This is a genomic window from Rhizobium sp. No.120, assembly GCF_054558365.1.
Genome location: NZ_BAAJNQ010000014.1, coordinates 1 through 56,867, shown reverse-complemented (window position 1 = coordinate 56,867; position 56,867 = coordinate 1). Strand labels below are relative to the sequence as shown.

Annotated in this window: 53 protein-coding genes and 1 pseudogene (1 of these 54 running past the window's edge); 22 read left to right on the top strand and 32 right to left on the bottom strand. The window is 58.9% G+C overall.

Translation table 11 applies throughout. The features are described 5' to 3' along the window. Positions 1 to 518 carry the 5' end (the start) of an ABC transporter ATP-binding protein gene (locus tag ACYJRZ_RS26990; RefSeq protein WP_459463839.1) on the bottom strand. 1,315 nt of this gene lie to the left of the window's left edge, so the window shows 518 of its 1,833 coding nt (coding positions 1-518); the start codon lies at positions 516 to 518; the stop codon falls past the left edge of the window. Positions 519 to 550: 32 nt separating this feature from the next. Then, entirely contained in the window at positions 551 to 1,747 is a 1,197-nt protein-coding gene (locus ACYJRZ_RS26985; RefSeq protein WP_459463837.1) for an aminotransferase class V-fold PLP-dependent enzyme, read from the bottom strand. A gap of 92 nt (positions 1,748 to 1,839) precedes the next feature. Here ACYJRZ_RS26985 and ACYJRZ_RS26980 point away from each other — a divergent pair, with 92 nt between their 5' ends. Further along, complete coding sequence (locus tag ACYJRZ_RS26980; RefSeq protein ID WP_459463835.1) at positions 1,840 to 2,673, top strand: IclR family transcriptional regulator; 834 nt, start codon at positions 1,840 to 1,842, stop codon at positions 2,671 to 2,673. Positions 2,674 to 2,740: 67 nt separating this feature from the next. Here ACYJRZ_RS26980 and ACYJRZ_RS26975 read toward each other — a convergent pair whose 3' ends face one another. From ACYJRZ_RS26975 to ACYJRZ_RS26945, 7 genes are all read right to left on the bottom strand, one after another. Further along, positions 2,741 to 3,253 (bottom strand): RidA family protein, encoded by a 513-nt coding sequence (locus ACYJRZ_RS26975; RefSeq protein WP_459463955.1) that lies wholly within the window; start codon positions 3,251 to 3,253, stop codon positions 2,741 to 2,743. 17 nt (positions 3,254 to 3,270) lie between these two features. Then, positions 3,271 to 4,479 (bottom strand): amidohydrolase/deacetylase family metallohydrolase, encoded by a 1,209-nt coding sequence (locus tag ACYJRZ_RS26970; protein ID WP_459463833.1) that lies wholly within the window; start codon positions 4,477 to 4,479, stop codon positions 3,271 to 3,273. After that, on the bottom strand, positions 4,480 to 5,358 hold the full coding sequence (locus tag ACYJRZ_RS26965; RefSeq protein ID WP_459463832.1) for an ABC transporter permease: 879 nt from the start codon (positions 5,356 to 5,358) through the stop codon (positions 4,480 to 4,482). Further along, positions 5,358 to 6,299 (bottom strand): ABC transporter permease, encoded by a 942-nt coding sequence (locus tag ACYJRZ_RS26960; protein ID WP_459463830.1) that lies wholly within the window; start codon positions 6,297 to 6,299, stop codon positions 5,358 to 5,360. The genes ACYJRZ_RS26965 and ACYJRZ_RS26960 overlap by 1 nt, the downstream gene beginning before the upstream one ends. A 177-nt stretch (positions 6,300 to 6,476) precedes the next feature. Continuing rightward, entirely contained in the window at positions 6,477 to 8,003 is a 1,527-nt protein-coding gene (locus ACYJRZ_RS26955; protein WP_459463828.1) for an ABC transporter substrate-binding protein, read from the bottom strand. 201 nt (positions 8,004 to 8,204) lie between these two features. Beyond that, positions 8,205 to 8,972, bottom strand: a complete 768-nt coding sequence (locus ACYJRZ_RS26950; RefSeq protein ID WP_459463826.1) for an IS6 family transposase — start codon at positions 8,970 to 8,972, stop codon at positions 8,205 to 8,207. Between the two features lie 151 nt (positions 8,973 to 9,123). After that, positions 9,124 to 10,239: an NAD(P)/FAD-dependent oxidoreductase gene (locus ACYJRZ_RS26945; RefSeq protein WP_459463824.1), complete on the bottom strand. Its 1,116-nt coding sequence runs from the start codon at positions 10,237 to 10,239 to the stop codon at positions 9,124 to 9,126. 212 nt (positions 10,240 to 10,451) lie between these two features. Here ACYJRZ_RS26945 and ACYJRZ_RS26940 point away from each other — a divergent pair, with 212 nt between their 5' ends. The 4 genes from ACYJRZ_RS26940 to ACYJRZ_RS26925 are packed head-to-tail and all read left to right on the top strand — an operon-like array spanning position 10,452 to position 16,212. Beyond that, entirely contained in the window at positions 10,452 to 12,533 is a 2,082-nt protein-coding gene (locus ACYJRZ_RS26940; RefSeq protein WP_459463822.1) for a hydantoinase/oxoprolinase family protein, read from the top strand. Positions 12,534 to 12,539: 6 nt separating this feature from the next. After that, entirely contained in the window at positions 12,540 to 14,528 is a 1,989-nt protein-coding gene (locus ACYJRZ_RS26935) for a hydantoinase B/oxoprolinase family protein (protein WP_459463821.1), read from the top strand. Next, positions 14,525 to 14,848, top strand: coding sequence for a (2Fe-2S)-binding protein (locus tag ACYJRZ_RS26930; RefSeq protein WP_459463820.1), 324 nt, complete (start codon positions 14,525 to 14,527; stop codon positions 14,846 to 14,848). Before ACYJRZ_RS26935 ends, ACYJRZ_RS26930 begins: the two co-directional genes overlap by 4 nt. Beyond that, a complete protein-coding gene (locus ACYJRZ_RS26925) occupies positions 14,845 to 16,212 on the top strand; it encodes an FAD/NAD(P)-dependent oxidoreductase (RefSeq protein ID WP_459463819.1) in 1,368 nt (455 codons plus the stop codon). Before ACYJRZ_RS26930 ends, ACYJRZ_RS26925 begins: the two co-directional genes overlap by 4 nt. A 31-nt stretch (positions 16,213 to 16,243) precedes the next feature. On the opposite strand, the gene ACYJRZ_RS26920 is transcribed toward ACYJRZ_RS26925, so the two are convergent. Further along, a complete protein-coding gene (locus tag ACYJRZ_RS26920) occupies positions 16,244 to 17,152 on the bottom strand; it encodes a LysR family transcriptional regulator (RefSeq protein WP_459463818.1) in 909 nt (302 codons plus the stop codon). A 59-nt stretch (positions 17,153 to 17,211) separates the two neighbouring features. Further along, the gene (locus tag ACYJRZ_RS26915; RefSeq protein WP_459463817.1) at positions 17,212 to 18,537 is read right to left on the bottom strand and encodes an NAD(P)/FAD-dependent oxidoreductase; all 1,326 of its coding nucleotides are present in this window, start codon (positions 18,535 to 18,537) and stop codon (positions 17,212 to 17,214) included. A gap of 225 nt (positions 18,538 to 18,762) precedes the next feature. Here ACYJRZ_RS26915 and ACYJRZ_RS26910 point away from each other — a divergent pair, with 225 nt between their 5' ends. Next, entirely contained in the window at positions 18,763 to 19,239 is a 477-nt protein-coding gene (locus tag ACYJRZ_RS26910; RefSeq protein ID WP_112398821.1) for an Lrp/AsnC family transcriptional regulator, read from the top strand. Positions 19,240 to 19,269: 30 nt separating this feature from the next. Here ACYJRZ_RS26910 and ACYJRZ_RS26905 read toward each other — a convergent pair whose 3' ends face one another. From ACYJRZ_RS26905 to ACYJRZ_RS26875, 7 genes are all read right to left on the bottom strand, one after another. Further along, positions 19,270 to 20,925 carry an ABC transporter ATP-binding protein gene (locus ACYJRZ_RS26905; RefSeq protein ID WP_459463816.1) on the bottom strand — a complete coding sequence of 552 codons (1,656 nt, stop codon included), beginning with the start codon at positions 20,923 to 20,925 and terminating at the stop codon, positions 19,270 to 19,272. Positions 20,926 to 20,927: 2 nt separating this feature from the next. Then, entirely contained in the window at positions 20,928 to 21,779 is an 852-nt protein-coding gene (locus ACYJRZ_RS26900) for an ABC transporter permease (protein ID WP_459463815.1), read from the bottom strand. After that, the gene (locus tag ACYJRZ_RS26895) at positions 21,776 to 22,726 is read right to left on the bottom strand and encodes an ABC transporter permease (protein WP_459463814.1); all 951 of its coding nucleotides are present in this window, start codon (positions 22,724 to 22,726) and stop codon (positions 21,776 to 21,778) included. Before ACYJRZ_RS26895 ends, ACYJRZ_RS26900 begins: the two co-directional genes overlap by 4 nt. Before the next feature lie 95 nt (positions 22,727 to 22,821). Further along, the gene (locus ACYJRZ_RS26890) at positions 22,822 to 24,432 is read right to left on the bottom strand and encodes an ABC transporter substrate-binding protein (protein WP_459463813.1); all 1,611 of its coding nucleotides are present in this window, start codon (positions 24,430 to 24,432) and stop codon (positions 22,822 to 22,824) included. Positions 24,433 to 24,495: 63 nt separating this feature from the next. Continuing rightward, the gene (locus tag ACYJRZ_RS26885; RefSeq protein ID WP_459463812.1) at positions 24,496 to 25,212 is read right to left on the bottom strand and encodes an HAD-IA family hydrolase; all 717 of its coding nucleotides are present in this window, start codon (positions 25,210 to 25,212) and stop codon (positions 24,496 to 24,498) included. Between the two features lie 229 nt (positions 25,213 to 25,441). Beyond that, positions 25,442 to 26,818 (bottom strand): aminotransferase class III-fold pyridoxal phosphate-dependent enzyme, encoded by a 1,377-nt coding sequence (locus ACYJRZ_RS26880; RefSeq protein ID WP_459463811.1) that lies wholly within the window; start codon positions 26,816 to 26,818, stop codon positions 25,442 to 25,444. Between the two features lie 13 nt (positions 26,819 to 26,831). Continuing rightward, positions 26,832 to 27,671 carry a GNAT family N-acetyltransferase gene (locus ACYJRZ_RS26875; RefSeq protein WP_459463810.1) on the bottom strand — a complete coding sequence of 280 codons (840 nt, stop codon included), beginning with the start codon at positions 27,669 to 27,671 and terminating at the stop codon, positions 26,832 to 26,834. Positions 27,672 to 27,994: 323 nt separating this feature from the next. On the opposite strand from ACYJRZ_RS26875, the gene ACYJRZ_RS26870 reads away from it, so the two are divergent. Together ACYJRZ_RS26870 and ACYJRZ_RS26865 are read left to right on the top strand one after the other, a co-directional pair. After that, positions 27,995 to 28,663, top strand: a complete 669-nt coding sequence (locus tag ACYJRZ_RS26870) for a haloacid dehalogenase type II (protein WP_459463809.1) — start codon at positions 27,995 to 27,997, stop codon at positions 28,661 to 28,663. Positions 28,664 to 28,677: 14 nt separating this feature from the next. Beyond that, complete coding sequence (locus tag ACYJRZ_RS26865) at positions 28,678 to 29,952, top strand: NAD(P)/FAD-dependent oxidoreductase (RefSeq protein WP_459463808.1); 1,275 nt, start codon at positions 28,678 to 28,680, stop codon at positions 29,950 to 29,952. Between the two features lie 89 nt (positions 29,953 to 30,041). On the opposite strand, the gene ACYJRZ_RS26860 is transcribed toward ACYJRZ_RS26865, so the two are convergent. The 6 genes from ACYJRZ_RS26860 to argE form a co-directional block, all read right to left on the bottom strand. Beyond that, positions 30,042 to 31,499, bottom strand: a complete 1,458-nt coding sequence (locus ACYJRZ_RS26860; protein WP_459463807.1) for an NAD-dependent succinate-semialdehyde dehydrogenase — start codon at positions 31,497 to 31,499, stop codon at positions 30,042 to 30,044. A gap of 21 nt (positions 31,500 to 31,520) precedes the next feature. Then, positions 31,521 to 32,561, bottom strand: coding sequence for a tartrate dehydrogenase (locus tag ACYJRZ_RS26855; RefSeq protein ID WP_459463806.1), 1,041 nt, complete (start codon positions 32,559 to 32,561; stop codon positions 31,521 to 31,523). A gap of 11 nt (positions 32,562 to 32,572) precedes the next feature. Continuing rightward, the gene (locus tag ACYJRZ_RS26850) at positions 32,573 to 34,036 is read right to left on the bottom strand and encodes an aldehyde dehydrogenase family protein (RefSeq protein ID WP_459463805.1); all 1,464 of its coding nucleotides are present in this window, start codon (positions 34,034 to 34,036) and stop codon (positions 32,573 to 32,575) included. A 168-nt stretch (positions 34,037 to 34,204) separates the two neighbouring features. Next, positions 34,205 to 34,561 carry a cupin domain-containing protein gene (locus ACYJRZ_RS26845; protein WP_459463804.1) on the bottom strand — a complete coding sequence of 119 codons (357 nt, stop codon included), beginning with the start codon at positions 34,559 to 34,561 and terminating at the stop codon, positions 34,205 to 34,207. A 22-nt stretch (positions 34,562 to 34,583) separates the two neighbouring features. After that, positions 34,584 to 35,507, bottom strand: coding sequence for a 2-hydroxyacid dehydrogenase (locus tag ACYJRZ_RS26840; RefSeq protein ID WP_459463803.1), 924 nt, complete (start codon positions 35,505 to 35,507; stop codon positions 34,584 to 34,586). A 27-nt stretch (positions 35,508 to 35,534) separates the two neighbouring features. Further along, complete coding sequence (gene argE, locus ACYJRZ_RS26835) at positions 35,535 to 36,659, bottom strand: acetylornithine deacetylase (RefSeq protein WP_459463802.1); 1,125 nt, start codon at positions 36,657 to 36,659, stop codon at positions 35,535 to 35,537. Positions 36,660 to 36,897: 238 nt separating this feature from the next. Here argE and ACYJRZ_RS26830 point away from each other — a divergent pair, with 238 nt between their 5' ends. From ACYJRZ_RS26830 to ACYJRZ_RS26815, 4 genes are all read left to right on the top strand, one after another. After that, complete coding sequence (locus ACYJRZ_RS26830) at positions 36,898 to 37,797, top strand: GNAT family N-acetyltransferase (protein ID WP_459463801.1); 900 nt, start codon at positions 36,898 to 36,900, stop codon at positions 37,795 to 37,797. Between the two features lie 511 nt (positions 37,798 to 38,308). Beyond that, positions 38,309 to 39,532: an ATP-binding protein gene (locus ACYJRZ_RS26825; RefSeq protein WP_459463800.1), complete on the top strand. Its 1,224-nt coding sequence runs from the start codon at positions 38,309 to 38,311 to the stop codon at positions 39,530 to 39,532. Positions 39,533 to 40,246: 714 nt separating this feature from the next. Next, entirely contained in the window at positions 40,247 to 41,083 is an 837-nt protein-coding gene (locus tag ACYJRZ_RS26820; RefSeq protein WP_459463799.1) for an alpha/beta fold hydrolase, read from the top strand. Between the two features lie 76 nt (positions 41,084 to 41,159). Beyond that, positions 41,160 to 41,870, top strand: a complete 711-nt coding sequence (locus ACYJRZ_RS26815; RefSeq protein WP_459463953.1) for a gamma-glutamylcyclotransferase — start codon at positions 41,160 to 41,162, stop codon at positions 41,868 to 41,870. An 8-nt stretch (positions 41,871 to 41,878) separates the two neighbouring features. Here the strand turns inward: ACYJRZ_RS26815 and ACYJRZ_RS26810 are convergent, their stop codons facing one another. From ACYJRZ_RS26810 to ACYJRZ_RS26790, 5 genes are all read right to left on the bottom strand, one after another. Then, positions 41,879 to 42,778 (bottom strand): LysR family transcriptional regulator, encoded by a 900-nt coding sequence (locus tag ACYJRZ_RS26810; RefSeq protein WP_459463798.1) that lies wholly within the window; start codon positions 42,776 to 42,778, stop codon positions 41,879 to 41,881. A 299-nt stretch (positions 42,779 to 43,077) separates the two neighbouring features. Then, positions 43,078 to 43,986: a glyoxalase gene (locus tag ACYJRZ_RS26805; RefSeq protein ID WP_459463797.1), complete on the bottom strand. Its 909-nt coding sequence runs from the start codon at positions 43,984 to 43,986 to the stop codon at positions 43,078 to 43,080. Between the two features lie 520 nt (positions 43,987 to 44,506). Further along, entirely contained in the window at positions 44,507 to 45,016 is a 510-nt protein-coding gene (locus ACYJRZ_RS26800; protein WP_459463796.1) for a hypothetical protein, read from the bottom strand. Continuing rightward, positions 45,013 to 46,041, bottom strand: coding sequence for an SAM-dependent methyltransferase (locus ACYJRZ_RS26795; protein WP_459463795.1), 1,029 nt, complete (start codon positions 46,039 to 46,041; stop codon positions 45,013 to 45,015). The genes ACYJRZ_RS26800 and ACYJRZ_RS26795 overlap by 4 nt, the downstream gene beginning before the upstream one ends. 3 nt (positions 46,042 to 46,044) lie before the next feature. Continuing rightward, a complete protein-coding gene (locus ACYJRZ_RS26790) occupies positions 46,045 to 46,827 on the bottom strand; it encodes a DUF1295 domain-containing protein (RefSeq protein WP_459463794.1) in 783 nt (260 codons plus the stop codon). 187 nt (positions 46,828 to 47,014) lie between these two features. On the opposite strand from ACYJRZ_RS26790, the gene ACYJRZ_RS26785 reads away from it, so the two are divergent. From ACYJRZ_RS26785 to ACYJRZ_RS26765, 5 genes are read left to right on the top strand one after another with little or no spacing between them, the layout of a single operon-like run. Beyond that, complete coding sequence (locus ACYJRZ_RS26785) at positions 47,015 to 48,385, top strand: NAD(P)/FAD-dependent oxidoreductase (RefSeq protein WP_459463793.1); 1,371 nt, start codon at positions 47,015 to 47,017, stop codon at positions 48,383 to 48,385. Continuing rightward, on the top strand, positions 48,382 to 49,215 hold the full coding sequence (locus tag ACYJRZ_RS26780; protein WP_459463792.1) for a DUF1365 domain-containing protein: 834 nt from the start codon (positions 48,382 to 48,384) through the stop codon (positions 49,213 to 49,215). Before ACYJRZ_RS26785 ends, ACYJRZ_RS26780 begins: the two co-directional genes overlap by 4 nt. Next, positions 49,202 to 50,434, top strand: coding sequence for a class I SAM-dependent methyltransferase (locus ACYJRZ_RS26775; protein WP_459463791.1), 1,233 nt, complete (start codon positions 49,202 to 49,204; stop codon positions 50,432 to 50,434). Before ACYJRZ_RS26780 ends, ACYJRZ_RS26775 begins: the two co-directional genes overlap by 14 nt. Positions 50,435 to 50,466: 32 nt before the next feature. Continuing rightward, on the top strand, positions 50,467 to 50,838 hold the full coding sequence (locus ACYJRZ_RS26770; RefSeq protein ID WP_459463790.1) for a DUF2147 domain-containing protein: 372 nt from the start codon (positions 50,467 to 50,469) through the stop codon (positions 50,836 to 50,838). 32 nt (positions 50,839 to 50,870) lie between these two features. Then, a complete protein-coding gene (locus ACYJRZ_RS26765) occupies positions 50,871 to 51,290 on the top strand; it encodes a DUF2177 family protein (RefSeq protein ID WP_162751473.1) in 420 nt (139 codons plus the stop codon). 40 nt (positions 51,291 to 51,330) lie between these two features. On the opposite strand, the gene ACYJRZ_RS26760 is transcribed toward ACYJRZ_RS26765, so the two are convergent. Continuing rightward, positions 51,331 to 51,831, bottom strand: coding sequence for a TspO/MBR family protein (locus ACYJRZ_RS26760; RefSeq protein ID WP_411907014.1), 501 nt, complete (start codon positions 51,829 to 51,831; stop codon positions 51,331 to 51,333). Positions 51,832 to 51,966: 135 nt separating this feature from the next. On the opposite strand from ACYJRZ_RS26760, the gene ACYJRZ_RS26755 reads away from it, so the two are divergent. From ACYJRZ_RS26755 to ACYJRZ_RS26735, 5 genes are all read left to right on the top strand, one after another. Beyond that, positions 51,967 to 52,620: a sigma-70 family RNA polymerase sigma factor gene (locus ACYJRZ_RS26755; RefSeq protein ID WP_459463789.1), complete on the top strand. Its 654-nt coding sequence runs from the start codon at positions 51,967 to 51,969 to the stop codon at positions 52,618 to 52,620. Further along, a complete protein-coding gene (locus ACYJRZ_RS26750; RefSeq protein ID WP_459463788.1) occupies positions 52,617 to 53,267 on the top strand; it encodes a ChrR family anti-sigma-E factor in 651 nt (216 codons plus the stop codon). Before ACYJRZ_RS26755 ends, ACYJRZ_RS26750 begins: the two co-directional genes overlap by 4 nt. Before the next feature lie 333 nt (positions 53,268 to 53,600). Continuing rightward, complete coding sequence (locus tag ACYJRZ_RS26745) at positions 53,601 to 54,710, top strand: PAS domain-containing protein (RefSeq protein WP_459463951.1); 1,110 nt, start codon at positions 53,601 to 53,603, stop codon at positions 54,708 to 54,710. Between the two features lie 14 nt (positions 54,711 to 54,724). Beyond that, the gene (locus tag ACYJRZ_RS26740) at positions 54,725 to 55,159 is read left to right on the top strand and encodes a response regulator (RefSeq protein WP_113408877.1); all 435 of its coding nucleotides are present in this window, start codon (positions 54,725 to 54,727) and stop codon (positions 55,157 to 55,159) included. Positions 55,160 to 55,381: 222 nt separating this feature from the next. Next, positions 55,382 to 56,145 (top strand): IS5 family transposase gene (locus ACYJRZ_RS26735; RefSeq protein WP_459463787.1). Its coding sequence is split into 2 segments (ribosomal slippage): positions 55,382 to 55,709 and positions 55,709 to 56,145, totalling 765 coding nucleotides; the frame shifts between segments, so codons are not numbered across the junction. On the opposite strand, the pseudogene ACYJRZ_RS26730 reads toward ACYJRZ_RS26735, so the two are convergent. Next, positions 56,140 to 56,577: pseudogene (locus tag ACYJRZ_RS26730) on the bottom strand (efflux RND transporter permease subunit); the annotation flags it as partial. The gene ACYJRZ_RS26735 and the pseudogene ACYJRZ_RS26730 overlap by 6 nt on opposite strands. Positions 56,578 to 56,650: 73 nt before the next feature. After that, a partial coding sequence (locus ACYJRZ_RS26725) for a transposase (RefSeq protein WP_459463786.1) occupies positions 56,651 to 56,867 on the bottom strand: 217 nt, incomplete at its 5' end.

Sequence of the window (56,867 nt, the reverse complement as noted above, 5' to 3'; positions counted from 1 at the left end):
CGCTGGCGCATGCCGCCGGAAAAGCGGTGCGGATATTCATCGAAGCGCGAGGCGGCCGAGGGAATGCGGACCTTTTCGAGCAGCCGGATCGTCTCGGCCTTGGCGTCGACCGCCGAAATGTCCCTGTGGCAGAGCAAGGCCTCTGAAATCTGGTCGCCGATGGTGAAGAGCGGATTGAGTGACGTCATCGGCTCCTGGAAGATCATCGACACGTCGTTGCCGCGCACCTTCCGCATCTCATGCTCGGGAAGAGAAAGCAGGTTGCGGCCGCCGAGCATGATCTTGCCCTCGACGCGGCTCGAATCGCTCTGTAGCAACCGCATGATCGAGAGCGAGGTGACGCTCTTGCCAGAGCCGCTCTCCCCGACGATCGCCACCGTCTCGCCCGGCGCGACCGAGAAGGAAACATTGCGCACGACGGGTCTCCATGCGCCGTCCACCAGGAATGAAGTGGTGAGGTTCTCGACCGAGAGGATGGGTTCGGCGGCCTCTGCGGCCTTTGCCTGCGACGTGCTCATGGATGCTCCCTTCTTGCGATCCCTGTCACAGCTCAGTCCGGCCAGTTCAGCACGCCGTCGAAGCGATGCCGGCTGCGGTTCTCGATCGGTGTCGCGATGATCTCGTTGGAGGCGCGCGCCTTGTCGAGTTCCTCGGCAAGCCGGGTCGCGACAATGGTCTCCTGGCCAGGATGTAGGTTGCATGGATCGAGATAGAAATAGTGATGCTCCACCTCATGGTCGCGGACGATTACCGGCGGGTTGCCGCGGGCAAGCGCTGCCGCAAGATCCCAGGCGCTGATATGCGCCTCCGGCGCAGAGATGATGACCCGCATGCGGTCGAGCGGGTTGTCGGTGGGATCGGGCTCTATCAGGGCAGTGACGCCGGGGCGGCCGTCGAGAGTCCGCTTCCACAGGTTCAGATAGCTGGTCTCGCGTTCGCGGATGCCGGCATGGTCGCGCTTTTCCCAGGCTTCCAGTGCCGCCATCACGCCATAGATGCTTTCCTTGCCGACCTTCATGCCGCGGCCGATGCCCATGTTCTGCAGGAAGGCGTTGCGCACCAGCTCCTTCTTGCCGGCGACGATGCCGGAGGTGGGGCCACCGAGGAACTTATGGCCGGAATAGAGCACGATGTCGGCGCCCCGCGCCAGGAAGAGCTTGAGGTCGTACTCCGACGCCGCATCGACGATGACGGGCACGCCCTTGGCATGTGCGATCTCGACGAATTCGGAAAGATGCAGCAGGCCGTAATCGACCACATGATGGGATACGACATAGACAGCTGCCGCCGTCTTCTCGCTTATGGCGTTTTCCATGTGGAAGCGGTGTGTCGATGTTGCCTGACCGATCAGCACGACCTTGCCGCCTGCAAGGCGGATCGCCTGATCCACGGGGGCGCCATAGCTCACCACATGGCCCATCTGCACGATGACTTCGTTCTTGTCCGGTGCGGAATCGGGCAGCTTCTCTATGGCGAGCAGGTTGTTGCCGGTGATGGCGCCGGCGACGGCGAGGCTGATGCCGGAGGAGCAGGATGCCGTCACGAAGCCCGCCTCGCCACCCGTCAGCCGGGCGATGACGGCGCTGGCCTTGCGCTGAAGGTCGTTGATCTCGACGAATTGCGGCAGGATCGCCGCCATCGCCGCGATGGCTTCGGGCACGACGATCGACGCGCCGAGGCTCGTCATGGTGCCTGATACGTTGATGAGGGGCCTCAGGCCGATCTTGCTACGGATATCATCGGACATTCTATCTCTCCAAAGTGACGACTGCCGATTGCCATCGACAGTTATGCCATAGTAATGTAATAGCTTCTCGAAATCTCACGAGGAGCGTTGATTTGGACGCCAAGACCCTACCCGCCGCACGCCCTGAAGACGCCCATTCCATCAGAGAAGGGGAAACCAAAGGCGCGCGCCGTTCGCGCGTCAGCGGCATCGACCGCGCGCTGCAGGTCATTGATTATCTCTATGAAACCGGCGCGCCGGCTGGCGCCTACGCGATTGCCAAGGCGATTAAGGCACCGCTTTCGACCGTCTATGTGATCATCGACGACCTGGTCGAAAAGAACATGCTTGGCCGCAATGCCGACGGCTCCGTCTGGCTGGGGGCGCGCCTTTACCACTACGGCCTCGCCTATGCCCGGTCGCTGGATTTCATGAGTGTCGCCACCCGCGAAATGCACGATCTTTGCCGACAGGCGAGCGAGACGGTGCAAGTCTGCGGCCGCGACGGCGACAGCATGCTGGTGCTCGCGATGGCGGACGGACCGAGCCATTTTCAGGTTGCTTCTCGCGTCGGAACGCGCGTGCCGCTCAACTGGACTGCCTCGGGTCGGCTGCTGGTCGGGCATTTGCCCGAAGAGGAAAGGATCGAGCTTTTCAAGCGCTGTGCCCGCACCTCGCCGACCGGTCGGGCCGAGGTCGATGCAGGCGTGCTTTCCGACGCCGCGGGCAAAGCCTTTGACGAGCGCTTGTCCATCCAGGTGGCGGAGTCCGATTATGCGGTTGCCTGTATCGCCTCGCCGGTCGTTGACCGGGATGGTCAATGTGTCGCGACTATTTCGATCGTGCTTCCCGAACAGAAAGCCGTTTCCGACGGCCACCACTATGGCGAACAGGTGCGCGCGGCTGCCGAGCGGATCGAAAAGCTGATGGGCTGGCGCAACCACTGAATTCGTCCTCCTTCGAGCAATTCCGGCGAAAGCGCGACGCGGTTTTGCGTCCGGAATTGCGCAAAAACTAGTCGTTGAGCGATACGATCGCTTCGATTTCGACGGTGATATTGCCAGGAAGCGAGCCGAAGCCGACGGCCGAGCGGGCATGCTGACCCGCTTCGCCGAAGACTTCGACGAAGAGATCCGAGCAGCCGTTGATGACGCTTGGATGATCCTCGAAATCCGGCACGGCATTGACCATGCCGAGCAGCTTGACCACTCGCTTCACCCGGGAGAGATCGCCTAGCGCGTCATGCATCACGGCAAGAAGATTGATGCCCGTCAGCCGCGCATGCTGATAAGCCCGGTCGACGCCGACATCACCGCCGACTTTGCCGGAATGGAGATGGCCGTCTGCTTCTCGCGGCCCTTGACCCGATAGATAGAGCACGTTGCCTTCGCGGACATGGGTCACGAAATTGGCGATCGGCGATGGCGGCGGCGGCAGCTCGATGCCAAGCGCAGCCAGTCGCTGGTAAGGTGTTTGCGCTGCTGAAGCGGCCTGTGTTGGGGAGGTGTTCACGTATGCTCCTGCTATGCGAGCCTGGTGTTTGATTAGCGCCACGAATAGCCGTGGCTGTGACGGACGAGCTTGCGGGCGCGGGGCACGTAGCGGCTGGCGGCGATCGCCTCCGCGCCTATGATTGCGTAACGCGGCTCAAACAGCTTCTGCAGGCGCGAGACGTCGCCGTTAGAATCGGTCGTCTCGAGGTCCGCATCCACGAGATCGAAGATGGTGAAATCGGCTCGTTCGCCGACGGACAGCCGTTTTTCCATCGAAAGCTTGATGACAGAGGCCGGCGCATGGGTGACGGCGTCCACCACCTTGTCGAACGGCATGCCGACCGAGAGCAGCTTGGACATGGTGGTCGCCAAATCCCAGACGGGGAAATTCATGGAATGGCCGTGCAGGTCGGTCGAGATCGAATAGGGCAGCAAGCCGCGCTTGATCGCTGCTTCCGCGACCTTGAACGAGAAGGAGGCGCCTCCATGGCCGATATCGAGCCGGACGCCTTCGCCGGCGCAGCGCTCGGCGAGATTGTAGAGGTCCTCGTCCTCCATGATGCTCGACCCGGCTTTGCCGTTGAAGCAATGGGTGACGACATCGCCCGGTCCGAGAATTTCGAGCACTTCGTCGTAGAGCGCAGGCGGCTCGCCGACATGCACCATCATCGGCACCTTCAGGATCTTGGCGATCTTCTTGCCGAGCTTGACGGGTGTGACCCCCCAGGAGCCGGTGATCACATGGCTGGCCCGCACTTTGATGCCGACGATATGCTCGCTGTTCTTGGCATAGCATTCCAGGATGCGGTCGAGATCGATATCCTTGATATCACGCAGTTCGGGGACGCGATTGCATGCGACAAGGCCGATCGAGCCAAGATTGAGGAAGGCCTTAATGCGCTCCCTGGACGGTTCGATGATATATTCGCGGAAGCCATGAAAATTGGCTTCGCCGGCCGAACCCGCATCGACCAGCGTCGTGACGCCGCGCTCGGCGCCGCACTCGGACGGGCGGATCGAGATATCAGTGCCGCCATGCCAGATATGAACATGCAGGTCGATCCAGCCGGGCGAGATCCAGGCATCCTTGCCGTCGACGCGCTCGACATCGCTGGGAGCCGCAAGCTGCGGGCCGAAAGCGGTGATCTTGCCTTCGGCGCCGATAAGGATGTCGATGACGCCAGCGGTGGCATCGCCACCGAAAGCCATGGGCTTCACATTGGTGAGGAGGAGCGGCTTGGCCGCTTTTTCACCGGTCATTTACAGGTCCTTTCGAAGTCTTGGATCGAGCATGTCCCGCAGGCCGTCGCCGACCATTTGCAGCGAGAGCACGGAGAGAATGATGGCAAAGCCTGGGAAATAGGTCATCCAGTCGGCCTGGCCGATATATTGGCGGCCGGCGGCGATCATGGTTCCCCAGGTCGGGATTTCGGGGCTTACGCCGAGGCCGAGAAACGAGAGCCCGGCTTCGGCGAGCATGGCGCTGGCGAAGAGAAACGAACCCTGCACCAGGATCGGCGACAGAAGGTTTCTGAGCACATGCCGCGTCATGATGTGGAATGTCGAGATGCCGAGAGCCTTGGCGGCCTCCACGTAAGGCAGTTCGCGGATGACAAGCGTCGAGGCGCGGACGATGCGGGCGAGCCGCGGTGCGTACACGATCGACAGCGCGACGATGACCGTCGTCAGCGATGGGCCGAGGGCTGCGACGAGCGCGATGGCAAGCAGGATATCGGGAAATGCCATCATCGCATCGATCAGGCGGGCGATCGGCGTGTCGAGCTTCTGGAAGAAACCGGCAAGAAGACCCAGCGTGACACCGATCCCCGCCGATAATGCGACGACGGCAGCTCCGACGAGCAGCGACAATCGTCCTGCGTAGATGGTGCGGGAGAAGATATCGCGGCCGAATTCATCGGTACCGAACCAGTAAACGCCGCTTGGGGGCTTCAGTCGATTGACGATCGAGAGTTTCGAGGGCGAATAGGGTGCGATCCATGGGGCAAGGATGGCAAGCAGCACGAAGATCGTCAGCACAATGAGGCCGGCAGCGACAGTCTTGCGCTTCAGAAGCCGGCGAAGGAACTTGCTTCGCTCGCTCTGTGCCTGTTTTGGTGTATTGGTTGCGATATCGGCCATCAGTAGCGTACCCTCGGATCAACCAGCAGATAGAGCATGTCGATCGCAAAATTGATCAGGACGTAGAGGCCGGCGATGACCAGCAGAGCCCCCTGGATGACCGGATAATCGCGGCGCAGCACCGCCGAGACGACGAGGCTTCCGATACCCGGCAGCCCAAAGACGGTCTCGGTGACGACAGCGCCGGAAATCAGCACGGCGGCTGTCAGTCCGAGAACGGTCAGGATTGGTATGAGCGCGTTCTTCAGCGCGTGTTTCAGGACGACGCGGCGTTCGATCAGCCCTTTGGCTCGGGCGGTGCGGATATAGTCGTCCCCGAGCACGTCGAGCATCGATGCGCGGGTGAAGCGCAGGATCAGCGCCGAGGAGACGAGACCGAGTGCGACGGCCGGCAGCGTCAGATGATACATGCGATCAAGGAAGCTTGTGCCCGGTCCGCCATAGCCGGAAACCGGAAACAACCCCAGGCGAACCGCGAAGATTTGCATCAGGATAAGGCCAAGCCAGAAGCTCGGTATGCTCGCCGCCACCATGCCGATCGCCATCGAAGCCTGATCGACGAACGACCCGCGCCGATAGGCAGCATAGATGCCGATCGGCAGCGCGATGACGCCTGCGATGAGCAGCGAGAACAACGTCAGGAAAAAGGTCGGCTCGGCACGTCCGAGAAGTGCGGAGGAAACCGGGATGTTCAGGAAGATCGATTGGCCAAGATCGCCCTTCAGCAATTGCCCGACATAGAACAGGTATTGGACGAAGATGGACTGGTCGAGGCCAAGCCGGGTGCGCAGTTCGGCAATATCCTGCCCGGTTGCATCCGGGCCGAGCATGACGGCCGCCGGATCGCCGGGGGTCACGCGCACGATCACGAAGACGATCGTGACGACGAGAAACATCACGACGATCATGCCAGCAAGGCGTTGAAGGATGTAGCGTATCATTGCGTCGGTTCCCAGAGTGGTTTCGCCTTTCTTCGACCGGCGGAGCCACTCTATTTCTTTGCTCTCTCGCAATTCCGGACGGAAAACTGCTGCGCATCTTTTCTGGAATTGCTCTAGGTCTGCAGACGGACGGGAACGGGCGCCGGCCACAACCGGCGCCCGAGCGCCTTGGGAGGCTTATTTCTTGATCGACGCGTTCCAGAAGTAGGGCCATGGCGCGGGGTTGACGCCCTGAAGCTTGGTGGAGATCGCCGCAACCGCGTTGAAATCGCCGATCTTCATCATGGGAGCTTCGTCATAGATGGTCTTTTGAACGTTCGCCCAAAGCGCGATGCGCTTCTTGGGATCGACCTCCGTGTTGAATGCGTCGATCGCGGCCTTGCTTGTTGGGCTGGTCCACCAGCCGGGCGAGCTTGGCGACAGCGTGCCGATCAGCGCCGGTTCCGGCAGGAAGGGGCTGTGGCTGATGTAGATGTCCCACAGCGCCTTGTCGGCACGGCGTTGCGTGAGCGTCGCCCAGTCCACGACTTGAAGGTCTACCGCGAAGCCCGCCTGTTTCAGATATTCGGCTGCAACCTGCGCCATCTTGTAATGGAACTCGTACTGGCGGCTGGTCAGGATACGGATTGGTTCGCCCTTGTAGCCTGCCGCCTTGGCGGCAGTTGCAGCACCTTCCGGATCGGCGACATTGTAATTCCCTTTGACGCCGGCATCCGTGCTCCAGGTAAAGGAAGCAGGGTAGATGTTGCCGTCGACCGTGTAGAAATTCGTGCTGCCGAAGGCTGCCGCCAGCATGTCTTCCATGCTGAGTGCCTGACGGATCGCCTTGCGGATCGCGACATTCTTCGTGATGCCGTCGGCGGTATTGAAGACGAAGACCGGATAGCCGAACGGCTTCAGGAGCAGCGGCTGGGTCGCCGAAGCCGACTTCAGCTTGTCGAAGGACTCGACCGGAAGACTGTCGATATAATCATACTGGCCGGAAATGGCCGCCTCGACGCGGGTATTGGCATCGGGCACCGGGACGAAACGGATTTCGGCGAGATATTGATGCCGGGCGCCGCCGTAACCGTTGCTCTCGCCATCGCGCGGCTTGTAGCCGTCGAAACGCACCAGCTGGATATATTGGTCGGGCTTGCGCTCCTTCAGCATATAGGGACCGGTGCCGATGAAGTCGGTCATCGTATCCGCCTGCTTGCTGGCTGGAATGATGATGGCGGCGGAGTTGTTGAAAGCAAGCAGCGAGGTGAGGGGGGCATAGGGCTGCTTCAGCTTGATGACGACGGTCGCCGGATCCTGGGCGGCAATCGATTCGATGAAGCCGCCCGCCTGCTTGCCGCGCGATGCCAGCTTGATCCAGCGGTTAAGCGAGGCGACCACATCGTTGGAGGTCATGACGCTGCCGTCATGGAACTTGATGCCGGTCCTGAGCTTGATCGTGTAGGTTTTGCCGTCGGCGCTGATCTCGGGCAGGCTCTCGGCAAGAAGCGGCGTGACGTTCCAGCCTTTGTCGAAGGTATAGAGTGTTTCGAAGATATGTTGGGTGACGATACCGACGAGATCGGCGGTGGAGGTCATGGGATCGAGCGTTGGTGGCTCGCCGATGGTCGCGACATTGATGACGCCACCTTTTTCCTGGGCCATCAGCAGCGAGGGCGCCGCAACCAAAGCAGCCGCAACTAGGAATCCGAGTCCTAACTTCATCGATACACTCCCAATTATGTTCCACAATTGTGTTATATAGAATTTTATAACAGAATACAGGACGCGCAGGGACTGTCAATGTTGGTGAAAACAAGCGCACATCGGCTTGAATGCACAGAGGTTCGGTTTGCCGAAACACTTTGGTTAGGGCTCTGTTGCAAGAATCCTGATTGGTCCCAGAGAGGGCTTTCTGCGCCTCGGTCACGCGGCTTTTGCGTCGAGGTTCTGGGTTAGGATTGCCATAACTTCGTTGAGCGCGCTCGGTCCAATACCGAATGCGCGTTCAACGATGCGAGCTTCGCCACGGACGTCGCCGGTCAAGTTGAGGATCGCGGCGTGGCCCTTGCGTAGAGCCCGCATCACCTCGAAACCCTTGATCGTCGCGTAGGCGGTTTTCAACGTTTTGAAACATCTCACGGGCCTGATCAGCTGTTTCAGCTTGCCGTGATCTGCCTCAACGACATTGTTCAGGTATTTGACCTGCCGGTGCGTCGGTTCCGTTGGGCATTTGCCATCGGCCTTCAGTTCCGAAATCGCGATGCCGTAAGTCGCCGCCTTATCGGTATTGATGACCGTCGGCTTTTCCCAATCCTTCAGGCCGTTCAAGGCCTTGCCAAGAAAGCGTTTGGCGGCCTTGGCATTCCGGGTGGGCAAGAGATAGAAGTCAATCGTGTTGCCGAACTTGTCGACGGCCCGGTACAGGTTAGTCCACTTGCCACGAACTTTCACATAGGTCTCATCGACCCGCCAGCTTGTTGATTGCGGGCGCCGCCAATGCCAGCGTAGTCGTTTTTCGATCTCCGGCCCAAATTTCTGGACCCAGCGATAGCTCGTGGAATGATCAACAGCGGCGCCCCGCTCGCCCATCATCTGTTCAAGATCGCGGTAACTCACCCCATAGCGGCAATACCAACGAACCGCCCACAAGATCACGTCGCCCTGGAAATGCCGCCACTTGAAATCGCTCATCAAAAGTCTCGCTGAAAATCACCGCCGCTCTTTCCCGCATGAACGGATTCTTTGCAACAGAGCCGTATTTCACAAATGCTTATGCGGCTGCGCCACTGACTATCGACGAGACCGAAGTGGCGGATGCCATCGAGGCATAACGGCTTGAAAGTCAATTCCGCTTTGCGAAGCGTTGGATGCGAAAGTCCTGCAGGGGAATGTCCGTTTTCCCTGTCGCCATGATTTCCGCCATGACGTCGCCAACACCGGGTCCGAGTTGGAAGCCGTGGCCGGAAAAGCCGAACGCGTGGAAGAGTCCAGCCGTCGTCGACGACGGCCCCATCACCGGAAGGCCGTCTTCGACATAACCCTCGCAACCCGACCAGGTGCGTATCACGGCGACCTCTTTCAGCGCCGGCAAGATCGGCAGCAGCGACCGGAGCTGGCCCGGCAAGCGCGCCGGATCCGCCTTGGCGTATCCAGTATCGAGTGAAACGTCGGTGCGTTCGGCGCCGCCACCGAAGACGATGTTGCCCCGCTCCACCTGCCGCAGGTAGCCGCCGCCGTGATCATGCGCCCAGACGCCGACGACCGGGAGAATTCGATAGGGGAGAGGTTCGGTCACGCCCATTTGCGGGCCTCTGGCAGTAATCGGGACTGTCTCTCCAAACAGGCCCGCGACGCGCGCACCCCAGGCACCTGTCGTGTTCAGCAACATCGAGGCTTCATGCGAGCCCTTCGACGTTTCCACCTGAAATCCATAGTCACGTTTTCTGATGGCCCCGATGCCGACATTTTCGACGATGTCGGCGCCTAGTTTTCGGGCGGCACTCGCAAAGGCCGGTGCGATAAGGCGCGGGTTGCCGCTTCCATCGTTCGGGGAAAAGGATGCCGCGATTGCCTCTGGACCAAGGCCAGGAAAGCGCGACCTTACGTCCTTCGCGGTCAGTTCCTCCAGTTCCAGTCCCCATGGGCGGGCCTCTTTGATGAAGGATCGCATAGCTGTAAGTCCTTCCTGGCCGAACACCAGCCTTAGGTGGCCAGTTGCGCGGAATTCCACGTCGCGCCCAAGCATGATCTCGGCCTGTCGCCACAGAGCGAGGGAGCGGTGAGCAAGCGGCAATTGCGGAACATATCGGCCGCTTCGCCTGATATTGCCGAATGACGCGACCGTCGCGCCGCTTCCGATCCGGTTGCGTTCGATGAGCGTCACGCGGACTCCACGCCGGGCGAGAAAAAAGGCAGAGGCAGCTCCCATGAGGCCGCCGCCCAGCACGATAGCGTCCATCGAGGATCTCCAGAGGCTGAAAACAGTCCCCATCCTGTCCGACCCCGCTCGGCGCTGTCAAAGTCGGGATTATGCGATGCCCATAAGTCCGGCCTATGGGTTTTGCCGGTCGTCAGAGCATAAGTCCGGCTTATGACATTTGGCGTTTTCGCTCTTGGACCTTTCCGATCCGTCCATGCCAGTTTCGTGAAAGGCAATGGAAAGGAACGGACATGGCGGATGCGGCAAGGCAGGTAGTAGAGGCTTCGCAGCAGGACTGGAAGATCGGCGTCGATATCGGCGGCACCTTCATCGATTTCTGCGCACTGGAAAGCCGCTCCGGTCGCGTTGCTTCGTTGAAGGTGCTGACGACGCCCGATGATCCGGGAGCGGAATTGATGACCGGGCTTTCGTTGCTTGCCGAGCGCGAGGGATTGGAGCCGGAGGCAATCAGCCGTTTTGTTCATGGTACCACGGTCGGTATCAACACCGTCATCCAAAGACGTGGCGTATCGCTTGCTCTCCTGACGAATGCCGGTTTTGAAGATGTCATCGAGCTCGCTCGGCTGAGAATGCCTGACGTCTATTCTCTCTTCTGCTCGCGGCCGGAACAGTTGATCGCACGGGACATGATCTTCGGCATCCCCGCTCGCTTGCGGGCCGATGGCAGCGAAACGCAGGCGCCTGATATGAAAGTGGTTGCCACGGCGGTCGCAGCGGCAAAGGCCAAGGGTGCAGCGGGCATCATCATATCCTTTCTGCATGCCTGGCGCGACGATGCCCAGGAAACTGCGGTCAAGAACGAAGTCGAAAAGCTCGCCCCCGATCTCTTCGTTTTCACGTCCTCGGAAGTTTGGCCGGTCATCCGCGAATATGAGAGGACGACGACCGCGATCCTCAACGGCTACGTCCATCCGCGGGTTTCGGGTTATCTGACGGCTCTCGAAGACAAGCTCGCATCGCGCGGGGTGAAGGCGCCGGCCCTGCTGACGAAATCGAACGGCGGCGTGATGAACGCGGCGGAAGGAAAGCGTTCCTGCGTCCAGATGCTGCTTTCCGGCACGGCCTCGGGCGTGATCGGCGCCGCCTGGCTGGCGCGCCTGGCCGGTGAGAAGCATGTCCTCACCCTCGACATCGGCGGCACCTCCGCAGACTTCGCCTTGATCATCGACGGCGAGCCGCAATTCGGGACGGGCGAGCTGATTGGCGAGTTCCCGCTTCATATTCCCTCGGTCTCCGTCAGTTCCATCGGTATCGGCGGAGGCTCGATAGCCAGCGTCGATGCCCATGGCATCTTGCGGGTCGGGCCGGAATCGGCCGGCTCGATGCCCGGTCCCGCCTGTTATGGCCGGGGCGGCACGCAAGCGACCGTGACCGATGCCATGGCGGTCTGCGGCTGGCTGGGGCACAGCGAGATGGCCTATGGCCAGTTGCAGATCGATGTCGGGCGGGCACGTGCGGCCGTCGCAACGCTTGCCGAGCGTATCGGGCGCTCGGTTGAAGAGGTGTCCCAGGCCATTCTCGACATCGCGATCTCGGAGATGTTCGTCGAGGTGGAAAAGCTAGCGTCGCGTGCAGGGGTCGACTTGCGGGAGTTTACCCTTATGCCGTTCGGCGGCGGCGGCCCCATGCTGGGCGCGTTCCTGGCTCGCGAATTCCGCATGGCAAAAGTCATCGGGCCGCCGCGTCCGGGCGTTGTATCGGCTCTCGGCGGTCTGGTCGCGAATCTGCGCGGTGACTTCATCAAGACGGTCTTCACGCATCTGTCGCCAGAAGCCGCGCCGTTGCTGCGCGGTTCTTCGGAGGCGCTGTCGGACGAAGGGCGAAGCTGGCTCGTCAATCAGGGGCACGAAGGGCCTGCCGAACTGCGGATTTCCGCCGATATGCGCTATGTCGGCCAAAGCTTTGAAATCGAAGTGCCGCTGCAGCCGGCCTGGGTGGAGGACGGCGATCTCGCCGCAATGGAAGAGGCGTTCCATGCCATGCACGCCCGTCTCTATGATTTTGCCGATCCGGACGGCAGGATCGAGATCGTCAATCTCCGTCTGTCCGCCATCGGCGCCGGACCGGCGCTGCAGACGACCGTCGACCTCGAAGAGATTGCCGGCATGGCCGAACCGGAACGCGAAATACCGGTCTATACCGGCAAGGCGTTCGAATGGATCGCACTATACCGGCGGGACCAGCTGCATTCCGGCGGGCGCTTCAGCGGCCCTGCCGTCGTGGCCCAGGACGATACGACCTTCGCCATTCCCGCCGGCACGCAGGTGACGATCGATCGCCACCAGAACCTTCATCTCACCTTTCCGGAGTAACGGCCCATGTTCGACCGTTCGAACCTTCAAGTGTTTGCCAACCATACCAGGGCTGCCGCCGAAAACATGGCCTATACGCTGCAGCGGACGGCCCATTCGGCCTTCGTCAAGGAGACGGAGGATTTCACCGTCATGCTGATCAATCGCAAGGGCGAAACCTTCGGCGTGCCGATGGGCCTCGGCGCGACATGGTATCCGGGACTTACCTATACCCGGGCCATCGAAATGATCGGGGACTACAAGCCGGGCGACGTTGCTTTTACCAATGATCCCTACTCCTGCTTCGTGGCCACGCACGCGCCCGATACGCACCTCTGGAAGCCGGTTTTTTACGAGGGCGAGATCATCGCCTGGACCGGCGGGCATATCCACAATACCGACATGGGCGGCGCCGTGCCGGCCTCCCTGTCGCGCGCGTTGACGGAGATCCATCAGGAAGGCATTCGCTTCCCGCCGATGAAGCTGGTCAATGAAGGTATCTTCGACGAAGACATCCTGAAAATCATGACCACGAATGTGCGTAAACCAGACCTCAACATCGGCGACATCAAGGCGCTCGTCGGGGCGCTGAACACCGGTGAGCGCAAGATACTTGCCATGGTCGAGAAATTCGGCAAGCAGGCATTTCTGGAAGGCGCAGACGCGCTTCTCGATCACGCCGAAGCGCAGGCGCGTGATCTCCTGCGGACAATGCCGGATGGCACTTGGGAATTCGTCGACTATGCCGACGAGGATTCCGTCGAGGCCAATCCATGCCGCCTGAAGCTGACGCTGACGATCAGGGGTGATGAGGCGATCCTCGATTTTACCGGCTCCGATCCGCAGCTCGGCTCGTCGCTCAACGTTCCCTCGGGCGGCGATCCGCGCCACACCATGCTGCTGGTCGGCGTCTATTACATTCTCTACACCCTGAACCCCAAGATCCTGCTCAACACCGGCCTGACGCGCCCCTTTACCTGCATTGCGCCGCAGGGGAGCGTTCTCAATCCGGTACCGCCGGCGGCAGTCGGCATGCGTTCGCTCACCTGCGCGCGCTTGCGGTCGGTGATCTTCGGCGCCTTCTGCCAGGCGGTTCCCGAATTGCTGCCCGCCGCGCCGGCCGGCAACAATTGCATCGTCAACGTCATGACCACGGACGAACGGACGGGCCGCAGCGTGATCGCCGCCGTCAATCCGGTGGTCGGCGGCGGCGGCGGGATGCCGCATCGTGACGGGACCAACGGTTCGGGCGCCGATGCTGCCTATCTGAAGAATACGCCCATCGAAATCACGGAAACGGAAGTGCCGATCGAGTTCGTCAAATACGGGCTTGCCAGAGACAGCGGCGGTGCCGGCCGCTGGCGTGGAGGCCTTGCGACCGAAATGGCGTTCCGCGTGTTCGCGCCCGGAAGCCGGATCACGGCTCGCAACCGCGACCGCAGCTTCTTCCGCCCCTGGGGGCTGCTCGGCGGCAAGGCGGCAGGGCTCTCCGATATGGTATTGAACCCCGGGCGCGAGGACTTTCGTCGCCTCGGCAACATCGATACTGCCGTCCTCCAGCCGGGAGACGTACTCGAGATCCGTTCGGCCGGAGGCGGCGGCCGCGGAAATCCACTCGAGCGCGAGGACTGGCGCGTGCTGCAGGATGTGGAGCGCGGCTATGTTTCCGTTGAAGTGGCCGAGCGCGATTATGGCGTGGTCATTCGCGACGGCAAGGTCGACGAAGCCGAAACGTCCCGGCTCAGGGCATCGCGCACGAGTCCAACGGCCCACTTTCACTACGGTGATGAGCGTGAAGGCTACGAGGCGCAGTGGACATCAGCTGCTTACGACCTGCTCACGGCTATTCTCGCCTGTCTTCCGATCCATTGGCGGTTCTTCACCAAGACGGAGATTTTCCGCCGAATGAAGGGGCGTGCCGGATATGAGGGCGTCGCCGCTGCTTTTGCCGATGTTCGCGCCCGGTTCCCGGAAATGCCGGAGGTTCGTCTTGAAAACAGAGAGGCGGCCGAATGAGCAGAAGTGTGCGTCCGGCTGGAGACGCGGGGCGCATCGTCCGCCTCGCCGAGCAGGGCCGCCAACCCGTCCACTTCCTGCTTGACGGGATCGAACGGGAAGCCCTGGCCGGCGACACGGTGCTGACGGCCATGCTGACATTCTCACCGGTTCTTCGGCAATCCGAATTCGGGCCGGAGGGGCGAGCAGGCTTCTGTCTGATGGGCGCCTGTCAGGACTGCTGGGTCTGGCAACAGGATGGAACCCGCCTGCGCGCCTGTTCGACCCTCGTCGCGAGCGGCATGTCCCTGCTGACTCAGGCACCGGGAGATTGGCCATGACGACGAATGACCGGAAGGCAACCGTGATTATCGGGGCTGGTCCGGCGGGCATACGGGCAGCCGCGCTTCTGGTGGCCGCCGGTATCCGGCCCGTCGTCATCGATGAGGGGATGAGGGCCGGCGGCCAGATATATCGCCGTCCCCAGGAGGGCTTTACGCGGTCAGCCCAGCAGCTCTATGGATCGGAAGCCGGCAAAGCCCTTGCCCTTCATTCCCTCTTCGATCGTATGGTCGCTCGCGGGGAGGTCGAATACCATCCTCGAAGTTCAGCGATGGCACTCGCCGCCAATGTGCTGCAGGTGCTGACTCCAGCCGGTCGTCGGGAGTTCGCCTATAACAGGCTGATACTCGCGACCGGCGCAACCGACCGGTTGGTACCGCTGCCGGGCTGGCAGGCACCCGGCGTCTACAGCCTCGGGGCTGCGCAGATCGCCCTGAAGGCGCAGGGCGTCGCTCTGGGGCGAAGGATCATTCTCGCGGGATCCGGGCCGCTGCTGACCCTCGTTGCGGTCCAGCTTCTGAAGGCGGGTGCGAATGTTGCGGCCGTTCTCGATACCTCTTCCGTTCGAATCCAGATCCTTGCGCTTCCGGGCATGATGGCAAGGCCGGCTCTGGTCCTGCGAGGTCTGGCGATGCGGGCGAAACTCGGCCTGATATATCGCGCAGGCGTGACACTGACGGATATCGTCAGCGATGAAAGTGGCCCGACGGCCGTTCGCTGGCGGGATGCCGGTGGGCGCGATCATCATACCGAATGCGATCTGGTCGGCATTGGCTGGCACCTGAGAGCCGAAACGCAGCTTGCCGGCCTAGCCCAATGCAGGTTCGATTACGATCCGGGCTGGGCCCAGTGGCTGCCGCAGGCGGATCGAATGGGCCGAGCCGCCGATGGCGTCTATCTTGCCGGTGACGGCTTGCGTATTCTTGGCGCCGATGGCGCAGAAGTTGCAGGGCGGCTTGCCGCGAGCGCCTGCCTTGCCGATATGGGATTGCCCTATCCAAATCCGGCACGGGATCTCCAGCGGCTTGCCCGCTACGAACGCTTTGCTCGCGCCATCGCCCGCGCCTTTCCCTGGCCCGCCGGCATGGTTCGATCCGTTCCCGATGAAACGATAGTCTGCCGCTGCGAAGGCATCAGTGCCGGCGATCTGCGTGAGGGCGTCGACTATGCCGGAGGTGAGGCAAACCGGGTAAAGTCAATGTCGCGTGTGGGTATGGGACGATGCCAGGGACGGTTTTGTCAGCTCGCCGGCGCCGAATTGATTGCGCAGCGTGCGGGAGTCCCGGTTTGCGAGGTCGGTCGTCTGCGCGAGCAGGCGCCTGCTCGTCCGCTGCCGATCGGATCCTGGATAAACGACACGTGACCGAGTTCGGTTCGACTATGCCGACGCGATTTTACTCCGGCGCTACTTCGCCATCCTTCAACACGCCGGCGCAGGCCTGGCGCAGATAGTCGCGCATCGTAAGATGGCTGCCCGTCAGGGGACGGTCCCGGCTGGTCAGCAGCGCGATCGGGACGGTCTTTCGCGGCAGCAGCGGCCGGCGCACAAGGCCGGGAAACTGTTCCCACGGCAGCAGACCATCCACGATCGCGACACCGAAACCGTTGCGGACAAAAGGCAAGGCGGTAATGGAGATGTCGATCTCGATCGCGGGATTGAACGCCTGGTTTTCCGAAGCTGCGGCATTGGCAAGCAGCTGGCCGGGGAAGGTATCCGCGCGGTAGGAAATCAGCGTCTCGTTCTGAAGATCGGCGAAGGTGATGCTGTCGCGCGCGGCAAGATGGTGCCCCTCCGGCACGATGCAGATGAGTTCGGCATATCCGAGCGTTTCGACGTCGATGCCGGGCCGCGCGATGTTGTTCATCACGATGCCGAGCGGGGCATCGCCATTGCGGATCATATCGACGACGTTGATCAGTGGTGCGATCAGCGAGCGGACGACGATATCCGGATAGGTCGTCCTGAAGGCGAGAAGCGCCTTGGGTACGATCGACATGGCAGGCGGTGTCGTAGCCGCGATCCTGATCAGTCCCGTCCGCCCGAAGCGCATGTCGGTCGTTCGGCGCCGAAGCGCTCCGAGCTCGGAAAAGATGCGCTCGGCTTCCGGATACAGTTCTTCGGCCTCCCTCGTCGGGACCAGCTTGCCGCGCACGCGGTTGAAGAGTTTGAACCCCAGCTGGTCTTCCGCGTGCAGCAGGATCTGGCTCAGCGCCGGCTGCGTGATGTTGAGCATGGCGGCAGCGCCGGTCACCGTTCCGGATCGCATGAGCATGCAGAAGACTTCGAGCTGACGGGCCTGCATCAGGAAAATCCATCTGGTCTGGTTCGGTCGCCGGCGAAGTCTAGCATGGGCGACCCATTTCAGAAGTCGGCTACCTTGCCCCATGCGGATTGCAGGAAGCGGTCGGGGTGATAGGGTTTCGGGTCAACTATCGGCGTGGCACCGGTGACGATATCGGCGATCAGGTGGCCGGCTCCAGGACCGATGCCGAAGCCGTGGCCACTGAAACCGGCGGCCAGCACGATGCCCGGTATGGATGCGATCTCGCCTATACCGGGCACGCCGTCAGGGGTCGAATCGATGTAGCCGGCCCAGCTTGCGGTGATGCGGCGGTTTGCGATGGCAGGCAGCAATTCGCGCGCACGGTCATAGGTAAGCTGGATCGTGCCTCTATCGATGGCCGGATCGAGGATGCGCATTCGCTCCATCGGCGTGGGCTGGTCCAGATGCCAGCGCGACAGGTTTTCATGGCCGCTGCGAAAGCCCTCGAAGCCGCCGAGAGAGAGCGCGCGCCATCGGCGAACGAACATTGGCAGAAACTGTGCCCCGAACCGCAGGGTCTGCGGCGTGGGATCGACACGGCCCCGCCCGCTGATCGCGAGCGTATGGCCGCCGTCACCTCTGCGCGTCACCGAAACATGCGCGGTATGGAGAGCATCCGGGAGCTCGCCGTCGCCGGCGCTGACCGAAAGGATCGACGAGCGGATCGACGCCTGCGGAAAGCGTATGCCGAGCTGGCGGCAGAAGGACGATGCCCAGGCGCCGCCGGACAGGATGGCAATCCTCGTCCTGATCGTGCCTTTCTCGGTCACGACGGCGGAAAGCTTTCCGCCTTCGGTTTCTATGCCGCGCGCCGCGCAATTCTGGCGCAGGCAGCCCCCCAACTTCATCAGGGCGCGAGCGACCGCCGGTGCAGCGTTGGCCGGATCGGCGATGCCATCTGTCGGGGAAAAGACGCCGCCCTTCCAGACGCGAGCGGTCGCCCTGCCGCGCTCGCTGGCCTGAATGCTATCGAGCATATGCGTGGTCACACCGACGCCGCGGGCAAAGTCGCGCCAGCGCGCCCATCCGGCAAGCTCTTCCTCGCTATTGCTCAGATAGAGGAGGCCGCAGCGACGAAAGCCGGTGTCCTCACCCGTTTCCGCAGCGAATTGATCCCAAAGCTCGAGGCTTTTCGTCGCCATCGGCAGCTCGCGGGCATCGCGGTTCTGTTGTCTGCACCAACCCCAGTTGCGGCTGGATTGTTCGGCGCCGACGCGGCCTTTTTCAAGGAGAACGACTTTGAGGCCCCGCTTTGCCAGATAATACGCGGCAAAAACGCCGACAATCCCAGCCCCGATGACGACGACATCGGCTGACGTCGGCAATTCGGGAGAGTTTTCGACAAGGGTGAGCGGTGCGGGCATGGATGCGGGTCTCCTATCGAACCGACAGCATAGCGAAATGATGGGACATGAAGCTGCCGCACAACCGCGCCATGCAGCATAAGATTCTGCTCATGGGGAACCAGGCGGCTGATTGTGCCGGGTGGATTCATGCAGAATGAAATAGACAAGATAGAGCATGGTGTTATGCTCAATCTTGAAAACCTTGCAGCATAAAATGCCGCGATATAAGGGAAAGATTTGCCGATGAAGCTCGACCGTATCGACGTCAAGATCCTGTACGAACTTCAGAAGAACGGCCGCATCACCAATGTCGAATTGGCGGAGCTGGTCAATCTATCGCCGAGTCCCTGTCTGATGCGGGTCAAAAAGCTGCAGCAGGAAGGCTATATCGAGGGATATTCTGCCCAGATCAATATCGGCAAACTGGGCCAGACGCTGACGGTCTTTACGGAAGTCACGCTCAAGAACCACCGGCAGATCGACTTCGCGCGTTTTCTTTCGGCAGTGGAGAAGGTCGATCAGGTCATCGAATGCCACCTCGTTTCAGGCGGCTATGATTATATGCTGAAGTTCGTGACGGCTGGTATCGGAGAATATCAGACGATCATGGAGCGCCTGACGGACCTGGATATCGGCATCGACAAGTATTTCAGCTTCGTGGTGCTCAAGTCGCCGATCGTCAAGGCGCACATGCCCTTGACCAGCCTGTTTCCCATGTAGCGTCCAATGGCATTTTCGGGCTGTGCCCGGCTAGCCGTGGCCATACTCGCGCTTGAGCTCCGGGTCCTGAACGAGATTGTCGAGCCAAGTCGGATCAAGCTTGGGAACAGATCCGAACAGCAGCTGGGAATAGGGATGGCGAGGCGCATCGGCGGCCTCGCGCGTGATCTGCTCAACTTTCTTGCCACCATACATTACGACGATCTCGTCGCAGATCGCTTCGACCACCGACAGATCGTGGCTGATGAAGATGTAGGATAGATGCAGTTCACGCTGCAGTTCCTTAAGCAGATCAATAATCGCCGCTGCAACCACCGTGTCGAGCGCGGATGTGATTTCATCGCAAATGATCAGGCGCGGCTCGGCTGCGAGCGCGCGCGCAAAATTCACGCGCTGCTTCTGTCCCCCTGACAGTTCCGACGGATAGCGATAGCGAAGCGCTCGCGGCAATCGCACCATATCGAGCAATTCGTCGACCCTGGCCGCTCGGGCTCTGCGGTCCATCCCATGATAGAAAGCCAGGGGCCTTTCGAGAATATCGGCGATCGATTTTGCCGGATTGAGTGCGGTGTCGGCATATTGAAAGACGATCTGCATTTCCCGCAACTGGTCGCGCGTGCGCAACTTTGCGGCGCGGTTCATCTCGCTCCCGTTGAAGCCGATGGTGCCTGACACTGCAGGCAATATGCCGGCGATTGCGCGCGCCAGTGTGGATTTTCCACATCCGGACTCACCAATAATGCCGAGATTTCTGCCTTTCTCCACCGCAAGGCTCACGGATTGAACCGCGCAAACCGCCGGAAGGCCGTTGGGCTGCATATCGCCATAGCCCGCCACCAGATTGTCGATCCTAAGCACGGATGCAGTCGCTCCGCTTGTGTTGCTGTCGCGAGCAACCTGCTTCGGCTCGAAGGCGGCCAGCAGCTCGCGCGTATAGGGATGGCTCGGCCGTGTGAGGACCGCCTCGGTTTTCGCTAGCTCCTGGATTTCACCGCCCTTGAGCACGGCAATCCGATCGGCGATCTGTGCGACGACTGCCAGATCATGTGAAACATAGACGCCGGCAATGTCGCCGGTGCGGATGACGGACTTGAACGCCTTCAGCACATCGATCTGCGTCGTCACGTCGAGTGCGGTCGTCGGCTCATCGAAAATGACAAGCTTCGGTTCGCCGATCAGAGCCATAGCGGCGGCCAACCGCTGCAACTGGCCTCCCGAGACCTGATGCGGATATCGTTCGCCGATTGTTTCCGGGTTCGGAAGCGATAACGCACGGAAGAGCTCTATCGCACGCCGGCGCGCCTGTTCGGGCGGCATCAGCCGGTGAATGCGAGTGACCTCGATCACCTGCTCCATGATCTTCGTCGCCGGGTTAAAAGCGGCCGCCGCACTTTGCGGAATATAGGCGACCGTTGTGCCGCGGACCTTTGAGCGTTCGTTTTCGGAAAGGGCGGCCATGTCCTGTCCATCGACCTGGATCGTACCGCCGGAGATGCGACAGCCCTCGCGCGCATGCCCCATGAGCGTCAGCGCAATCGTCGTCTTGCCGGAGCCGCTTTCGCCGATGAGAGCAACGATTTCGCCTTTGGCAATGTCGAAGCTTACGCCCTTGATGATCTCAACGACGCGACCGGAGTCGGTCTTGGCTTCGACCCTCAGATTTCTGATTTCAACCAGATTGGCCATCGTCATGCGCTCCTGTCCCTGATCTTGCGCGGCAGGTTGTCGATCAGCAGGTTGACGCTGATGGTGAGGCTGGCAATGGCGAAGGAAGGCACGATCACCGCGGGTGCTGCGAAGGGCAGGCCGCCGATGTTTTCACGAACCAGGGCTCCCCAGTCGGCATAAGGCGGCTGCAGGCCGAGGCCGAGAAAGGACAGACCGGACAAGAGGAGAACGACGAAGACGAAGCGCAGGCCGAAATCCGCCAGAACCGGACGGATGATGTTCGGCAGGATTTCCGAACCGATGATGTAGCCGACCCGCTCGCCGCGGGTGCGGGCAACCGTGATGAAATCCATCGTGTTGATATTGACTGCGAGCGCGCGGGCAAAGCGATAGGCGCCGGGCGTATAGATGACGGCGAGCGTGATGATCAGCACCGGAATGGACGAGCCGACGGCAGCAACAACGACCAAACCGAAAAGCTTGCTTGGAATCGAATTCAAAGCATCGAGAAACCGGCTCAGGATCGTGTCGAACCATCCACCAATAACCGCGGCGATCATGCCCAGCGTCACGCCGCAAAAGCAGCAGAGTGCCACGGCGGCCAGTGAGATGCCGACGGTATAGCGCGCGCCCATCAGAACGCGCGAGAACATGTCACGGCCGAGATAGTCCGAGCCGAGCCATAATTGCTGGCTTATAGGGCCGAAATAGTCGGTATCGACGATATCGCCGACTGAATAGGGGATGATATAGGGCGCGAACAGGGCGACGATCGTCCAGCCAAGGATGATGGCAAAAGCCACGATGCCCACAAGGCTGACATTGTAGCCAAGAAGGGAAGGGGTATGGGAAGCCAAGCTGTTCGTGGTCATCGCAACCTCGGATTTGAGAGGATTGCGACGATATCGGCCATGGTGATCAGCAGGAGATAACCAAGGCAGAAGATCATCGCGCAACTCTGGATGAGGGGGAGATCGCGGGTCGCGACGGCGTCTACCATCAATTTGGCGATGCCCGGATAATTGAAGATGGTCTCGACGATGATCACGCCGCCAACGAGATAGGAGAGCGACAGCGCGACTGCGTTGACGATTGGCCCCAGCGCATTGGGCAATGCGTGCCTGAATACCATGCGGCCGCGCGAGGCGCCCTTGAGAAGGGCCATTTCCACATAGGGCATCTTCAGCGTCTCAATCAGAGCCGCTCTGGTCATGCGGATCATCTGGGCTGAGATGACAAAGGTGAGCGTGATGACAGGCATGGCGTAGATCTTCAGGAGATCGAAGACCGTATGCGCCTCGTTGACGGAGGAGAGCGCCGGCAGCCAGCGCAGATAGACGGCGAATAACAGCACTGCAAGCGTTGCGACCATGAATTCAGGTACCGATATGACGCCGATGGAGACGATCGTGACAATTCGATCATAATAGGAGCCGCGCAGCATGGCGGAAGTAATGCCGAGCAGGAGTGCAAGCGGGACCGAGACGAGCGTCGTGATGGCGGCAAGCTCCAGCGTCGCAACCAGCCGGCGGCCGATCAGCTCCGCGACAGGCATATTGTTAGCATAAGAAATACCGAGATCGCCCTTCATCAGGCCCAGGAGCCATTCCAGAAACCGCAGAATCGCAGGCTCATCGAGATGCATTGCCTTGCGCAGGCCGGCAACCGCTTCCGGCGTCGCTGCCTGACCGAGCAGAATGGAGGCGGTGTCTCCCGGCAGCATGCTCGTTGCGAAGAAGACGGCGAATGACACGATCAGCAAGGTGATGAGCGCGATGACGAGCCGGTTTAGGACAAGAATGGAGACCTCGGATCTCAAAGGCAATGCTCCTACGGCGATCTACGAAACGAACGGCGTTCGCGAGACGGAGGTCCCCGGACGACTTCGCGCCGCCCGGGGAAGTTCAGCGGCCGCTAGGCATCGAGCCACAGATACTCCGCCATTGCATAACCCATCATGCCACCGAGCGGGTTGGCTTCCAATCCGTGCACCTTGCTCGAGAGCGCGTCTACGTTCGAGATATAGGCCGGGATGATGGTACCGGCTTCTTCAGCGATCATCACCTGCATTTCGGCATAGATCTGCTTGCGCTTGGCCTGATCCAGCAAGCCGCGCGCTTCGATGAGCATCTTGTCGAATTTTTCCGATTTGTACTGGCTTTCATTCCAGGGCGCGTTCGAGGCATAGAGGAGCGAGAACAAGATGTCGGGCGTCGGGCGCGGATTTATGTTGCCGAAATGGATCGGCGCCTTCAGCCAATAATTATCCCAATAGCCGTCGGAGGGGACGCGCTGAACATCGAGCTTCATGCCGATATTGGCGCCGGCAGCCTGAATGATCATCGCCATGTCGATCGACGAGGTTGCAGCGTCCGAGGCGATCACCGGGATGGATTGTCCGAGTACCCCGGCCTTCTGGAAATGGAACTTCGCCTTGTCCGGATCGAAGGCCTTCGGCTTCAGATCGTTGTTGTGATAGATATTGGCGGGGGAAACGGGCTGATCATTGGCAACTTCGCCAAGGCCGCGCAGGGCCGACTTGACGATCTGCTCGCGATTGACGAGCGACTTCATGCCATCGACGAAGTCCTTCTTGTTGCCCGGCGTCATGTCGAGGCGCATGTTCAGATTGGTATAATTGCCGCTGGTCGTCTTCGACAACGTAAAGCCTGACTGCCCGTCGATGAGCTTCATGGCGCGCGGATTGATTGACGCGGCGTAGTGGATGTCGCCCGAAAGGAGCGCATTGACGCGGGCATTATCATCGCTGATCGCAAAGAATTCGAACGAGTCGAGATAGGGCTGGCCGGACTTCCAGTAGTTCTTGTTCTTCACCACGACCGAGCGATTGCCCGGGTCGAAGGTTTGGAGAACGAAGGCGCCGGTGCCATTGCCCTTGGAGAAGTCTGTTGTACCGTTGGCGACGATCATGAAGTGATGCAGGGCGAGAATGGTCGGCAGGTCGGCATTCGGGTCGGCGAGCGTGATTTCGACCGTCGACTTGTCGACAGCCTTGAAGCCGGTCATCTGCGCGGCGATCTTGGCGACTTTCGAGCCGACACCGGGATCGAGATGGCGTTTGAGTGAGAAGACGACGTCATCAGCCGTCAGCTCCTTGCCGTCGTGGAATGTCACGCCCTTGCGCAGCTTGACCGTCCAGGTCTTGGCGTCCTTGCTTTCGATGCTTTCGGCGAGCTCCATCTGGGTCACGCCGGCTTTATCGATGAAGGACAGGCGATTGTAGAGCGAGCAACAGCGCACATAATCCGTCGACAGCGATGCCTTGGCAGGGTCGAGCGTATCGGCGGTTGAGGAAGACCAGCCGGCTGCTTTCAGATTGCCGCCGGATTTGGGTGTAGCCGCGACGGCATTCGATGCTCGGCCGAGCACCAGACCGCCCGCCGACATGGCGACACCGCCTGCCAGAAGCATGGTGAGAAGTTCGCGGCGGGTGGCGCCTCGACGAATGGCGTTCTCGACCATCGCGTCATCCGAGGCAGTCCAGTTCATGATCTTGTCGTTCATGTCATTCCCCTTTTTCTGGTTGGCAGTCTGCTTTTTATTGGATGCGGCGATGATGACGGCTGGTCAGGCCGCCTCCAGCGCCCTCACGGCTTCTGCAAGCTCGGCCATGGATTTGAAGTGGTAGTCCGGCGTAGTGAATTCGGCCGGTTCGATCGTGCCGCCATATCCGGCCTGCGCGTGACGGCGCTGGATCCAGCAATTCGTCATCCCCAATTGGCGGGATACGCCGATATCGTGGTACTGGCTCTGCGCCACATGGAGAATGTCGTTCTTGCTGGCATTCTCGCCGGCTACGAAGTCGAAGACCTTGTGAAAGAAGGCCGGATCGGGCTTTTCGGTGCCGGTATCGTCGGCGGTGAAGGCAGCGTGGAACGGATGCCCCAGTTCCGCCGAGAAATGTTCGAAGGCCCAGCGACGGGCGTTCGTCATGGCGATCAGCCGATATTTGCCGGCCAGCTGCGCCAGGGCTTCGGCACTATCGGGAAAGGCTTTCCACTGCCTGGCGGAATCGCGTAGGCGCCGACCATAGGCCTCTTCGGCCGGCAAACCGAGTTTTGGGGCGATGGCGAGATAGACACGAACGAGATCGTCTGGAAACAGATCGGCATCGTCGGCGTAGCGCGCGGCGCGATAGAGCGCCAGCGCCTCCTCGCCATCGATCGTCACCTTCGTTTCGGCCGCAATTTCATTGAGGCAGGTTTTCAGGCCGCCTTCGAAGTCGATCAGCGTTCCGACAACGTCGAAGCTCATATATTTGAATTCTGCCAATGACTTGGTCATGTCTTACCCCAGTCTATTTGCTGCGGCACCGGGTGCCGGCCTTGCGGAAGATTATGCTGTTCCCAGGTCCACTTGTTTTCTGACGCGCCCGAATTTGCCGGGATGGACCTTCATTAAGAATAAGTTTGGCACTTCGACCGCGCCGTTTGCGCCGAATCGGACCAGCGATGCGGCACAAAATTCTGAAAAACGCCTGCACGCGGTATATCGATCCTGGCCCTCGGCCGGTTCAGTCCTTGAGCGCCCGACGGACGTCGGGATCTTCGAGCGTCTGATCAAGCGTCCTTTCCGTTCGTTCGATGATTGCGTCGATCTCGGCGTCCGTGCAGCAAAGCGGCGGAGCGTACCCCAGCACTCCATTGGCGAAGGCGCGGACTACCAGGCCGTTTTCCCAAGCCCGGTCGAAGATGCGGCGTGATGGTTGGGCTTCCGCCGGCAGCGGCGTTTTCGCGGCCTTGTCCACGACCAGCTCGATCGCTGCCAGCATGCCGCGCCCGCGGACATCGCCCACCAGGGGATGATCTCTCAGGCTCTCGAGGCCGGCCATCAGCCTCGTGCCGGCCTTTTTGCCGTTTTCGAGCAGTCCGCCTTCGTAGAGTTTCAAGACTTCCAGCCCGACGGCCGCGCTGACGGGGTGCGCGGAATAGGTGTAGCCGTGACCCACGGCAGAGGCTCCCGCTCCGTCGGCAATGACCTGGTAGACATGATCTGCCATGAAGACGGCGCCCATCGGAACGTAGCCGGAGGTGAGCCCCTTTGCCGTTGTTATGAAATCGGGAACGATCTCGTCTTCGGAACAGGCAAAGAGCGGGCCTGTCCGGCCGAAGCCGGTAATCACTTCGTCGGCGACGAAGAGAATGTCGAGCTCCTTGCAGAGCTCCCGCATGGCCTTCATCCAGCCCTTCGGCGGGACGATTACCCCGCCCGAGCCCTGGATCGGCTCGGCGTAGAAGGCGGCGACCCGGTCTGCGCCAATCGCCTCGACCTTCGCCCTGAGTGCGGCGAGAGACGCTTCGATGATGGCGTTCGCATCCTGCCCGACGGGATTGCGATAAGGATAGGGCGACGGAATTTTGTGCTGCCAGTCGAGGGGAACGCCGAAGCCGGCATGGAAGCTGGGCAGGGCGGTCAGCCCGGCGCCGACCGTCGAAGAGCCGTGATAGCCCTGCTCGATCGAGATGAACTGATCGCGCTGCGGTCGGCCGCGCGCGAACCAGTAGTACCGGATGAAGCGGACGGTACTGTCGATGGCGTCCGAGCCGCCCAGCGTGAAATAGATGTGGTTGAGGTCGCCGGGGGCGCGTTCGGCGAGCTCGGCGGCAAGGCGGATGGCCGATTCACTGCCGAGGCCGAAATAGGCCGTCGCATAGGGAAGCTCGCGCATCTGGCGAGCCGCCGCCTCCACGATCGTTTCGTGACCGTAGCCGGCGTTGACGCACCAAAGACCCGCGAAGCCATCGATCAACTGGCGGCCTTGAGCATCGGTGATCGTCGCTCCCTTGGCGGATGAAAGCACCCGCACGCCCTGCTGCTCATGGCCGCGATAGGAGGCGACCGGATGCACCAGATGGGCACGATCGAGCTCGATGAGGGAATTGCTGTACATGGTCTTCTCCGGATCAGCCGAGCGCCTGGTTGGCGAGGGCGAAAGTAACGATTGTCGAGGAATTGCTGCGCTTGATAACGGGGTTCGCCATGGTGATGCCGCCACCGACATGGACAAGCGAATGGCTGGCGAGCCACGGTGCAAGACCGGTTTCCGCGCCGGTGTCGACGCGCAGGAAGGCACCCGCTTTCCGGCTCATGAAGTGGGACAGGAGCGATTTCGCGTCTTCGATGTCTGGGGCGACGACCGGCCCCACGACCTCGCCTCGGCCGAAGGGACGAAGGCAGGCGAAGGCGGCGACTTTGCCGTCGCGGCGGATGATGGCGAATTCACCCAGATCGGCAAACCGCGTAATGAGAGCGGAGCGGTCGGCGCCGAAAGCCTCGCGGTCGAGCGCTGTGATTGCCGGGATATCGGCCTTGGTCGCCGCTTCGGTGTTTGCCGGCTTCGCAACGGCCGCGACAAGGCCCTGGTGCTGAACGACGGCGCCGGTCTGGCGAAATCCCAGCTTTTCATAGAGGGGTAGGCCATCGGCGGTCGCGATGAGGCGCAGGGGGCGGCTATCCGCGAGAGCCAAAGCGGCCTCCATGAGGCGCCGCCCCAGCCCGCGGCCGCGCATGCTTGCAGCGACGATCACCATGTTGATCGTCGCGCAGTCGGTCTCATAAGGCGTCAGGAACGTGGTACCGACGACCTCGTCATCAGCGGCGATCGCAACGACACCTTTGCTCAGGGCGAGGGCGACTTTCCAGTCCTCCAGGCGATGAGGCCAGCCGGCCTCCTGCGACAGGCGGACGGCAGCATCCAAATGGTCGGGACCGAAAGGCCTGATTTCTATCTGTCGCTCCTGCATGACGCTCCTCGCATTTCTTTGTCCAAGTGTCGGAGCGTCGCAGCCGGAAGATTATCTGAAGGCGATGCCCTGGACGGTATCTTTCGCCGTTGCGGCTCGCCCTTGCCGCATCTTATGCCGTTACCTCGCTAACGGCGGTTGCGAAAGCGGAGGTGCGAGGCGTCCTTATCGGCCGTTCTTGCAAGCAAATGCCAAACGAGCGCCGCTATACGAAACTTTCTGCTCCGAACCTCGCAAAATCAGTAGGCTCCGGTGCCGAAAGCAATCCTATTATCGTGTTCTCCACCAATCGCCTCGAGGGGCAGCACGTAAGGACGAAGCGCATGACCACCTTCCGGCCGAAATATATCACCTTCGACTGCTACGGCACGCTGACCAATTTCCAGATGGCGGAAGCTGCCCGGGACCTCTATGGCGATCGTCTCGATGAGCCGGCGATGTTGCAGTTCATCAGGAATTTCGCCGCTTACCGGCTCGACGAGATCATGGGTGACTGGAAGCCTTATGCGGAGGTGGTGCATAATTCGCTCGAGCGGACGTGCAAGCGCAATGGCGTTGCCTTCAAAGAGGAAGATGCCAGGATGGTTTATGAGCGCGTTCCCACCTGGGGGCCGCATGCCGACGTTCCGGCGGGCCTCGCCAAGGTGGCGAAGGAAATTCCGCTCGTCATCCTGTCGAACGCGATGAATAGCCAGATCATGTCAAACGTCGCAAAGCTCGGTGCGCCCTTCCACGCCGTCTATACGGCTGAGCAGGCCAATGCCTATAAGCCACGCTTCCAGGCCTTTGAATACATGTTCGACATGCTTGGTTGTGGCCCGGAAGACATCCTGCACTGCTCGTCTTCCTTCCGCTACGATCTCATGTCGGCTCATGATCTCGGCATCAAGAACAAGGTCTGGGTCAACCGTGGTCATGAGCCAGCCAATCCCTATTACGGCTATGTCGAAATCGCCGATATTTCCGGTCTGCCCGGCGTCGTGGGGCTCTGAGAAGGGGCAGCCAGATGAAATATTCTTCTTATTGGCATGACACGGCGCCCCGATTTGCGGGAGCGGCTGGCGGCCCGGTCGAAGGGCATTATGACGTCGTCGTCGTGGGCGGCGGCTTCACCGGGCTCGGCGCTGCCCGGCAGCTTGCCATGGCGGGCGCGAAGGTCCTTGTCCTGGAGGCCGAGACCGTCGGCTACGGCGCGTCCGGTCGCAATGGAGGTCATCTGAACAACGGCCTGGCGCATAGCTACATTGCGGCAAAGGCGGAATTGGGCAAGGAGCGGGCGATCGCCCTCTATCACGCGCTGGACGCTTCGATCGACACGCTTGAAGCGATTATTGCGGAAGAGGGGATCGACTGCAATTTCCGCCGCGCGGGCAAGCTGAAGCTTGCCTCCAAGCCGCAGCATTTCGAAGGCCTGGCCAGGAATTTCGAAGCGGTGCATGCCGAGGTCGATCCCGATACCGCGCTGCTGTCCGCCGCCGATCTCAAGAATGAGATCGGTTCGCCGTTTCATGGCGCGATGCTGTCGAAGAAGAGCGCCATGATGCATATGGGCCGCTATGTCGCCGGATTGGCAGAGGCTGCCAAGCGACGCGGAGCGGTCATCGTGGAAGGCGCTGCCGTGATGGAGCGTAGCCATTCCGGCGGCAGGCACGTGCTGAAGACCAGCAGAGGCACCGTCACGGCAGACCAGGTCATGATCGCAACCGGCGCCTATACGACAGCCAATTTCGGTTACTTCCGCCGTCGCATCATGGCGGTCGGCAGTTTCATCGTCGCGACCCGGCCCTTGACGGATGTGGAAGTAGCCTCGGCAATGCCCGGCAATCGCACCTGCGTGAACACGATGAACATCGGCAACTACTGGCGCCTGTCACCGGATAACCGGCTGATCTTCGGAGGGCGGGCCCGCTTCTCCGCAACATCGGACCAGCGTTCCGACGCCAGGAGCGGCGCGATATTGCGCGAAAGCCTCGCCCGCATATTCCCCCAGCTCGCCGAGGTTGAGATCGACTATTGCTGGGGCGGTCTCGTCGATATCACCAAGGACCGCTATCCGCGTGCCGGCTATCATGACGGTATCTGGTACGCCATGGGCTATTCAGGCCACGGCGCGCAGCTTTCCACGCATCTTGGGATGACCATTGCGGATGCGATTCTCGGAAGACCCGACCGCAATCCGCTCAAGGGACTCGATTGGCCGGCCGTTCCCGGCCATTTCGGCAAACCCTGGTTTCTGCCCTTGGTCGGTCTGTATTACAAAACGCTCGACAGATTTCAGTGATATAAGCAGGCGGCGGGCCGCAACGAAATCAGCAGCATAAAAGAGGGGCCGCGTTTGCGGCCCCTCTTTTCAGTCCGAGACGCCACACCTCAGTTAAGGCCACCGATGTGGAAGGCCTTCGTTTCCAGATATTCCTCGATGCCGAGCTGCGAGCCTTCACGCCCGAGGCCCGATTGCTTGACCCCGCCGAACGGTGCGACCTCCGTGGAGATCAAGCCGGTATTGAGGCCGACCATGCCGAATTCGAGCGCTTCGCCCACCCGCCAGGCACGCTTCAGGCTTTCGGTGTAGAAATAGGCCGCAAGCCCGTAGGGCGTGCCGTTGGCAATAGTGATGGCCTCTTCTTCCGTCTCGAAGCGGAAGAGCGGCGCAACCGGTCCGAACGTCTCCTCGGCGGCGAGCTGCATGGCGGTGGTGGCACCGGTCAGGACGATCGGCGCGGTATATTGCGGGCCGGCCGGCAGATCTCGCTCGGCTGTCACAATTGTCGCGCCCTTCGAAAGCGCGTCTTCGACATGGCGGTTGATCTTGGCGATCGCCGCCTCGTTGATCATCGGACCGATCGCAACGCCGGCTTCGGTGCCCGGTCCGACTTTCATGGCGTCAACGCGGGCGGCGAGCTTCGTGGCGAAAGCGTCGTAGACGCCGGCCTGGACCAGGATGCGGTTTGCGCAGACGCAGGTCTGTCCACCGTTGCGGAACTTGGAGATGATCGCACCCTCCACGGCAAGGTCGAGATCCGCGTCGTCGAAGACGATGAAGGGGGCGTTGCCGCCGAGCTCGAGGGAAAGCCGCTTGATACTGGCCGCGGCGCCGCGCATCAGGAGCGAGCCGACGGGCGTGGAGCCGGTGAAGGAAATCTTGCGTACTATGGGGTTGGCAAGGATCTCGGCGCCAATCTCGGAGGGCATGCCGGTGACGATATTGATGACGCCTGTGGGGATGCCGGCCATCTCCGCAAGCACGCCGAGCGCCAGAGCCGAGTAGGGGGTGAATTCGGAAGGCTTCACCACGACCGTGCAACCGGCCGCGAGCGCCGGCGCAAGCTTGCGCGTGATCATCGCATTCGGAAAATTCCAAGGGGTGATGATACCGCAAACGCCAACCGGCTCCTTCAGCACCAAAATGCGGCGGTCGGGGGTCGGTGAGGGGATGGTCTGGCCACCGATGCGGCGCGCTTCTTCGGCGAACCATTTGACGAAAGACGCGCCGTAGCGGATTTCGCCACGGGCTTCGTCGAGCGGCTTGCCCTGCTCGGTCGTCAGGATGAGCGCGAGATCATCGATATGCTCGAGCATCAGATCATGCCAGGCTTCCAGCCGCGTCGCGCGCTCGGCGAGCGTGCGCTTCTTCCAGGGACCATAGGCCGCCTCGGCAACTTCGATCGCCGCACGGGTTTCATCCCCGCCCATATCCGGCACCGTTCCGATGACCGCCTGGGTTGCCGGATCGATCACGGCAACGGTCTTGCCCGAGCGGGCGGAAAGCCAGTCGCCACCTATCAACGCCTGCTGGCGGAACAGGGATGGCATTTTCAGATCTTGCATGTTCAGACCCTCGATAAGACTTCAGATTGTGGCGAGCAGTGCTGTGGTGATTGCATCGGTCCGATCTTTGCCCGGTACCGTGCCGATGCCGCTTGCGGTTGTTGCTTCGATCGCCGCCATGACGGCATTTGCCGCAGCCTGTTCGCCCAGATATTCGAGCATCATGGCACCGGACCACACCGTTGCGATCGGGTTGGCGATGCCGAGATGGGCAATATCGGGCGCGGACCCATGTACAGGCTCGAACATCGAGGGGGCGCTCCGCTCCGGGTTGATATTGGCCGACGCCGCGAAACCGAGGCCACCCTGGATTGCTGCGCCGAGATCCGTAAGGATGTCGCCGAAGAGATTGGATGCGACGACGACGTCGAAGGTTTCCGGCGCCATCACCATGCGGGCGGCCATGGCGTCAATGTGATAGCTCGTGACCTCGACGTCCGGATAATCCGGCGCGAGCTGCCGGGTGATTTCATCCCAGAAGACCATCGAATGTTTCTGGGCATTGGATTTCGTCACCGAAGCGAGCTTACCGCGCCGGGCTCTCGCCTGTTCGAAGGCGAAGCGCAGAATGCGCTCGACGCCTTTGCGGGTGAAGATCGACGTCTCGACCGCAACTTCGTCTGATGTGCCCTGATGGATGCGGCCGCCCGCGCCGGAATATTCGCCCTCGGTATTTTCGCGGATGCAGAGAATGTCGAAGGCCGATGCTTTGAGCGGTCCCTGAACACCCGGCAGCAGCCTGTGCGGGCGAATATTGGCATATTGCACGAAATTCTTGCGGATCGGCAGCAGCAGCCCGTGCAGGGATACGGCATCGGGCACTTCGGCGGGCCAGCCGACGGCTCCGAGCAGGATGGCATCGAAACCGCGCAGCGTTGCAATGCCATCGGCGGGCATCATGGTGCCGGTTTCCTTGTAAAAGGCACAGGACCAGGGAAATTCTGTGCCGTCGAGCAGAAAGCCGCTATTGCCAGCCGCCTTTTGCAGAACCGACCAGGCAGCGGCGGTCATGTCGCGACCGATGCCATCACCCGGGATCAACGCGATCGTGTAGGTTTTCATGTTCACTGTCCTCAAAGACTGATCAAAACGCTCTTGCTCTTGCGATTGGCCTGGAATGCCTCGCGGCCGAGATCCTTGCCTATACCGGACTGCTTGTAGCCGCCGGTCGGCAGGATGTGGTCACGTGAGCGGCTGTAACGATTGACCCAGACGGTACCGGCTTGCAAGCAACGGGTCAGCCGGATGGCGCGTGAGAGGTCGCGGGTAAAGAGGCCTGCGGCAAGCCCATAACTCGGATGATCGGCAAGTTGCAGGGCTTCCTCTTCGTCCTCGAATGTCTGGAGCGTAAGCACCGGGCCGAAAATTTCCTCGATGATGGCAGGAGAGTTCTGATCGACTCCGGCCATCAGTGTCGGCGCGTAGAAATAGCCCGGTGCGTCCATGATCGCGCCCCCGGCAAGGCATTCTGCGCCGGCTTCGATGGTGGCGGAGACGATCGCATCGATACGCTGCCTCTGCTTCTCCGAGATGATGGGGGAGTAGCGGCTTGCTGCATCCCAGGTGGGACCGGGAGCAACGCCCTTCATCCGGTTTCGGATGGCGTCGATCAGTTCGGCCGCTATATTTTTCTCGACGATGAGACGCGATCCGGCGACGCAGGCCTGGCCGGCATTGCCGACGATACTGGCCGTAACGGCCGCGGCCGCCTTGTCGAGGTCCGCATCCGCAAAGACGATCTGGGGGCTCTTGCCGCCGAGCTCCAGCGTCATCGGCTTTATGCCCGTGCGGGCGATATTCTCCATGATGGCCGATCCAGCTCGGGTCGAGCCGGTAAAGCTGATCTTGGCGATGTCGGGATGGCCGGTGATCGCGTTGCCGGTCGTCACGCCGTCACCCAGCACCACATTGATCAGGCCGGCGGGAAGGCCGGCGCGCACGGCGAGTTCTGCCAGATAGATCGATGAAAACGGCGTCATTTCCGACGGCTTCAGGACGACGGCATTTCCGGCAGCCAGCGCCGGGCCAAGTTTCCATGCGGCCATGTTGATCGGAAAATTCCAGGGCGTGATGGCGCCCACCACCCCATAGGGCTCCGCCATGATCATGCCGATATTGCCGTCGTCGGTCGGCACGAGGTCGCTGCCTTCCTTGTCGGCGAATTCGGCGAAGAAGCGGATCTGCTCTGCCGAAATCGCGATGTCGCCATCGACAAGCTGGCCGACGGGTCGCGTCGACGCGACAGCCTCCAGCCTCGCCAGCGTTTCGGCTTCCTGTTCGATGAGGTCGGCCCAACGGTGCAGGACATTCAGGCGCTCGCGCGGGCGGACGCCGCCCCAATTGCTTCGCTTCAGCGCGGCCTTGGCGGTTTGAACGGCCTGGTCGACGATGGAGGCGTCCGCGATCGGGCATTCGGCATAGGCTTTGCCATCGGAAGGGCGGTGCATCGGAATGACACCGTTCGCGGCGCTGAAATGCTCGCCGATGAAATGCCCGACAGGGAGCGAAAGACTATCGGGATCGAAGCTCAGGTCCATAATGATACCTCCGGTCAATTTACCGAGATGCTATAGGATCGGCGAAGTAGCTTGATCCGATCGCGTCGGCTGCCACGGCGGAAAAACCCGTTTTGAGACGGTCCGACAGCGTATTCTTTGGCAAGGGCTGCACGGCACGGACTTGGAAACCGCGCCGTGCTGGGGATCTCAAGGAGTGACGGTCACGTAGATCTTCCGGACCGTTTCGATCGTCTTCCAGATTCCGACGAAGCCCGGCTTCATGACGAAGCTGTCGCCCGCCTTATAGAGGACGGGCTCGCCGCCTTCCGGCGTCAATTCGACGACGCCGGAGAGGATATGGCAGAATTCGAAGGTTTCGCCCTTGATCGAACGGCTGACACCGGGTGTGGCCTCCCATACGCCGGTGTGCACCGTCTCGTTGCGGGCAACGTCCTGCGCCCAGGTCTTGAGCTTCGGATCGCCGGAGATCAGCCGCTCGGCAGCGACAGTGTTTTCACGCGGCGCAAAGGAGGGGTTGGGATCAATCGTCTTGAGGAGGGACATCGTATTCCTTTCGGGCTTGAGATCAGTAGCCGCGGCGGCGGTCGACGAGGCCGAGCGGGGCCAAGCCCGCCCTGATCCGCTTGATGTTGTCGATGACGGCGCGTGCGGCGGTGTGCGGCTGGGTGATGCTTGCAATATGCGGCGTCAGCAGGATGCGGTCGTGGTTCCAGAATGGATGTCCGGGCGGCAGCGGTTCGGGATCGGTGACATCGATCACGGCGCCGGCAAGCCGACCACTATCGAGGGCGGCCAGGAGATCGTCCGAAACGAGCTGCGGTCCGCGGCCGACATGCACGAGACCTGCACCCCGCGGCAGTTTCTCGAAGAGATCGGCATTGAGAAAGCCACGGGTTTCGTCGGTCAGCGGCAGAAGGCAGATCAGAATATCGGTCTCGGAAAGCATGGCCTGGAGTCCAGCTCTGCCGGCAAAACAAGTAACGCCCTCCAGCTCGCGTTGATTGCGGCTCCAGCCGGAAAGCACAAAGCCGAATGGCTTCAGTCTTTCGAGCACGGCCTGGCCAAGGTTCCCGAGCCCCAGCACACCGATGCGGCGTTCGGCGGCCTGAACCTGCGGCAAGGCATTCCAGACCTGACGGTGCTGCTGGCTGAGATAAGCCGGCAGATTGCGGTGGAGGGAGAGTACGCCAAGTGTCACATATTCCTGCATCATGCGGGTAATGCCGTCTTCGACCATACGCACGACTTTTACGTGATCGGGGACATGTGCCGTATCGAACTGGTCGATGCCGGCGCCGATTGAAAACAGAACTTCGAGATTGCGGTAGCGCGGCAAGTCGTCCGGAACCGTCCAGGTGATCAGATAGCGTACGGCATCAGGGTCGACGCACGTCGGATCCATGGAGAAGGGGAGATCCGGCAGCTCGCGGGCGAAGGCTTGCTGAAAGATATGGCCGCGGCGGGCATCCGAATTGAAGAGGAACGTCATAGGCTTCTATCCTTCGGTCTCACGGCATCACGCCAGGCAACGACGGCCAAGAGCCTCGATCATGGCTTGGCAGGCGTCGAGTTCGTGCGTGAGGATGAATTCGTTCGGCTTGTGCGCGCGCGCGATATCGCCTGGACCGCAAATGATCGCCTCAAGGCCGGTACGCTGGTAGAGCCCGGCTTCAGTGCCATAGCTAACCGCTGCCAGCGGATCGATGCCTGTCAGCTCCGTCAGCAGACCGGCAAGGGGAGCTGTCCGCGGAAGGGAAAGGGCGGGGTAAGAACTCAGCTCCTCCCATTGCACCTGAAAGCCCCGACGCTCAAGCGCGGCAGCGGCCTCGCGCACCGGCAGGAGCAGTGCTGCCGGGTCTGCGCCGGAAATTGCCCGCGCTTCGACTTCGAGCGTGCAGAGATCCGGAATGATATTGAGGGCCTGTCCGCCGTGAATGGTGCCGACCGAGATCGATGAATAAGGCGGCTCGAACTCTGCTTCGAATGGCCCCTGGGCAAGAGAATGCGCGGCCGAAACGGCGGCCTGCAAAACCTCGGCGGCGGCATGGATTGCGTTGAGGCCGAGGTCGGGCCGCGAGGAATGACCGGAGCGTCCTTTCAGAATGATGCGGGCGGCTGATTTCCCCTTATGTGCGAGGATGGCCTGCATGTTGCTGGGTTCTCCGACAATGACGCCGAGTGGCGTCTCGCAAAGCTCCGGCAGGCGCGCAATGAGATGCGGTACCCCACGGCAACCTGCTTCCTCGTCATAGGAAAAGGCTAGATGGATCGGCCGTATCAGAGGGCTTGCGGCGAGCATTGGTACGGCCGCTAGAGACGCAGCCAGAAAGCCCTTCATATCGCTGGTGCCGCGGCCATAGAGTCTATCTCCATCGGCCCGCAGCACGAAGGGATTGCTCGCCCATCCCACCTCGTTGGCCGGCACGACATCCATGTGACCGGAGAGGACATAACCGCGTATATCGTGGGGACCGATCGTCGCAAAGAGATTAGACCGGTCGCCTTCGGGGCCAGCAAGGATATCAACCGTGGCGCCGAAGGACTTCAGGTAGGCGCCGATCCACTCGACAATCTCGGTATTGGGCGTCCCGACGACGGAAACGAAGCCGACCAGTTTTGCCAGAATATCCGATGCCTGCATGGCTGTTGCCAATCTCCGATTGCCGTCCTCGTCTGTGCAAGCGACGTCTTGATCAAAGGAAGGTTAAGCCTCAATCAGTAGAATACCTGCCGAAAGTATGGATCATACGGTGAATTCTTGCGCTGCCGTTTGCATAGGCAGTGAAATGTTTCGTTGAGTCTCGGCTAAGCTCGCCAAAGCATGATGCCGGCATGAGCGAATATGCAGCCGGGAGGATCGGATGGCGGCTGGATCACGAATGGATACGAAGGTACCTGAAAGACTGCATGTCGACGCATTCGAAATGCGTTTGGCAGACATTGCAGACATCGCTCTATCACAACTTCAGGCTCTTTCGATGTCTGTCGGATGGCCTCATCGCTCTCAGGATTGGCAGCATTTACTAGATGTCGGGCATGGCTTTGTGGCGCTTGACGAAATCGGCAGGGTTTCCGGTTCGACCATGTGGTTCCCGCACGAAGAGAACTTCGCCACATTCGGCATGCTGATCACCGCACCGCGCCTGCAGACAAATGGTACGGCGGAGTGGCTGGTTAAACGGATGCTGGAAGAATGCCAGCATGAACGGATACGGCTGAATGCGACAAGAGCGGCGCGCCGCATATGTGCAACTTTTGGATTTAAGCCAAAGCAGACGGTCTTTCAGTGTCAGGGGGAAATTCTATCCGTGCCTCAAGCGGGCGATATCAGGTCGGGACTTGACCTGAGACGGCTCGAACGCAGCGACCTGGATGCGGTTGCGGCCTTAGATGAGCCTGCTTTCGGCACGCTGCGCTATCGGCATCTCAAGCGATTGTTCGAAAGCTCCATCTGCTACGGTCTTTATGACAATGGCAAGCTGATGGCTTATTCCATGCGGCGCCGGTTTGGCCGGGGCCACGTCGTCGGCCCTGTCGTCGCTTATTGCGAGGAAGACGCGGTCGCCGTGGTTCATCCGCATGTCTTAGCGCATGTCGGCAGTTTTCTGCGCCTCGACACCCATTTGGGTGCCGGGCTGTTCGCCAGCTTTATCCAGCAAACGGGAATGTCAGTCTTTGACACCGTGACCACCATGGTGTCTTCCGAGAGCGCCTCCTATGGAGGCTCGGACGCAGGTTCTCCGATCGTATTTGCACTTGCGTCCCAGTCTTTCGGATAGCCGCCGACCTTGAGAAACTCATCGCTAGCTGGGCGACTGGCATTTCTTAGGCAAGAGAGTCGGCATCCGCTAAAGAACAATGCCTGAACAAGCATTGGCCTGGGAAGTGGCCAGAGAGACACTGCTTGCGAGTGACGCCTGGAGGTTGTGTTAGGGATCTTGCTCTCTTGGTTGAATGTCGACTTTAGCTTCTCGCACGAAGAAGCTTGTCGGCCGAATCCGGTCATTCCATCAAAGCCGACATTAGATATTGGGGAACGTCAAACGCATGGCTTTTGGACAACAGGGTCGTTGGTTCATATCCCTTCAAGAGCATGCATTATTTCCGTTGTTAAAAGCTGGTGAGCTTGGGGATGCGATGGCCTCTCGCCTACCTCATATCGCTATCTAGCATGCCACCGACTTTTGATTTGCTGTTTCAATCGGTCGCGACGTGACTTTCAATGGGTCAATACTTGACTTTCAATTGGTCAGCGCTGTAGTTTCAAACGGTCACCAATGGAATGAAGCTATGGCGCTGTATCCAAGGCTCGTTGAGCAACGCGTTGCCGACGCCATGTCAGACACGCGAGTCGTTTTGATCGTAGGTCCCCGACAATCAGGCAAAACGACCTTGGCCAGGAAGATGGCCAACGAGGGGATGGAGTATTACACGCTGGACAATGGGACGACCCTGGAGGCAGCGCGACAGGATCCAGTTGGCTTTGTAAGGGGTATGGACCGCGCCATTATCGATGAAATTCAGCGCGCTCCCGAGTTGTTGTTGGCGATCAAGGAGAGTGTGGACACCGACCAGCGCCCAGGGCGTTTCCTCCTGACCGGTTCAGCCAATCTTATGACGCTGCCACGCGTGGCAGACTCGCTCGCAGGGCGCATGGAGGTCGTTCGATTGCTGCCGCTTGCGCAAAGCGAGATCAGAAGGGCCGGCAGCAGCTTCCTGCGTGACGCCTTTCAAAACGAAGCAAAGGCCGGAGAACCAATCGTCGGAGACGACCTGATGGCTGCGGTTCTGGCCGGTGGATATCCCGAGGCATTGGGCCGCAAAACCTTGAGCCGCAGACAGGACTGGTATGCGGATTACATCCAGGCGATCGTTCAACGCGACGTTCGCGATATCGCGCAAATCGAGCAGATTGCTCAAATGCCGCGACTGCTACGCATTCTGGCAGAGCATTCGGGCCAGCTCGTGAACTATTCCGGGATCGGGGCTGCCATCGGGATGAACCACATCACAACGCAAAAATACGTCGGAATCTTCGAGAGCCTGTTCCTCGCTCGAACCGTGCAACCTTGGTTTTCCAACAAACTGAAACGCCTGACCAAGACACCGAAAATACATTTCCTCGATTCCGGTCTTCTCGCATCCCTTCGTGACCTCTCTCTCGAGCGCCTCCGCGACGACAGGGGTCAGTTCGGGGCGTTGCTGGAGACTTTCGTTTTTGGGGAGATCCTCAAACTCGCCAGCGGTGGGCAAACCCGCTTCGAGTTTTCGCACTTTCGGGACAAGCAGCAGAACGAAGTCGATATCGTCATCGAAGATAGAAGAGGGCGGATCGTCGGTATTGAGATAAAAGCGGCAGCAACCGTCTCGAATTCCGATTTTTCGGGGTTGCGAATTTTGGCCGAAGCATCTGGAGAAAAGTTTGTTTCGGGTATCGTCTTGTACGACCATGACAGGGTGATCCCTTTCGGGGAACGTTTGTCCGCTGTTCCAATATCGGCATTGTGGCGTTAGCGCGTGAGAATTTCGCTTCAGTCTCCAGACTCAAGCAATCTCGAAACTTCGACGGTTTCGATAACAAATGGACCTCAGGTTCGTATCTCATCAACTGCTGCAAGACGGCGCACGCCGGCCACTGCGGAGGGGTGCGGACATCGTCGCCTTATTTCAATACGTTAGTTTCAACCGGCCGGCGGACCGCGGGTTCGCATCCCTTCACATCATTACAGATCAAATTTTGTTGACTGTAGGTCGGGATCTTTAACTGTGGCGTTGTAGCCAAATGCGGGACGACTGCTTTCGCCCTCACTTCGCACAGGGGGCGGTTGACGGGACTGCCTGGAAGCCTGCCATCCCCTGCTCATATCGCCTCGTCAGCGTCGGGGTTTAGTCCTTCGCGCCCCACAGAGCAAAGATCTCAGATACATCTTCCAGGGGCGTCGCGTTGGCCAGGTAACTTGGCTTCCAATCGTCGCGGATGAGCGCTGCGTGCGGTTCCTCTTCGAGCTCACAATACCAGTCGATAATCTAAGCGAGGCAGACAATATGTATTCGGGATCGGAGTGCGCAATCGTTGCAATAAATGCAATAATGTAGAAAGAATTACTGCAATTGTTATCCACAGTGAGCGACGACAATATCCGGACATCAGACGAACAGAGCACCGCCTGAGCTACCATGTCGGTAGCAAATGATGCTTCCATCAAAGCGAATGAAGGAACCACGGAAATGTCTACCATTACCACCAAGGATGGCGCGGAAATCTTCTACAAGGACTGGGGATCCAAAAATGCGCAGCCGATCGTTTTCCATCATGGCTGGCCATTGTCGTCCGACGATTGGGATGCTCAGATGCTTTTCTTCCTCTCCAAGGGCTATCGCGTTGTTGCGCATGATCGCCGCGGCCATGGTCGGTCTTCTCAAGTAGCTGATGGCCATGACATGGACCACTATGCGGCAGATGCCTTCGCGGTTGTGGAACACCTTGACTTGAAAAACGCGATTCATATCGGCCATTCAACGGGCGGCGGTGAGGTTGCACGCTATGTCGCCAAGCACGGTCAGAAAGCGGGCCGCGTCGCCAAGGCGGTTCTTGTTTCGGCCGTTCCGCCGCTGATGCTGCGGACTGCCGATAACCCGGAAGGTCTGCCAATGGAGGTCTTCGACGGCTTTCGCTCGGCGCTCGCGGGAAACCGCGCCCAGTTTTTCCGAGATGTCCCAGCTGGTCCGTTCTACGGGTTCAATCGCGATGGCACCAAGGTTCAGGAAGGCGTGATACAGAACTGGTGGCGTCAGGGTATGATGGGCGGGGCCAAAGCCCATTACGATGGCATCAAGGCATTTTCAGAAACGGACCAGACTGAAGATCTAAAGGCGATCAGCGTTCCAACGCTGATTCTGCACGGTGAAGACGACCAGATCGTTCCAATCGCAGACTCTGCCCATAAGGCGATCAAGCTTCTGAGAAACGGCACACTCAAGACTTATCCCGGCTTCTCGCACGGCATGTTGACTGTCAATGCCGACCTGCTCAATGCGGACCTGCTGGTGTTCGTTCAGTCCTGACCTGATAGTTGGCCGCGGTGAAAACCTGCCGCGGCCAACTGCACAAGAACCTTGTCCTGAAGCGAAACATGCGATGATGATGCTGACACCCGAACTTGTTGCAGTGACCATCAGGGACGTTCGCGATGATGGTCCGGAGCCGGGGTGGACGCCGCTCTCGCAAGCAGAGCTCGACGAGCTGGTCCGGCAAATCGAAAGCGAGGCAGGCGATGATCCTCTTTTTGTATTTGCCTATGGATCGCTGATCTGGAACCCTGAATTCGAACCGGCGAGTCGAGAGCGCGCCACTATACATGGGTGGCACAGGTCGTTCTCTCTGAAGATCGAGCGCTGGCGGGCAACCAGTGACCAGCCTGGACTGATGATGGTCCTTGAGCGCGGCGGCCAATGCAACGGCATCGTCTTTGAATTATCAGCTGAGCGGCGACGAGAAGATTTGCGTGCGCTCGTAGCTCGCGAGATCAAGTATCGCGAGGTCATGGATATGCTGCGGTGGCTCCCGGTGCGAACCAAGGCGGGCGTTCGCAAAGCTCTCACATTTTGGGCGAGCACGAAGCGTGCTGGTCTGACAAGGCCACTCCCGGCAGAGCAGGCATCTTTCCTCATTGCTAGGGCCTGTGGGCAAGGCGGCTCCTGTGCTGAGTATCTTCATAAGACGATCGTCGATCTTCGCGCCGAAGGCATCCATGACCGTAACCTGTGGCGTATGCAGGCTTTGGTCGCAGAAGAAATAGTTGGCCTCCAGGCAAGTAAGAGCCCGTACGTCGTGTCGTGCGCTGAAGATTAGTAGCCACGCTAGCCCAACGGCATCATGTGAGCAGCAACCTGCTCTTCGAAGAATTTAGAAAACGAAGCAATTCGGGGTGGCAAAGCCTGATAGGGTGGATAGTAAAGCGTCAGCCACAAATCGGCCGGCGCCCATCCGCGCAGTACGTGAACCAGACGACCGGTTCTCAGGTGCTCCGAAACATGGAAGCCCGGCAGCATCGCCACGCCCGCTCCATCGGCGGCCATGTCCGCAAGAACTTCGCCATTATTGGCGCTGAACGCCCGGCCCGCAGAGATTGTCATACTCGACACGCCATCCGACAGTACCCAGTTCTCGCCGCGGCTCTCGTCGCTATAGGCAAGGCAATCATCGGACGTCAACTCGCTCGGATGCTGTATTTCGGCATACCGGCTTGCCGGTGCTGCGACGAGAATGCGGGGAACTACACGAATCTTGCGCCAGATCGTAAACTTGTCGGACGGTTGCGACGAGATGCGAATTGCCAAGTCGTAGTCATCGTCCACAATGTTCACGAGCCCGTCGGACAAGGAAATCTCAAAGCTGATTTTCGGGTTAAGTCGCCGAAATCCGGAAAGGATTGGTGGCAATACCGCCTTGCCGAACCAGGTCGGCGCGCTGATCCGCAAGCATCCCTGGTCGGCCTTATGAGCATTGCGAACGTCTTTGCGGGCATTTTCGAGCGCCTCGACAGCCGGCTTGATCTGTGCGGCGAACACCGCCCCATCGGTCGTCAGCGATACCTGACGAGTAGTGCGTACAAAAAGCTGCACACCAAGATCGTCTTCAAGCGCTGCGATCGCTCTCGTGACAGCCGCCGGGGTCAGGTCAAGCTCGCGGGCAACCTGCGCAAAATTGCGCTTTTCAGCAGCCAGCAGAAACGTTTTCAGGACCTTATAGTCATTCATCTCATTATTTCACGAATTGCAATTCATTGACATCGAGTATTGCAAACAAGATTTGTAATCAACGGCGCTCGGGAATGTGTCGATGCGCGGAACGGCTTAAACCGGCCTGGCAAGAACTGCCATGCCGGCTTTGCCGTTGGTTGGCCGTGAGGTAAGGCTAAGTGCCGTTGACCTTCTAGATGCTGGCTATGCGACCGAGGCAGATGACCCCAAGAAGGACTATTGCGAGTATGGAAACCGCTTGCAATCAAGACCGATTGGTCTCTTGTGTGCCGTTCAAGTGGGTTCGGGCGATTGATTTATTGCGAGGCGAGTGGTGCATGGACTTCGGCAATATATCCGCCGGGAAACCGGAGGATCGCAGCCTGCCGCTTGTCCGATTGGTAAGGCTGAACTAGGACGGTCGCGCCAGAGGCGGTTGCCTTTGCGATGGTCGCGCTCAGATCCTTCACCTCGTAGCCGGTTGTCTCATAGCCATAGGGATAGGGAAGATGCCCATCGGTCACAAGGACCGTCATGTTGCCGAAGTTCGATACGACGCGGACGCGGCGGTAGGTATCATTCGGGCGGCCGATCTCTATGCCAGGCGCTTGGCTGCTGTCCGAAACAACCTCTCCGTGGGAAAAGGCGAGGAAGTCATGAACGAAGGCGTCGACGGAGTCCTTCGATATATAGACCCTGTTTTCCGGAACCGCGTCGAGGCTTGCGTAATGCGGGGCCTCGCTGTGCCAATAGAGCTGCATGTTGATGCCGCCTGGCCATTGGATGACGACATCGCGGCCGATCGGATCGGGGAAGCTGTCAACAATGACCGAGGCCCCAGCATTCCTCGCTTGGCGGATCGCTTCGTCCATATCCATCACGAGATAGCCGGTGCGCTCAAGTCCGAAGGGGTAGGGGATCGGCGTCTTGAACCCAAAAAGTGACACCGCTCCAACGGGAGTTCGAACAAGCTGCGAGGTGGTGCTGCTCGGGGTTGGAGTGACCGTGGTGACGACCTGTTTGGTCGACGCGCCGCCAAAGGTGGTGACGAAACTACTTGCAAAGGCATCCACATCAACCACTGGGACATAGACATGGGTGGTGTCGTACTGGGCGCCAACCGCTACGCTACGGTCGGTCGCATGGACTTGTGCAATAGAGGCAGCCAGCAGCGTTGCAGTGGCGGCAGTAAAAAAGAATTTCGATCCAATTGATGGCGAGGTCATTGATATATCCTGACGATTTATAAGGGCAGTTTGATAGGGCTCAGATGGCGTTTGTGAAGTGATAATGATGCCAAGTTCCAACCGTCGGCAATTGCAACATTTATCTCGAATGCGTTGTCGAAAGTGCAATAATTGGTGGCTACCAAAGCGCGCCGCCCTACCAAGATTGGCCAGTGGATGATGTAACTTAAAATTGTATTTTTCAGATGCATCCACCATGCAGAGCAGTCATAGTTTTAAAGCCTGAAAAGATATTGACGGGCAAAAGGACCTGCGCTGCCGCAGGCCGTGAATTGGGCGGATCTCAGAAGATGGTGGATTTGAGATACGGCTGCATTCGAGAGAGGTATTCGATACTTTTGCGAAGCCGCTTTAGAAGCATAACTATCTGATCTATCGAGCTTCTTGTATAGGAACTGCGCGTTCATATCCCATCAAGAGCTTCAGGTCGCGCACGTTCCATGAAGAGCTCCGCAGCGCTTTGCGCGATTTCAGCTCGTTTAGAAAGATGTATTTCGGGCTATGTGCCGGCATAGCGTATGCCGATAAGCGTCATCAGGCTGGCCACCGCAAAAGCGTTGATGCTCGATAGTATTGTGATCTGATCGCTGGTCCACGGAAAGACCGGCTCCTCAAGCCTCCACCAGCATATCGCAAAGCAGACAAAGATGAAGCAAACAAGGCCCCGCTGCCACCATTTCTCATCGGGTTGGAACGAGACCAGTGTCAGCGCCATGCAGGGTGCAAGGAATAGAAGTGTGGCAGACGCTCTTCCAAAAAGGATGGATTCGCATACTGTGTCGATCGTGCCGATCATTGGCAGCGCCAACCGGGCACTGAATCGAGATCTTCTAGCCATCAATGGGATCGCCAGAAAAAAGGGAATCGCAGCGAGCGTTATAGCCGACGTTCCGACGCCATCGCCAACCAGCCACCAGACATAAAATGGGTAGAAAGGTTTATTGCCTATGATGACCCAGGCAATGGTGAGCGTTGCCCTAGTCCTTGGATCCAGCGTCGGCGGCCTCATCCCTTTGGCCTTAAAAGATAGTGGCCTACTCCCCAGATTTGGCCGTCGTCATGGCCGAATAGGCCTGCGGTGGCGAGGAAAAAGAGCCGCCAGCGGCGCTGCCAGAGCGCGCTGTCCCGACCATAGACTTTAGCGAGGATCGGCTGGATGCGATCGATCTCGCGGTCGAAATTGGCGAGCCAGTCGAGCGCCGTTCGTCGGTAATGCGTCCCGGACCAGCGCCATTCCAGTTCGACTGAAAACAGGTCGGCAAAGCGATGCGGCAGATCATGTGCCGGCATGATGCCGCCGGTAAAGAAATGACGCGCGATCCAGTCGGCCGGGTCTTGGTGATCGAAGCGGTAGGAGCGGTCCTTGTGGGTGAAGACATGGAGGAAAAGCTTACCATGCGGATTGAGCCACTCGCGGACGCGCTCCATCAAGGTGCGCCAGTTGGACATATGCTCGAACATCTCGACCGAGACCACGCGATCAAAGCGTTCATTGGTCGTAAAGTCGTTCATATCTGCGGTGATGACGGCAAGGTTGCCGAGGCCGCGCTTTTGCGCCATGGCGAGAATGTATTCGCGTTGTGAGGTGGAGTTTGACACCGATGTAATTCGCGAATTGGGAAATTGCTGTGCAAGATAGAGGGACAGTGAACCCCAGCCGCAACCCAGTTCCAGGATACTGTTTCCATCCTTGATTTCGGCATGCTCTACAGTTTCGGCAAGTGCATAAGTCTCGGCTTCCGCAAGCGTGGTATGGGGGGTTGGGTAAAGGCAGCAGGAATATTTTCGCTGAGGCCCCAGGGTGAGGCTGAAGAACTCGGCCGGTACTTCATAATGCTGTCGGTTGGCCTCGTCGGTGTGTGTCGCTACCGGATAATTTCCCATCGCCTCGACAAACAAATTTTCCGCGTCTTGCGAAGTCGCCGATAGACGGTGTTTGGTGCGAGCGCACAGATAATCTATCCCAGCTAGCGTCATACTGTCTGTAAGCGGCGCGCGCTCTGCAGCATTGATCGCAAATGCCAGCATATTCATCGGCTATTCTCCTTGAGGAACGAATTCGGATTTGCGTGGACCTGGGAAGAAGGCGTTCACGCGCTGCCGTAGAGCGCGAAATTTATCACCGCGCGATCGCAACATATGTTCTTCCAGTGGCGGAATTCCGGAGACATGCACCAGCAGCCAGTACATCAACGCCGGCGCGAGCAGCGCTAAAAGGCTGATGGGCGAGCCGGCGATGGCAAATAGCGGCAGGCAGCACCAGAATAGCCATTCGAAAAAGTAGTTGGGGTGGCGAGAATAACGCCATAGCCCCGTTTCGCAGATCTCGGTCTTCGCTTCCGGCCTTCGACGAAACCGAGATAGCTGCGCATCCGAGATTGCCTCGCCCGCGAGGGCTACGGTGGCAAGTATGGTGGCAAGGAAATCCGTTACTGCCGGATAGACCTTGTCATTGATCGCTGCGAGATAGATCGCGAATACGAGGACGAAGGCCGCAAGCGCCTGAACCTGCAGAAAGATAAACAGCCGCAGGCTGGCGCTGGCGCCCCAGTCTTTCATTAGTTTGGCATATCGTGCATCTTCACCACCGCCTTTTGTGCGCGCTCCAATATGCCAGGCGAGCCGCAGCGCCCAGGCTGCCACGACCAGGGTTACCGTCATCCGGCGCGCGAACGGACCTTCTGCTGAGACGGCGGCTAAGAAGCCGCCCAAGCCGACAGCTGCAGACCAAATGGTATCGATCCAGCCGCTCTTGCCGGTTGCACGCTGCGCGATCCAGGCACCGGTCATGGCCAGCGATATGCCGCCTGCAATGATCATCAGAAGAAGCCAATCCATCCGTTGCTCGCATTGATCCTCTGCTATGAGGTTACGCCTTATTACGGACGATCTTTGGAACCGGTTTCATAGCGCTCGAAAAAATCTCAACTTTTACGAAACCAGCCGCCGCCACCCTCCGTATCTATCTTGAAAGCCAAGAGCTTATTGCGGGAGACGAGGGGTTTTTATGGATCACGACGATCGAAACGGCGGCCGCCGCCTGAACATTGCGGTCATAGGCAGCGGTATTTCGGGGCTTTCGGCAGCTTGGCTGCTCTCAAAGCGTCATGATGTGACTGTCTTCGAAGCAAGTGATCGGCTCGGCGGCCATAGTAATACGGTAAAATTCGAAAGCGCCGCGGGTCCTGTATCCGTCGATACCGGCTTCATTGTCTACAACGAGGTTACATATCCCAATCTGACGGCTTTGTTCCGCGCGCTCGACGTGCCGACGGCTGCCTCCAATATGTCCTTTGCCGTTTCTATGAACGATGGCACTTATGAATATTCCGGCGGTACAGGGCTCGGTCTCTTCGCGCAGAAATCAAACATCGTCAGCCCTCGCTTCTGGTCGATGATGCGCGATCTGGTGCGCTTCTACCGTAATGCGCCTCGGGACTTGCACGACATGGACGGCATTTCGCTCGATGATTATCTCTCGCGCAACGGCTACGGCTGTGCCTTTCGCGATGACCATCTCTATCCGATGGCTGCCGCGATCTGGTCTACGCCTGCGATGCAGGTCGGCGCTTATCCGGCAGCAAATTTCGTGAAATTCTGCAGTAATCACGGGCTATTGGAACTATGGGGCCGCCCTGTATGGCGCACCGTAAAGGGTGGCAGCCGCGAATATATTGCCCGCATGACAACGCACTTTGCCGACCGGATTCGGTTGTCGACGCCAGTGAAGGCGATAAGACGTGGACCACGGTGCGTGGAACTTGAAGATCGCATGGGCGGCCGCAGCCTTTTTGACGATGTCGTGATCGCGACCCATGCCGATCAGGCGCTGGGTATGCTTGTGGATGCAAGTCCCGAAGAGAACCGCATTCTCGGCGCTTTCCGCTACTCGCGAAACGAGGCGGTTCTGCATGGCGATGTGGCATTGATGCCAAAGCGACGGGCGGCCTGGTCCAGTTGGAACTATGTGGCCGATACGCGGGATGGGCCAATTCAGCCTTCCATTACCTATTGGATGAACAAGCTGCAGCCGTTGGATGCGGCACCGCCGACCTTCGTCACGCTTAATCCGCGACGAGCGCCGAAGGATGAAACCGTCATCTCCCGTGAGACATATGAACATCCCGTTTTCGATCTCCTGACCGATCGCGCACAGAAGGAAATATGGTCGCTTCAAGGTGTTCGCAATACCTGGTTCTGCGGCGCGCATTTCGGCGCGGGTTTTCACGAGGACGGCATTCAGGCGGGCCTTGCGGTTGCCGAGGATCTTGGCGGTTTGCGGCGACCCTGGCAGGTGCCGCAGGAAAGTTCCCGGATAGTGCGCAAGCCGATTGATCGCTTCGCCAGGCTGCCGTCGGACGTTGAGGTTCCCGCATGAGTGCGGACCTTCAATCCGCGCTTTTCCCCGGCCTGGTCACGCATGTTCGTGTAAGGCCGCGGCAGCACAAGCTGAGCTATAGCATCTATTCCCTGTTGCTCGATCTCGATGAGCTTGACCAGATCGATCGGCGGCTCCGCCTTCTTTCCATCGATCGTTTCAACCTTTTTTCCTTCTATCGCAAGGATAGGGGCGATCGATCAGGGGACGATCTGAAGAAGCAGATCGAGAGGAGTATGCGTCGCGCCGGGATTGAGCCGGATGGCGGTCCGGTGCGGTTGCTGACCATGCCGCGACTGTTCGGTTGGGCTTTCAATCCGCTCAGTGTGTTTTTCTGTTACTCGAAGGATGCGTCGCTCAAAGCCATCCTCTGGGAAGTGGACAATACGTTCGGTGAGCGCCATGGGTATATGATCCCGGTTGAGGCGAACGACGGATCGCAAATTATTCAGCAATGCGACAAGGCCTTCTACGTCTCGCCCTTTATGGACATGGATCTGCGGTATGAGTTCCGTGTGTCGCCCCCAACCGACGTTCTTTCCATCCGAATCGAGACTTTCGATCGCGATGGGCCGCTACTCACAGCCAGGCACCTAGCCCGTCGCAGCGAGCTTACGGACGGCGCATTGCTAAAGGCATTTTTTTCCATCCCTTTCCTCACACTTCGTGTTGTCGGAGGCATTCATTGGGAAGCGCTCAAGATCTGGCTCAAAGGTATCGGTTTGCGCATACGCCCCCTTCCTCCCGAAAGTCCTGTTTCGTTCGTTCGCCCATCTCCCGCTGACGGGAAAACACGCAATTCCAAGGTTGAAGTTCATGAGCCATTTTGACGAATTCTCCGGCGCTTCGATGCGTGCGTCCCATAGCACTGAGAGGTTTGGTCTTGTCGGCCGCCTTCTTATGAGCTTGTTGCGCGACGTTCGCTACGGCCACGTGAAGATTTCGTTGCCATCAGGGCAGATCGTCGAAAAGTACGGCGCTGAACCAGGGCCGGAGGCTGTCATCAACATGCGGCGTTGGCGCCTGTTGCCTCGCCTGATCCTTGCGGGAGATATAGGCTTCGCGGAGAGTTACCTTGATGAGGACTGGACGACTCCCGATCTGACGGCGGTCATCCGCTTCGCGGCTAAAAACATCGAGGCGTTAGCTCCGGCTATCGAAGGCAGCACGACGATGCGGCTCTTCAATAGGACAAAACATCTTCTCAACGCCAATACGAAGCATGGCAGCCGCCGTAATATCGAGGCACATTACGACCTCGGCAACGATTTCTACAGCCAATGGCTCGACCCCACGATGCTGTATTCCTCGGGAATTTTTGACAATTCAACATACACTCTCGAAGCCGCCCAGCAAAAAAAGCTTGAGCAAGTCCTCAAAAATCTTGCGCTCGATCCTAACCAGAGTGTTTTGGAAATCGGCTGTGGCTGGGGTGCTCTTTCCGTATTCATGGCGGCCCGTGCCAACGCCAAGGTGACTGGTATCACTTTGTCACCCTCACAGCTAGCCTGGGCAAGGCAGACGGCCGCGAATGCCGGCGTGACAGAGCTGGTGGACCTGCGCCTGGAAGATTACCGTGATCTTAAAGGTCAGTTCGATCGGATCGTTTCGATCGAAATGTTCGAGGCAGTCGGCGAAGCCTATTGGCTGGAATACTTCGCAACCTTGAAACGTTGTTTGAGACCAGGTGGCAAGGCTGTGCTGCAGGTGATCTCAATTGATGAAAAGCGTTTTGATGCCTATCGGCGCGGCTCCGATTTCATCCAGAAGTATGTTTTCCCCGGTGGCTTTCTGCCCTCCGATCCCGCATTGGAGGAAGCTGTTGCAAAGGCGGGCTTCAGGCTCGCGGCAAGAGAGCATTTTGGCCAATCCTACGCACGGACGCTTCTTGAGTGGCGCACCCGTTTTCATGCGCGCTGGCCGACCATTGCGGCCCTGGGCTTTGACGAGCGATTCCGGCGCCTTTGGCATTACTACCTTTGTTATTGCGAAGCCGGCTTTGAGGAGGGGAGCATCGACGTCGGACTTTATACACTTGAGCACGCATGAAGGTCGGTCGGCGGTTAAAAGGAGATCCAGGCATGAGAGCGATGATTGGAGCGATTGTTTATCTGGCCGCAGCGTCAGCAACTAATGCGCAAGCGGCCGGAATCGAGGGCCTATGGGCTCGGGCAGATGGCAATGCCAAAGTGAGAGTTGCCCCCTGCGGATCGGACATCTGTGCAACAAATACCTGGATCAAGCCGGGAACGCAAAGCGAAAGGGCTGGTGACAAGCTGGTGATGACGATCAAGCCCGATGAAGATGGCTTCTATTCCGGTGAGGCTTTCGATCCCCAACGTGATTTGAGCTACAGGATCACAGTGAAAGTGGATGGCGATCGTATGTCCACGAGGGGTTGCGTTATTGCCGGCCTGATTTGCCGGGGTGTCGATTGGACACGCATCCGCTGATCGACTAAAGGAAGGCCGCTATGGAGAATGTGGTGAAAACTTATGTCGTCGCCTATGTCGTCACATTGGTCGTGTTCGTCGCTATCGATTTTATCTGGCTGAGCAGCATGACCGATCGTCTTTATAGGCCTGTAATGGCAGAGATGCTGGCAGCGGACTTCCGACTGGTGCCAGCTGTTGCCTTCTACCTGATTTATGCATTTGGACTTACCGTTCTCGCTGTTCGCCCGGGGCTGATCGGGGAGTCGATCCAGACTGCTATAGTGTGCGGGGCGATGCTCGGCTTTACGGCTTATGCTACCTATGATCTCACAAATCAGGCGACACTCAAGAACTGGTCGACTGTTTTGACGCTAGCCGATCTGTTTTGGGGCACAGTCCTCTCAGGTCTTGCCGCCGGTTGTGGGCAATCGATAACGGCGCGCCTCCTCGGATCTCTTACACATGGCTGAGGATCAAGGGGACAAGTGCTATTTGCGATAGCTTGCACATTCAAAGATTTAACCGCCAAATTTCGAAATTGAGCGCTATCGCGAAGGCAACCCAAACAGCGAGAGGCGCAAGGATGTAAGCAGCAATTCGGTCGAGAAGGCGAAATTTGAGGATTGTGAGGAGGATTAAAATCCATTGCGGAACGATGTTGATAAGCCCAAGCAGCGGGCTATGGAGCGCAAAGAACGCCCATGACCATGCGGCATTGAGCGCCAGCTGCAGATAAAAGCAAATGAGCGCCGCCGACTTTTGCGGTTGATCACCTGGAAGTATCCATATGCGCCAGACTGCAAAGGACATAGATGCATAAAGGAAGGTCCAGACCGGTCCAAAGATCCAATTCGGTGGATTGAAAGCGGGCTTGGCAAGGCCTGCGTACCAACCCTCAATGTTCGGCAAGGTCGCCCACTGACCGAGAACAAGGGTTAAGATGACCGGGATCACCGCGAGGCCGGCCTTCACCAAAGGCTTTTGTTGGTTCACTGTTTTTCGCGGCATCATGATCTCTCTTCTCGCCCGCTTCCTGCACGGCGTTTGCCAAACTGAAGCCTTTGTTCCTGCTCTTCAAATCTGATACGTGGATTTTTCTGGATCGGATCATGGGATCCAAGCGGCATTGCCCATCGTAGAAAGCGCATGTATGTTTCAGCACCGCCTATCGATAGCCGTGGCAAACAGAACAGCATCATCTCCTTCGAAAGGAGACGAGCGGTGACGACTTTGCATGAGCACGATCCGTTGTCACGCGAAGCGGTCAATCAACTTGTTCTGGCGATAGCAACTCGTCAGGATCGTCAGGCCTTTGCTGAGCTCTTCAATTTTGCAGCGCCCAAGATCAAGGCGTTCATGATGCGCTCGGGCTCGACGGCTGAAATTGCTGAAGAAATCGCCCAGGAGGCGATGCTTGTGGTCTGGCGCAAGGCCACTTATTTCGATCCGGCGCGCGCCAGTGCGATGACATGGATTTTCACGATCGCCCGAAACTTGCGGATTGATTTTCAGCGGAAATCCAAATGGTCAAATCAGTCTTATGGTGACGAAACTGGGGTCATGCAGGCCGCTGAACCCACGCCTGAGGAGATTTTGTTCATCAGGGCGGATGAGGAAAAGGTTCGCGCCGCGCTTCAAGCGCTGAGTTCCGAACAGGAAGAGATCATCAGATTGTCCTTTTTCCGTGATCGTCCTCACTCTGAAATTGCAAGGGAATTGGATTTGCCGCTTGGCACTGTAAAGTCTCGTATCAGGCGTGCACTTGGAAAACTTAGGGATATGCTGGAAGAAACATTATGACGAACAAGCATCATCCCAGCGATCAGACACTCCTGCGTTTTGCTGCAGGCACGTTGCCGGCCGGTCCTTCACTCGTCGTTGCCGCTCATTTGAGTGGCTGCCCTTTCTGTCAGAGGCGTGTAGCGACATTCGAGGTCGTTGGCGGGGAGATGCTGATCCGGACGGAACCACAGGCGCTTTCTCCTCGGGCTCTTGAACAAACGCTTGCGCGTTTGGATCAAGACGGGAATCCCACACATATCGCGCCGCGTCGCTCACAGCCTTCCGTCGATGGCATCATTCTTCCGAGCCCATTAGCTGGTTGTGAAGTTGGTCCCTGGCGTCCCGTAGGGCCAGGAGTCAGGCTTAGCCGTATTCGCGTGCCTCATGCGCCAGAAGCGAAGGTGATCCTGCTGAAGGTAAAAGCGAATAAGCACATGCCGGCGCACGGGCACACGGATCTCGAGGTGACGCAGGTGCTGAAAGGATCGTTTTTGGATGGCAATAATCGTTACGAGCCGGGTGACTTCGTCGAGGGTGATGATGAGACGGATCATAGCCCAGTGATCGGCAGCGACGGTGAATGCATATCCCTGGCCGCTATCGAAGGACATGTCCGCTTTAAGGGGCTTCTTGGAAGGTTGCTCGGGCCTTTCGCCGGCATCTGATTGTGTTTGACCGAGTGCTCAGGAGGCGTCAAATCGTTTGTTCGGAACAATAATTCGTTCCAGTCATTTCGGTTATGGAGTTCAACAGAGAGCAGCGCCGATAGTATTTGGGCTGAGACGGAATAATTCTGATCGAAAGGTCAATACAGGGACGCTTTGAAAGAATAAAAAATCGGATGTAAGCTTTGTTTTAGATAGGAGCTAAGAATTAATATTAGAGATAGTCATATATCGAAGTGACGTATCGGAGGATTTGTTCGATCATTCGAACGGCTAATCCTGTTGAAATTAATCGGCTATCCCCAATTTCGCTCCTCTAAGCAAGGGTCGAGTATTATGGACCGAGATCAGGATCAACAAGAGGCAAGGCAAGCGGGTGAACGGCTTGTAGCGGCCCACTCGAGCGAAGACCCTTTCGCCGCGGCATTCAAAGCAACGCGTATGCCGATGATTATTACTGACCCCAATCAACCCGACAATCCGATCATCTTTTGCAACGCAGCCTTCGAACGGTTAACGGGCTATTCGAACGACGAATTGATCGGGCGCAATTGTCGAATTTTGCAAGGTCCAGGGACGAGTCGGGAGACTGTCGCTGCCGTCCGCGATGCACTTGCCGGCGGACGCGGCGTCTCCGTCGACATTTTGAACTATAAGAAGGATGGCAGCGCGTTCTGGAATGCATTGTTCATCAGCCCCGTTTGGGACCGCCGAGGTCGGATTATTTATTTCTTCGCTTCGCAACTCGATTTTACGAACATCAAAAGCAGGGAAGCGGATCTGGCATCAGCCCGTCATCAAGCCGAAGAAGAGGTCAGAGATCGCACTAACGATTTGCGCGCCGCACTTGCGGCAAAGACCCTGTTGGTTCACGAAGTTGATCATCGGGTCAGAAACAATCTTCTGACCATGGCTTCGATCGTCAAGATGCAATTGAGGTTGACGAAGGACCATGGCCAGCAAAATGCCCTGATGTCCGTGCTCAACCGAATCGAAGCAATAAGCATTGTCCAGCGTAAGCTTTTTACAACCAACGACGTCACTCGCTTTGATTTGGGTGATTTCTCGTATGAGCTCGTTTTGGACCTGCTCGGAGCTATCAAGCGTGATGATATACGACTGACACTCGATATTTCGCCGGTTTATGTTCCGGCGGCGAAGGCGTCGCCCCTTGCACTTATCATGAATGAGTTGGTCGGCGACGCGCTCCGCCGTGGGATCAGGGACAGCGGAGGCGACATTCATGTTGCCGTCAAACACTCCAGCGGATGCCTCCTCATCAGGGTGGAGGATATATCAGAACCCGTTACCCCGGATGAGGCCAGCGCAGAATTGAGTCGGGTGCTTCTGGAGAGGTCGGCGCTTCAGGTAGGCGCTACAATCGAGCGAAAGTGCGAAGGGCGGCGCACAGCCGTGGACCTCACTTTACGGATTGAAAGCTAGAAGGAAATACTGCCTTGAAAGTCATGATCGTTGAAGACGAAATGTTGCTTGCGATGGAGCTCCAATGGGAGATCGAGGCTGCCGGTCATACGGTTGTCGGACAAGCGGCAAGTGGCGCTCAAGCACTGGAACTTTTGGAAACGTCTCCCCCGGAATTTGCATTTGTGGACATCCAGTTGCAGGACGGTCCGAAGGGGATCGATTTTGGGCGAGCGCTCGCTGTAAGGAGAATCCCGTATGTCTTCGTCAGCGGCAATATCAAGAAACTGCCGCCCGACTTTGCAGGTGCCCTTGGTGCTATCGAGAAGCCTTACACAATGAACGGAATTTCGAACGCTCTCGAATATTTATCCGCCGTGATTGCTGGTGATGAGGATAGATCGCCGCCAGCAAGCCTCGTACTCGCTGAAGACACCCTCCAAATCAATCGCAGAAAAAGCGTGCAGTGACTTTAAGTCTTGGATTGTCAAATGGCTGTATAGGGTCCGCAAATGGTTCGGCTGCCCGTCCTTGACCGGTAATCAGGCTGGATTGTTTCGAGAAATGGCACTTTATTATGAAATCGGCCCGAAGCGATCGCTTCGAGACATTTGCTTACGGCGTAAACTCATAAAATTGCTTGTCGTTTATGGTCCGCTCTGATTCAAGACTCCCACCTAAGGAGGCCTTTGATGACGCGTCGTCGCTACGAACTCACGCATCACGAATGGTCAGTTATTTCGCCGCTACTGCCGAACAAGCCTCGCGGCGTTCCTCGTGTCGATGACCGGCGAGTCCTGAATGGCATCCTTTGGCGCTTCCGAACCGGCTCGCCGTGGGCGGAAGTTCCTGAACGTTATGGACCGCCAACCACCTGCTACAACCGTTTCGTGCGTTGGCGGAAGGCCGGTGTCTGGGATCGTCTTCTTGTAGCCGTTTCGGAGGCTTATGACGGCGACATCGTCATGATTGATTCGACCTGTGTTCGCGTTCATCAGCACGCGGCCACAGGAAAAAAAGGGATCGAGACGATGGTGGCATGGGACGTTCCCGCAGCGGGCTCACGAGCAAAATCCACGCGCTCGTCGATGCCGAAGGTCGGCCAGCCACGCTTCGTCTGACCGGTGGTCAGGTCGCCGACTGCACCCAGGCCGACGCGTTGACGGACGAACTGGGTGAAGGAGATATCCTGCTTGCCGACAAGGGCTATGACACTAACGCCATCCGAGCCAAGGCCGCCGAGCGAAAGGCCTGGGCCAATATTCCGCCGAAGACAAACCGCAAGGGCCCTTTCGTGTTCTCGCGCTGGGTCTATCGACAACGCAATCTCGTGGAACGGTTCCTCAACAGGATCAAACAGTTTCGAGGCATCGCAACCCGGTATGACAAGCGGCCGGAAAATTACCTAGCCGCCGTAAAGCTCGTCGCCGCAAGGATATGGTACCAGAGTTTATGAGTCGGCGCCGTAGTAAGCCACATGTTCGGCCTCGGCATTAACTTCGATTTGGCCATCAGCGCTCTTGCTACGTTTATTGCGAAGCCTGTCGAGCAAGAGATAGATGACCGGGGTTGTATAAAGAGTCAGCAACTGGCTGACCAGAAAGCCGCCGACGATGGCGTAGCCGAGTGGCTGGCGTAATTCGGAACCCGATCCATGCCCTATGACCAACGGAAGCCCCCCGAGAAGAGCAGCCATCGTCGTCATCAGGATCGGGCGAAATCGCATCTGCCCAGCTTTGACAATGGCGTCCCGGCTGTCGAGGCCTTCATCGCGTTCGTCCTGTATTGCAAAGTCGACGAGCATGATCCCGTTCTTCTTGACAATGCCGATGAGCAGGATGACGCCGATCATCGCAACTAGGCCAAAGTCGAACTCTGCCAGTTGCAGGCAGCGACCTGATACAGCGGCCATCCTTACTTAAGGTGAAAACTCACCACACCTTAGGTTCAGGACTCGTTGATCAGAGCCAGAAGATAACGGTTGCAGCGAGAGCGATGGCAGAGAGGAAGACCATTGAGCATCTGTCGTAGCGGGTAGCGACACGCCGCCAATCCTTGAGACGCCCGAACATGATCTCTATTCGGTTGCGCCGTTTATAGCGGCGTTTGTCGTATTTGATGGTCGTGGTCCGGGATTTCCGACCGGGAATGCAGGGGGTGATCCCCTTCGCCTGTAAA

Bases quoted from the DNA above. Each gene is read 5' to 3' on its own strand.
- ACYJRZ_RS26985 (WP_459463837.1), bottom strand. From the start codon at position 1,747: ATGTCCGATGATATCCGTAGCAAGATCGGCCTGAGGCCCCTCATCAAC.
- ACYJRZ_RS26970 (WP_459463833.1), bottom strand. From the start codon at position 4,479: ATGACCGGTGAAAAAGCGGCCAAGCCGCTCCTCCTCACCAATGTGAAG.
- ACYJRZ_RS26965 (WP_459463832.1), bottom strand. From the start codon at position 5,358: ATGGCCGATATCGCAACCAATACACCAAAACAGGCACAGAGCGAGCGA.
- ACYJRZ_RS26960 (WP_459463830.1), bottom strand. From the start codon at position 6,299: ATGATACGCTACATCCTTCAACGCCTTGCTGGCATGATCGTCGTGATG.
- ACYJRZ_RS26955 (WP_459463828.1), bottom strand. From the start codon at position 8,003: ATGAAGTTAGGACTCGGATTCCTAGTTGCGGCTGCTTTGGTTGCGGCG.
- ACYJRZ_RS26950 (WP_459463826.1), bottom strand. From the start codon at position 8,972: ATGAGCGATTTCAAGTGGCGGCATTTCCAGGGCGACGTGATCTTGTGG.
- ACYJRZ_RS26945 (WP_459463824.1), bottom strand. From the start codon at position 10,239: ATGGACGCTATCGTGCTGGGCGGCGGCCTCATGGGAGCTGCCTCTGCC.
- ACYJRZ_RS26940 (WP_459463822.1), top strand. From the start codon at position 10,452: ATGGCGGATGCGGCAAGGCAGGTAGTAGAGGCTTCGCAGCAGGACTGG.
- ACYJRZ_RS26935 (WP_459463821.1), top strand. From the start codon at position 12,540: ATGTTCGACCGTTCGAACCTTCAAGTGTTTGCCAACCATACCAGGGCT.
- ACYJRZ_RS26930 (WP_459463820.1), top strand. From the start codon at position 14,525: ATGAGCAGAAGTGTGCGTCCGGCTGGAGACGCGGGGCGCATCGTCCGC.
- ACYJRZ_RS26925 (WP_459463819.1), top strand. From the start codon at position 14,845: ATGACGACGAATGACCGGAAGGCAACCGTGATTATCGGGGCTGGTCCG.
- ACYJRZ_RS26920 (WP_459463818.1), bottom strand. From the start codon at position 17,152: ATGCAGGCCCGTCAGCTCGAAGTCTTCTGCATGCTCATGCGATCCGGA.
- ACYJRZ_RS26915 (WP_459463817.1), bottom strand. From the start codon at position 18,537: ATGCCCGCACCGCTCACCCTTGTCGAAAACTCTCCCGAATTGCCGACG.
- ACYJRZ_RS26910 (WP_112398821.1), top strand. From the start codon at position 18,763: ATGAAGCTCGACCGTATCGACGTCAAGATCCTGTACGAACTTCAGAAG.
- ACYJRZ_RS26905 (WP_459463816.1), bottom strand. From the start codon at position 20,925: ATGGCCAATCTGGTTGAAATCAGAAATCTGAGGGTCGAAGCCAAGACC.
- ACYJRZ_RS26900 (WP_459463815.1), bottom strand. From the start codon at position 21,779: ATGACCACGAACAGCTTGGCTTCCCATACCCCTTCCCTTCTTGGCTAC.
- ACYJRZ_RS26890 (WP_459463813.1), bottom strand. From the start codon at position 24,432: ATGAACGACAAGATCATGAACTGGACTGCCTCGGATGACGCGATGGTC.
- ACYJRZ_RS26885 (WP_459463812.1), bottom strand. From the start codon at position 25,212: ATGACCAAGTCATTGGCAGAATTCAAATATATGAGCTTCGACGTTGTC.
- ACYJRZ_RS26880 (WP_459463811.1), bottom strand. From the start codon at position 26,818: ATGTACAGCAATTCCCTCATCGAGCTCGATCGTGCCCATCTGGTGCAT.
- ACYJRZ_RS26875 (WP_459463810.1), bottom strand. From the start codon at position 27,671: ATGCAGGAGCGACAGATAGAAATCAGGCCTTTCGGTCCCGACCATTTG.
- ACYJRZ_RS26870 (WP_459463809.1), top strand. From the start codon at position 27,995: ATGACCACCTTCCGGCCGAAATATATCACCTTCGACTGCTACGGCACG.
- ACYJRZ_RS26865 (WP_459463808.1), top strand. From the start codon at position 28,678: ATGAAATATTCTTCTTATTGGCATGACACGGCGCCCCGATTTGCGGGA.
- ACYJRZ_RS26860 (WP_459463807.1), bottom strand. From the start codon at position 31,499: ATGCAAGATCTGAAAATGCCATCCCTGTTCCGCCAGCAGGCGTTGATA.
- ACYJRZ_RS26855 (WP_459463806.1), bottom strand. From the start codon at position 32,561: ATGAAAACCTACACGATCGCGTTGATCCCGGGTGATGGCATCGGTCGC.
- ACYJRZ_RS26850 (WP_459463805.1), bottom strand. From the start codon at position 34,036: ATGGACCTGAGCTTCGATCCCGATAGTCTTTCGCTCCCTGTCGGGCAT.
- ACYJRZ_RS26845 (WP_459463804.1), bottom strand. From the start codon at position 34,561: ATGTCCCTCCTCAAGACGATTGATCCCAACCCCTCCTTTGCGCCGCGT.
- ACYJRZ_RS26840 (WP_459463803.1), bottom strand. From the start codon at position 35,507: ATGACGTTCCTCTTCAATTCGGATGCCCGCCGCGGCCATATCTTTCAG.
- argE (WP_459463802.1), bottom strand. From the start codon at position 36,659: ATGCAGGCATCGGATATTCTGGCAAAACTGGTCGGCTTCGTTTCCGTC.
- ACYJRZ_RS26830 (WP_459463801.1), top strand. From the start codon at position 36,898: ATGGATACGAAGGTACCTGAAAGACTGCATGTCGACGCATTCGAAATG.
- ACYJRZ_RS26825 (WP_459463800.1), top strand. From the start codon at position 38,309: ATGGCGCTGTATCCAAGGCTCGTTGAGCAACGCGTTGCCGACGCCATG.
- ACYJRZ_RS26820 (WP_459463799.1), top strand. From the start codon at position 40,247: ATGTCTACCATTACCACCAAGGATGGCGCGGAAATCTTCTACAAGGAC.
- ACYJRZ_RS26815 (WP_459463953.1), top strand. From the start codon at position 41,160: ATGATGCTGACACCCGAACTTGTTGCAGTGACCATCAGGGACGTTCGC.
- ACYJRZ_RS26810 (WP_459463798.1), bottom strand. From the start codon at position 42,778: ATGAATGACTATAAGGTCCTGAAAACGTTTCTGCTGGCTGCTGAAAAG.
- ACYJRZ_RS26805 (WP_459463797.1), bottom strand. From the start codon at position 43,986: ATGACCTCGCCATCAATTGGATCGAAATTCTTTTTTACTGCCGCCACT.
- ACYJRZ_RS26800 (WP_459463796.1), bottom strand. From the start codon at position 45,016: ATGAGGCCGCCGACGCTGGATCCAAGGACTAGGGCAACGCTCACCATT.
- ACYJRZ_RS26795 (WP_459463795.1), bottom strand. From the start codon at position 46,041: ATGAATATGCTGGCATTTGCGATCAATGCTGCAGAGCGCGCGCCGCTT.
- ACYJRZ_RS26790 (WP_459463794.1), bottom strand. From the start codon at position 46,827: ATGATCATTGCAGGCGGCATATCGCTGGCCATGACCGGTGCCTGGATC.
- ACYJRZ_RS26785 (WP_459463793.1), top strand. From the start codon at position 47,015: ATGGATCACGACGATCGAAACGGCGGCCGCCGCCTGAACATTGCGGTC.
- ACYJRZ_RS26780 (WP_459463792.1), top strand. From the start codon at position 48,382: ATGAGTGCGGACCTTCAATCCGCGCTTTTCCCCGGCCTGGTCACGCAT.
- ACYJRZ_RS26775 (WP_459463791.1), top strand. From the start codon at position 49,202: ATGAGCCATTTTGACGAATTCTCCGGCGCTTCGATGCGTGCGTCCCAT.
- ACYJRZ_RS26770 (WP_459463790.1), top strand. From the start codon at position 50,467: ATGAGAGCGATGATTGGAGCGATTGTTTATCTGGCCGCAGCGTCAGCA.
- ACYJRZ_RS26760 (WP_411907014.1), bottom strand. From the start codon at position 51,831: ATGATGCCGCGAAAAACAGTGAACCAACAAAAGCCTTTGGTGAAGGCC.
- ACYJRZ_RS26755 (WP_459463789.1), top strand. From the start codon at position 51,967: ATGTATGTTTCAGCACCGCCTATCGATAGCCGTGGCAAACAGAACAGC.
- ACYJRZ_RS26750 (WP_459463788.1), top strand. From the start codon at position 52,617: ATGACGAACAAGCATCATCCCAGCGATCAGACACTCCTGCGTTTTGCT.